Source organism: Streptacidiphilus anmyonensis, from assembly GCF_000787855.1.
GTDB lineage: Bacteria > Actinomycetota > Actinomycetes > Streptomycetales > Streptomycetaceae > Streptacidiphilus > Streptacidiphilus anmyonensis.
In genome coordinates this window covers 9,049-65,418 of the sequence record NZ_BBPQ01000027.1, presented here as the reverse complement: position 1 = coordinate 65,418, position 56,370 = coordinate 9,049, and the positions used below count along the sequence as shown (strand labels likewise).

Annotated in this window: 49 protein-coding genes and 9 pseudogenes (1 of these 58 only partly in view); 27 read left to right on the top strand and 31 right to left on the bottom strand. The window is 68.9% G+C overall.

Features of this window, described 5'->3' with window-relative positions:
* Positions 1-1,042 carry the 5' portion of a carboxylesterase family protein gene (locus tag TR50_RS22755; protein ID WP_052441241.1) on the bottom strand. It extends 2 nt beyond the left edge of the window, so only the first 1,042 of its 1,044 coding nucleotides appear in the window; its start codon is at positions 1,040-1,042; only part of the stop codon is in view: it crosses the left edge, with 1 base visible at position 1.
* Positions 1,043-1,244: 202 nt separating this feature from the next.
* On the opposite strand from TR50_RS22755, the gene TR50_RS46895 reads away from it, so the two are divergent.
* The 3 genes and pseudogenes from TR50_RS46895 (at position 1,245) to TR50_RS42840 (ending at position 2,855) form a co-directional block, all read left to right on the top strand.
* Complete coding sequence (locus TR50_RS46895) at positions 1,245-1,385, top strand: hypothetical protein (protein WP_160311161.1); 141 nt, start codon at positions 1,245-1,247, stop codon at positions 1,383-1,385.
* A 400-nt stretch (positions 1,386-1,785) separates the two neighbouring features.
* Positions 1,786-2,274: pseudogene (locus TR50_RS49040) on the top strand (transposase family protein); the annotation flags it as partial.
* A 305-nt stretch (positions 2,275-2,579) separates the two neighbouring features.
* The gene (locus TR50_RS42840) at positions 2,580-2,855 is read left to right on the top strand and encodes an amidohydrolase family protein (RefSeq protein WP_052441238.1); all 276 of its coding nucleotides are present in this window, start codon (positions 2,580-2,582) and stop codon (positions 2,853-2,855) included.
* Positions 2,856-2,934: 79 nt separating this feature from the next.
* Here the strand turns inward: TR50_RS42840 and TR50_RS44425 are convergent, their stop codons facing one another.
* The 4 genes from TR50_RS44425 to TR50_RS22735 form a co-directional block, all read right to left on the bottom strand.
* Positions 2,935-3,204: a transposase gene (locus tag TR50_RS44425; RefSeq protein ID WP_084700777.1), complete on the bottom strand. Its 270-nt coding sequence runs from the start codon at positions 3,202-3,204 to the stop codon at positions 2,935-2,937.
* Positions 3,201-3,533: a transposase gene (locus TR50_RS49035; RefSeq protein WP_236654537.1), complete on the bottom strand. Its 333-nt coding sequence runs from the start codon at positions 3,531-3,533 to the stop codon at positions 3,201-3,203. Before TR50_RS49035 ends, TR50_RS44425 begins: the two co-directional genes overlap by 4 nt.
* Before the next feature lie 275 nt (positions 3,534-3,808).
* Positions 3,809-4,252, bottom strand: a complete 444-nt coding sequence (locus tag TR50_RS22740) for a VOC family protein (RefSeq protein WP_042424755.1) — start codon at positions 4,250-4,252, stop codon at positions 3,809-3,811.
* Between the two features lie 434 nt (positions 4,253-4,686).
* Positions 4,687-5,157, bottom strand: a complete 471-nt coding sequence (locus tag TR50_RS22735) for a VOC family protein (RefSeq protein WP_042424749.1) — start codon at positions 5,155-5,157, stop codon at positions 4,687-4,689.
* A 649-nt stretch (positions 5,158-5,806) separates the two neighbouring features.
* Here TR50_RS22735 and TR50_RS22730 point away from each other — a divergent pair.
* The 3 genes and pseudogenes from TR50_RS22730 to TR50_RS22720 all read left to right on the top strand — a co-directional run.
* Complete coding sequence (locus TR50_RS22730) at positions 5,807-6,502, top strand: type 1 glutamine amidotransferase domain-containing protein (protein ID WP_042424746.1); 696 nt, start codon at positions 5,807-5,809, stop codon at positions 6,500-6,502.
* 248 nt (positions 6,503-6,750) lie between these two features.
* Positions 6,751-7,482, top strand: coding sequence for an SDR family NAD(P)-dependent oxidoreductase (locus TR50_RS22725; RefSeq protein WP_042424745.1), 732 nt, complete (start codon positions 6,751-6,753; stop codon positions 7,480-7,482).
* Between the two features lie 108 nt (positions 7,483-7,590).
* Positions 7,591-8,226 (top strand): annotated as a pseudogene (locus TR50_RS22720) (IS256 family transposase); the annotation flags it as partial.
* Between the two features lie 208 nt (positions 8,227-8,434).
* Here the strand turns inward: TR50_RS22720 and TR50_RS42835 are convergent.
* Together TR50_RS42835 and TR50_RS44415 are read right to left on the bottom strand one after the other, a co-directional pair.
* Positions 8,435-8,893, bottom strand: a complete 459-nt coding sequence (locus TR50_RS42835; protein WP_052441237.1) for a hypothetical protein — start codon at positions 8,891-8,893, stop codon at positions 8,435-8,437.
* 4 nt (positions 8,894-8,897) lie between these two features.
* Positions 8,898-9,570 (bottom strand): annotated as a pseudogene (locus tag TR50_RS44415) (transposase family protein).
* A 795-nt stretch (positions 9,571-10,365) separates the two neighbouring features.
* Between TR50_RS44415 and TR50_RS46890 the strand changes: the two are divergent.
* The 5 genes from TR50_RS46890 to TR50_RS22695 all read left to right on the top strand — a co-directional run bounded on the left by TR50_RS46890 (position 10,366) and on the right by TR50_RS22695 (position 14,979).
* A complete protein-coding gene (locus tag TR50_RS46890) occupies positions 10,366-10,503 on the top strand; it encodes a hypothetical protein (protein WP_160311160.1) in 138 nt (45 codons plus the stop codon).
* A 109-nt stretch (positions 10,504-10,612) separates the two neighbouring features.
* The gene (locus TR50_RS22710) at positions 10,613-11,923 is read left to right on the top strand and encodes a YcaO-like family protein (RefSeq protein WP_084700775.1); all 1,311 of its coding nucleotides are present in this window, start codon (positions 10,613-10,615) and stop codon (positions 11,921-11,923) included.
* 59 nt (positions 11,924-11,982) lie between these two features.
* Positions 11,983-12,567 carry a TOMM precursor leader peptide-binding protein gene (locus TR50_RS22705; RefSeq protein WP_042424739.1) on the top strand — a complete coding sequence of 195 codons (585 nt, stop codon included), beginning with the start codon at positions 11,983-11,985 and terminating at the stop codon, positions 12,565-12,567.
* 13 nt (positions 12,568-12,580) lie between these two features.
* Positions 12,581-14,308: a hypothetical protein gene (locus TR50_RS22700; RefSeq protein WP_160311159.1), complete on the top strand. Its 1,728-nt coding sequence runs from the start codon at positions 12,581-12,583 to the stop codon at positions 14,306-14,308.
* On the top strand, positions 14,299-14,979 hold the full coding sequence (locus TR50_RS22695; protein WP_042424733.1) for a nitroreductase family protein: 681 nt from the start codon (positions 14,299-14,301) through the stop codon (positions 14,977-14,979). The genes TR50_RS22700 and TR50_RS22695 overlap by 10 nt, the downstream gene beginning before the upstream one ends.
* A 74-nt stretch (positions 14,980-15,053) precedes the next feature.
* Here the strand turns inward: TR50_RS22695 and TR50_RS22690 are convergent, their stop codons facing one another.
* Together TR50_RS22690 and TR50_RS22685 are read right to left on the bottom strand one after the other, a co-directional pair.
* Entirely contained in the window at positions 15,054-17,966 is a 2,913-nt protein-coding gene (locus tag TR50_RS22690) for an AfsR/SARP family transcriptional regulator (protein ID WP_201776855.1), read from the bottom strand.
* Positions 17,967-18,640: 674 nt separating this feature from the next.
* Positions 18,641-18,853 carry a hypothetical protein gene (locus tag TR50_RS22685; RefSeq protein WP_160311158.1) on the bottom strand — a complete coding sequence of 71 codons (213 nt, stop codon included), beginning with the start codon at positions 18,851-18,853 and terminating at the stop codon, positions 18,641-18,643.
* 1,056 nt (positions 18,854-19,909) lie between these two features.
* On the opposite strand from TR50_RS22685, the gene TR50_RS22675 reads away from it, so the two are divergent.
* Positions 19,910-20,716 carry a slipin family protein gene (locus TR50_RS22675; protein WP_042424722.1) on the top strand — a complete coding sequence of 269 codons (807 nt, stop codon included), beginning with the start codon at positions 19,910-19,912 and terminating at the stop codon, positions 20,714-20,716.
* Between the two features lie 248 nt (positions 20,717-20,964).
* Here the strand turns inward: TR50_RS22675 and TR50_RS44410 are convergent.
* Together TR50_RS44410 and TR50_RS22670 are read right to left on the bottom strand one after the other, a co-directional pair.
* Positions 20,965-21,099, bottom strand: a pseudogene (locus tag TR50_RS44410) (sensor histidine kinase KdpD); the annotation flags it as partial.
* A gap of 212 nt (positions 21,100-21,311) precedes the next feature.
* Complete coding sequence (locus TR50_RS22670) at positions 21,312-21,515, bottom strand: cold-shock protein (RefSeq protein WP_042424719.1); 204 nt, start codon at positions 21,513-21,515, stop codon at positions 21,312-21,314.
* Between the two features lie 372 nt (positions 21,516-21,887).
* Here TR50_RS22670 and TR50_RS22665 point away from each other — a divergent pair, with 372 nt between their 5' ends.
* A complete protein-coding gene (locus tag TR50_RS22665; protein WP_052441235.1) occupies positions 21,888-22,823 on the top strand; it encodes a hypothetical protein in 936 nt (311 codons plus the stop codon).
* On the opposite strand, the gene TR50_RS45725 is transcribed toward TR50_RS22665, so the two are convergent.
* The 4 genes from TR50_RS45725 to TR50_RS22645 form a co-directional block, all read right to left on the bottom strand.
* Positions 22,733-23,221, bottom strand: coding sequence for a hypothetical protein (locus TR50_RS45725; RefSeq protein ID WP_042424717.1), 489 nt, complete (start codon positions 23,219-23,221; stop codon positions 22,733-22,735). The two genes, TR50_RS22665 and TR50_RS45725, sit on opposite strands and share 91 nt — an antisense overlap.
* A 127-nt stretch (positions 23,222-23,348) precedes the next feature.
* A complete protein-coding gene (locus TR50_RS22655) occupies positions 23,349-24,455 on the bottom strand; it encodes a nitric oxide synthase oxygenase (RefSeq protein ID WP_052441233.1) in 1,107 nt (368 codons plus the stop codon).
* Between the two features lie 132 nt (positions 24,456-24,587).
* A complete protein-coding gene (locus tag TR50_RS22650) occupies positions 24,588-24,965 on the bottom strand; it encodes a manganese efflux pump (protein WP_160311157.1) in 378 nt (125 codons plus the stop codon).
* A gap of 1,244 nt (positions 24,966-26,209) precedes the next feature.
* Positions 26,210-26,449, bottom strand: coding sequence for a hypothetical protein (locus TR50_RS22645; protein ID WP_042424714.1), 240 nt, complete (start codon positions 26,447-26,449; stop codon positions 26,210-26,212).
* Positions 26,450-26,601: 152 nt separating this feature from the next.
* On the opposite strand from TR50_RS22645, the gene TR50_RS46885 reads away from it, so the two are divergent.
* Positions 26,602-26,775, top strand: coding sequence for a hypothetical protein (locus tag TR50_RS46885; RefSeq protein WP_160311156.1), 174 nt, complete (start codon positions 26,602-26,604; stop codon positions 26,773-26,775).
* Between the two features lie 214 nt (positions 26,776-26,989).
* Here the strand turns inward: TR50_RS46885 and TR50_RS22640 are convergent, their stop codons facing one another.
* The 3 genes from TR50_RS22640 to TR50_RS22630 form a co-directional block, all read right to left on the bottom strand.
* Positions 26,990-27,328 (bottom strand): BP74-related protein, encoded by a 339-nt coding sequence (locus TR50_RS22640; protein ID WP_052441232.1) that lies wholly within the window; start codon positions 27,326-27,328, stop codon positions 26,990-26,992.
* 11 nt (positions 27,329-27,339) lie between these two features.
* A complete protein-coding gene (locus TR50_RS22635; RefSeq protein ID WP_084700769.1) occupies positions 27,340-28,191 on the bottom strand; it encodes an IS5 family transposase in 852 nt (283 codons plus the stop codon).
* Between the two features lie 324 nt (positions 28,192-28,515).
* A complete protein-coding gene (locus TR50_RS22630) occupies positions 28,516-30,858 on the bottom strand; it encodes an ATP-binding protein (protein ID WP_160311155.1) in 2,343 nt (780 codons plus the stop codon).
* A 291-nt stretch (positions 30,859-31,149) separates the two neighbouring features.
* Here TR50_RS22630 and TR50_RS49030 point away from each other — a divergent pair.
* Positions 31,150-31,359, top strand: a pseudogene (locus tag TR50_RS49030) (IS256 family transposase); the annotation flags it as partial.
* A 49-nt stretch (positions 31,360-31,408) separates the two neighbouring features.
* On the top strand, positions 31,409-31,864 hold the full coding sequence (locus TR50_RS45720) for an AAA family ATPase (RefSeq protein WP_152648569.1): 456 nt from the start codon (positions 31,409-31,411) through the stop codon (positions 31,862-31,864).
* Positions 31,865-32,225: 361 nt separating this feature from the next.
* Here the strand turns inward: TR50_RS45720 and TR50_RS22620 are convergent, their stop codons facing one another.
* Entirely contained in the window at positions 32,226-34,070 is a 1,845-nt protein-coding gene (locus TR50_RS22620; protein ID WP_042424710.1) for a trypsin-like serine peptidase, read from the bottom strand.
* A 334-nt stretch (positions 34,071-34,404) separates the two neighbouring features.
* On the opposite strand from TR50_RS22620, the pseudogene TR50_RS22615 reads away from it, so the two are divergent.
* Positions 34,405-34,872, top strand: a pseudogene (locus TR50_RS22615) (nucleotidyltransferase domain-containing protein); the annotation flags it as partial.
* Positions 34,873-35,200: 328 nt separating this feature from the next.
* Positions 35,201-36,073: pseudogene (locus TR50_RS22610) on the top strand (integrase core domain-containing protein).
* Between the two features lie 174 nt (positions 36,074-36,247).
* Here TR50_RS22610 and TR50_RS22605 read toward each other — a convergent pair.
* From TR50_RS22605 to TR50_RS50125, 3 genes are read right to left on the bottom strand one after another with little or no spacing between them, the layout of a single operon-like run.
* Positions 36,248-36,763, bottom strand: a complete 516-nt coding sequence (locus TR50_RS22605; RefSeq protein ID WP_042424707.1) for a hypothetical protein — start codon at positions 36,761-36,763, stop codon at positions 36,248-36,250.
* Between the two features lie 10 nt (positions 36,764-36,773).
* Positions 36,774-40,583, bottom strand: coding sequence for an RHS repeat-associated core domain-containing protein (locus tag TR50_RS22600; protein ID WP_152648568.1), 3,810 nt, complete (start codon positions 40,581-40,583; stop codon positions 36,774-36,776).
* Positions 40,584-40,630: 47 nt separating this feature from the next.
* Positions 40,631-41,134, bottom strand: a complete 504-nt coding sequence (locus TR50_RS50125) for a GNAT family N-acetyltransferase (RefSeq protein ID WP_369405767.1) — start codon at positions 41,132-41,134, stop codon at positions 40,631-40,633.
* 170 nt (positions 41,135-41,304) lie between these two features.
* Between TR50_RS50125 and TR50_RS44400 the strand changes: the two are divergent.
* Positions 41,305-41,478, top strand: a pseudogene (locus TR50_RS44400) (winged helix-turn-helix transcriptional regulator); the annotation flags it as partial.
* An 88-nt stretch (positions 41,479-41,566) separates the two neighbouring features.
* Here the strand turns inward: TR50_RS44400 and TR50_RS42815 are convergent.
* The 3 genes from TR50_RS42815 to TR50_RS45715 form a co-directional block, all read right to left on the bottom strand.
* Complete coding sequence (locus TR50_RS42815) at positions 41,567-42,718, bottom strand: hypothetical protein (RefSeq protein ID WP_052441229.1); 1,152 nt, start codon at positions 42,716-42,718, stop codon at positions 41,567-41,569.
* Positions 42,719-43,191: 473 nt separating this feature from the next.
* On the bottom strand, positions 43,192-43,857 hold the full coding sequence (locus TR50_RS46880) for a hypothetical protein (RefSeq protein ID WP_042424704.1): 666 nt from the start codon (positions 43,855-43,857) through the stop codon (positions 43,192-43,194).
* Between the two features lie 296 nt (positions 43,858-44,153).
* Positions 44,154-45,098, bottom strand: a complete 945-nt coding sequence (locus tag TR50_RS45715; RefSeq protein ID WP_160311154.1) for a helix-turn-helix transcriptional regulator — start codon at positions 45,096-45,098, stop codon at positions 44,154-44,156.
* Positions 45,099-45,138: 40 nt separating this feature from the next.
* On the opposite strand from TR50_RS45715, the gene TR50_RS22580 reads away from it, so the two are divergent.
* Together TR50_RS22580 and TR50_RS22575 are read left to right on the top strand one after the other, a co-directional pair.
* On the top strand, positions 45,139-46,011 hold the full coding sequence (locus tag TR50_RS22580) for a sterol desaturase family protein (protein WP_042424702.1): 873 nt from the start codon (positions 45,139-45,141) through the stop codon (positions 46,009-46,011).
* 343 nt (positions 46,012-46,354) lie between these two features.
* On the top strand, positions 46,355-47,155 hold the full coding sequence (locus TR50_RS22575) for an HAD family acid phosphatase (RefSeq protein ID WP_174514849.1): 801 nt from the start codon (positions 46,355-46,357) through the stop codon (positions 47,153-47,155).
* Between the two features lie 264 nt (positions 47,156-47,419).
* On the opposite strand, the gene TR50_RS22570 is transcribed toward TR50_RS22575, so the two are convergent.
* The 4 genes and pseudogenes from TR50_RS22570 to TR50_RS49020 form a co-directional block, all read right to left on the bottom strand.
* Positions 47,420-47,683, bottom strand: a complete 264-nt coding sequence (locus TR50_RS22570) for a hypothetical protein (RefSeq protein ID WP_042424699.1) — start codon at positions 47,681-47,683, stop codon at positions 47,420-47,422.
* Positions 47,677-48,072: a hypothetical protein gene (locus TR50_RS22565; protein WP_042424697.1), complete on the bottom strand. Its 396-nt coding sequence runs from the start codon at positions 48,070-48,072 to the stop codon at positions 47,677-47,679. The genes TR50_RS22570 and TR50_RS22565 overlap by 7 nt, the downstream gene beginning before the upstream one ends.
* Positions 48,069-48,347: an RNA polymerase sigma factor gene (locus TR50_RS49025; protein WP_236654536.1), complete on the bottom strand. Its 279-nt coding sequence runs from the start codon at positions 48,345-48,347 to the stop codon at positions 48,069-48,071. The genes TR50_RS22565 and TR50_RS49025 overlap by 4 nt, the downstream gene beginning before the upstream one ends.
* A 95-nt stretch (positions 48,348-48,442) precedes the next feature.
* Positions 48,443-48,604 (bottom strand): annotated as a pseudogene (locus TR50_RS49020) (RNA polymerase sigma factor); the annotation flags it as partial.
* 155 nt (positions 48,605-48,759) lie between these two features.
* Here TR50_RS49020 and TR50_RS44375 point away from each other — a divergent pair.
* The 5 genes from TR50_RS44375 (at position 48,760) to TR50_RS22535 (ending at position 53,733) form a co-directional block, all read left to right on the top strand.
* Entirely contained in the window at positions 48,760-49,572 is an 813-nt protein-coding gene (locus tag TR50_RS44375) for a recombinase family protein (protein ID WP_236654535.1), read from the top strand.
* Positions 49,573-50,236: 664 nt separating this feature from the next.
* A complete protein-coding gene (locus tag TR50_RS22550) occupies positions 50,237-50,776 on the top strand; it encodes an Rv1733c family protein (RefSeq protein WP_052441227.1) in 540 nt (179 codons plus the stop codon).
* A 134-nt stretch (positions 50,777-50,910) separates the two neighbouring features.
* Positions 50,911-52,422: an MBL fold metallo-hydrolase RNA specificity domain-containing protein gene (locus tag TR50_RS22545; RefSeq protein WP_236654534.1), complete on the top strand. Its 1,512-nt coding sequence runs from the start codon at positions 50,911-50,913 to the stop codon at positions 52,420-52,422.
* Positions 52,419-53,147 (top strand): CBS domain-containing protein, encoded by a 729-nt coding sequence (locus TR50_RS42800; protein ID WP_052441226.1) that lies wholly within the window; start codon positions 52,419-52,421, stop codon positions 53,145-53,147. The genes TR50_RS22545 and TR50_RS42800 overlap by 4 nt, the downstream gene beginning before the upstream one ends.
* Positions 53,148-53,184: 37 nt before the next feature.
* On the top strand, positions 53,185-53,733 hold the full coding sequence (locus TR50_RS22535; protein WP_042424694.1) for a flavodoxin domain-containing protein: 549 nt from the start codon (positions 53,185-53,187) through the stop codon (positions 53,731-53,733).
* Between the two features lie 13 nt (positions 53,734-53,746).
* Here the strand turns inward: TR50_RS22535 and TR50_RS22530 are convergent, their stop codons facing one another.
* Positions 53,747-54,490 (bottom strand): response regulator, encoded by a 744-nt coding sequence (locus tag TR50_RS22530; protein ID WP_042424691.1) that lies wholly within the window; start codon positions 54,488-54,490, stop codon positions 53,747-53,749.
* Positions 54,491-54,748: 258 nt separating this feature from the next.
* Here TR50_RS22530 and TR50_RS22525 point away from each other — a divergent pair, with 258 nt between their 5' ends.
* Positions 54,749-55,366, top strand: a complete 618-nt coding sequence (locus TR50_RS22525) for a CBS domain-containing protein (protein ID WP_042424688.1) — start codon at positions 54,749-54,751, stop codon at positions 55,364-55,366.
* A 34-nt stretch (positions 55,367-55,400) separates the two neighbouring features.
* On the opposite strand, the gene TR50_RS22520 is transcribed toward TR50_RS22525, so the two are convergent.
* Positions 55,401-56,273 carry a universal stress protein gene (locus TR50_RS22520; RefSeq protein WP_042424685.1) on the bottom strand — a complete coding sequence of 291 codons (873 nt, stop codon included), beginning with the start codon at positions 56,271-56,273 and terminating at the stop codon, positions 55,401-55,403.
* Between the last annotated feature and the right edge of the window lie 97 nt (positions 56,274-56,370).

Below are 56,370 nucleotides of genomic sequence, written 5' to 3'. Positions count from 1 at the left end.
ATTGGCGATTCGTGAACGGGCAGCGGTAGTTGAGCCCGACGTCCAGACGGGACTCTATGCCCGGGTGGGATCGAAGAGCTCGACGTTGGCCCACGGCACGTCGTCGGGGCGAATGGTGCTGGGGGTGTCCAGCCACATCAACTGGCGGTCGGGGCCGTATTCGGGCCAGCCCGGAGCCCCTGTGGTGGCGAAGTCGATCCAGGCCCGGTGAACACGCCAAGCTCTTGTGGCGGGTTCGAGCCCCCTTACGGTCCGGTCCGGTATCGAGGGACAAGGTGTTGAACATGAACGGCAGGATGAGGCCGTGGCAGGCGCCGAGCCTTCCGCCGAGGACGGGCGATCGCCAGCCGAACTCGTAGAAGTGGGTGCGGCCCTGGTGGGCGGCGCCCACGCGCCGTGCGGGCAAGCGGAACGTCAGGTCCGTCTGAGCCTGGGTCAAGGCTTGTCCGGCCGTGGTCCCGGGCTGGTTCACTCCGTAGAGTGCGAGGATCTCGGCTGCGTTCGGGCGGATCGCCGACAAGGTCGCGACGGCCTTGTTGTTGTCGAGGGCGTCGATGGCGTCGTTGGGTACGGTGGTCAGGTTGAACTCTTCCCGGTTGGTGCCCACGATCAGGGCGATCTCGGATCCGGCACCGTTCCTGATCGCGGCAAGGGGATGTTCGGGCAGCACGTCGTCGCCGGTGACCGGTGTGTACGGCAGGATGCCGCCGAACGGCTCGACGCCCTGCTCGTCCCGCAGATCGATTCCGTAGCCGGCGCCTTGAACGGCGATCAGCTCCTCGCTGGTCTTGTCCCGGAAGGCTTCGGCGGTCGCGGGCACGCCCAGCGCTGCGGCCACTCCGTCGGCCAGAGCCTGTGCCTGGGCCGGCGGGCGCACCATCTCGGGGTGGCCGCCGCTGAGGATCGCGCGCTGGAACAGTCCTGCGGCCAGTGGGGATGCCATCAGGCAACCGATGCTCGCGGCTCCGGACGACTCGTCGAACAGCGTGATGTTGTCCGGGGCACCGCCGAATGCCGCGGCGTTCCTTCGCCGCTCCCTCACCCCGGCCGAAGGCTTCGCAGTCAGTCCCGCGCCTTACCGTCGAAGCCGCGCACCCCGCTGGGTAGGGCGGCAAGCTGAGCGCGATAGGCCGGCTGTTCCGAATGTAAGCGGAGCGGTCGGCCTGACTTCATCCCGTTCCGTTTCCCGACCGCGGGGCCGACTGCCACGATGGTGGGACCAGAAGCGATACGGGGGAGAACTCATGCCAGAGGTGACAGGCGGCGGCACGATGAACACCGACAACAACAACCCGGGCCCGGACATCGAGCAGCCCGAGGAGCAGCCGGCTGCCGAGGAGCCAACGCAGGACCGCGGCGTCACGGGCCCGTCGGAGATCAGCTGACCGAGAAGCAGTAGCGCGACAGGCCGGGCCCACCGCGACACACGGCGGAGAGTCCGGCCTGAATCAATCCGCCACAGTCCGCGCCCTGTAAACCGCCTGCGGCTCCTCCACCCGAACCACCGCACCCTCCCCGGCGAGCGCACGCAGACAGCCCGTGCCTGCTTCTCAGCGGCGCGCTGATCCGTGAACTCGTGGCCCGCGTCCCGGAGCGCCGCAACGGCACGCCGGGTATCCCAGACACCGCCGAGAGCGCGGATGCTGCGGGCAAGGTCGTCATGACGGCTCACGCAGGCCATCCTGCCAGTCGGGGTTGGCCTCACGGGCTGGCCCGCGACACACGCCAGCAGATCGTGTGGGGCTCGTAAAGTCATCGGTGCAGGTGGGAGCCTGCGTGCTGGGCTCTCTGATCCTGCGCATGGTGCGCGAGAACCCTTCCTGGGGCTATCGCAGAGTCCAAGGCGAACTGGCCGCCCTCGGCATAAAGGTGGCCACGTCGACCCTTTGGGAGATCCTCAAGGCCGAGGGCATCGACCCCGCACCGGACCGCGGCGCCACCAGCTGGGCCGACTTCCTCCGTACCCAGGCCGACGTGCTGCTCGCCTGCAATCTCATCGAGACCGTCACCTTGACCGGCCAACGCCAGTAAATCTGGCCGTCATTGAGCATGGCACCCGCCGCGTCCGCGTCATTGGGATTACGGGGCACCAACCGCGAACTGGGTCACCCAGGCTGCCCGGAATTTGGTCACGGATCTGGAGGACGCCAGGGCCACCGTCAGATACCTGATCCGGGACCGGGACTCGAAGTTCCCACGCACTTCGACCAGATCCTGGCCGAGGCTGGCATCCAGGTCGTGCTCACCGGCGTTCGGATGCCGCGCATGAACGCCCATCGCCCTCACCAAGCCACACCGCCACACTCCGCACTGAGCACTACGACGGATTCGGCCCCTCGATCAGCTACGCCCTGGGCACAGCCGCCTGAGGCTGGCACGCCGAAACCGGCCTGCACGCCCTGCGGATGATCGCCGCCGGCATCTTCGACCAGCTCGCCGACCTGCACATCATCCCTGGGCAGATGGGCGAGATGATCCCCTTCATGATCGACCGCGCCGACGAATGACTCACCCCGGCCGCAAGGGAGGGGAACGGTCTGCGCCGCTCCGTCGCACAGACCTTCCGCGAACAGTCCTGGGTGACCACCAGCGGCATGTTCTCGACACCCCAGTACCTGCTCCTGCACCAGGTGCTGGGCCCCGACTGGCTGCTGTTCTCCGTCGACTACCCCTTCAGCCCCAACGAACAAGGCCGCACTTTCCTCGACACCCTGGAAATCAACCCCACTGACAAGGAGAACTCGCCCACACCAACGCCGAGCAACTGCTGCAACTGGACATCGGCGGCTGATCACCACAACATCCTCGGCCTCCAAACTGGGACGTACGATCCAGCGAGGCGCTGCCCTCTGTAACCGCGACGCGGCGAGCCCGTGACCCGGGCGCCGTTAGCCGAACGACGAGAACCCGCGCAGCATCGCGGGTCAGGAACCGTCATCCGCTCCGGGCCCCGTGATGCTGCGCGGGCGCAACGCCACCGACCGTGGTCAGAAGCCGTTGTATTTCCGATGGTGACGGGCGCGTTTCCGCTGGCCCGTGCCGTTCGCGCAGTCGTGCCAGCAGCCTCTGGCCGATCTCGCGGTCGGTGGCGGATGTCGCGGTGACGATCGCGACCAGCAGCAGACCGAGGGTGTCCACCACGTTGTGCCTCTTGCGGCCGTTCACTCGCTTCCCGGCATCGAAGCCCCTGCTCGCGGCCTTCACGGATGCGGCCCTCCTTCACGGACTGGGAGTCGATGATCCCGGCGGTCGGCTCCGGATCGCGGCCCGCGCCCCGGCGGACCGGTCGCGAGGCCGGTCGTGGAACTCGGCGACCAGGCCTCTGTCGCGCCAGCTCGGAAGAAGGCGGAGACGCGGTCCCATGCGGGGAAGTCCGCATGCACCGCCCTCCACGCGATACCGCCCGCGACCAGGTAGCGCACGGCGTCGACCATCTGCCGATGGCAGTAGCCCTCCGGCTGCCCGCCCTTTCCTTCCAGCCAGGCGGGGACGGGCATCGCGTCACGCGCGACGGCACGCTCCGTGTCGTTCATGTCGGAGGTATACCTCGGACGCCTGTGCGGCCGACCGGTCTTCGGCGTTCCCGAACCGGTGAGCGAGGCAATCACACGACAGGGCGGCCGAGTTGGACGCCACCGGCGCGGACACGGAAGACTGCAGCACCAGGGGCCTCCTGTTGCTCGGTTGGATTCGACACCCACGAGCTGTGCGGGAGACCCCACTTTCATGCTCAGCCAGCCAGAAGATCACCCAACCGAGTCAGCAGGCTCGAACTCACGATCACCAAGCTCGACAGAGCAACGGCTAGTTAGGCCGGCGAGGGGAAAGCAGGTGCCCAATCCCCCCTCGGGTCGGTGGTCTGCCCCACCTCGATCAGGTGGCCGTCGGGATCGCGGAGGTAGCAGCGGGTCTCGTACGGGTGCTGCTTCGGCGGCGTCAGGAACTGAGCACCACGGGCGCTCCACTCGGCGTATACGGCCTCGATGTCCTTGACCCGGAAATTGAGGAAGCTGTTGACTCGGTCAGGATCGCGCGGCGTCTCCAGGGTGACCGTCGGCTTGTCATCGGTCGGACCGCCACCTGCGTTGATGACAATCCAGGTGTTGGACAGGGCGACGACGGTCGGCACTCCGTCGAAGATCGTGGTACCGCCGAGCACCTCGGTGTAGAAGCGCTGAGAGCGCTCGACATCGTCCGAGACGATGAAGTGTCCCAGCAGAATCCCCTCGAGGGGCGGCGGGAGCTCGACCATCTGACACCTCCGGCTTGTGTGACCCGCTAACGACCGGGATTGAGATGGATATTACCGCCTGCATTCACGCCATCACCGTACGACACCCTGCTCTCTGGGGCTCAAGGTGGAACGGAGATGTGAGGGCGTGGCTGGGTGAGGGCTCGTAAGTCGGATAGATGGAGGTTCTCGTCAGATCGGTTTCTCGCGGGTTTTTCATCACCGTGTCTTGTGCGATGCTGGGAATTCGTGCCTGCAATCACCAGCTATGCTGGCGCTGGCGGTCCACGCGGAGCGCCGTCCTGGTGGGTGAATTGCACTGGCCTCCCTTTTCAGCGCGAGTACGCTAGTTCACGTTCAGGTCACGTCTCGTATATCAGAGGCCCGGATCGGACTTCCATGTCTCGCGCATGCCGGGCAGGTGGACTGCCGAGCGTGGCCGGGACCTCAGTAATTCACTCCGAATCGCCGGCGCGCGTACTTGACGGCCAGTGAGCGGGTGACCAGTCTCCCTCTGGGTCGGTAGTTTGACCTACTTCGATCAGATGGCCGTCAGGGTCGCGGATGTAGCAGCGGATCTCATACTGGTGCTGTTTCGGCGGCGTCAGGAACTGAGCACCACGGGCGCTCCACTCCGCGTACAAGGCGTGGATGTCTTTGACCCGGATATTGAGGAAGCTGTTGATCCGGTCGGGATCGCGCGGCGTCTCCAGGCTGACCGTCGGCTTGTCATCGGTCGGGCCTCCGCCGACATTAATGATGATCCAGCTGTTGGCTAGTGCGACATAGGTCAGCCCTCCGGGGCCAGAGTAGACCACCCGGCCGCCGAGTACTTCGGTGTAGAAGCGTCGAGAGCGCTCGACATCGTCCGAGACGATGAAGTGGGCCAGCACAATTCCTTCTGGCGGTGGTGGGAGCTCGGCCATCTGGTACCTCCACACGTCGGTCGCATCCCCCGTTTACGACGAGGCCTGCAGGCGGCGTTGCCATGATCGGGATGCAGCGTTGGAGTAGCGTGCCCCTCGAAGCAGCCAATAATTCACGGCATCACCCTCCTGGCAGAATCGCGCGCCGCCGCGCAAGTCACCGAACGCCGGCACTGGCCAGGAGTCGCTCGGAGAGGATCGCGTTGTGCGGCGCCTTCAGACGGGCGACGCAGTTCCCCCGAGAAGGCGGGTCACGCCTGGATGACCTCGCCCGCCGTGACAGCCCACAGGCTCCGGCCGCCCTTGCGGGTTGTTGGTGGTGTGGCTCCCCGCCGTCTACAGCCTCGTCTCCGCCGGGAGCGGCGCTTACCCAGCACGGCGCGCGTGGTACTGGCCTGGTTGATCGGTGTGGCGCTCTCCTGGACCGTCCTGTGGGGTGCACTCCTCGGCTACCGCAAGGCTTGGCCGGTCGTACTGGTCTCCGCCCCGATGAGCACCCCTGGTGGGCAGCCGCGGTGGAGAGAGCATCCGGGTGCAGATGGTCGCAGAGGTGCCTAGGGTGGGCCAAAGGGGGACACCCGGCGGCGGCGAATCGGTTTCCTGCGTCATCCCCGCCGACCCCAGGCACGTCCGAGAGGAAATCATTGTCATGGCCAAGGTGCTTTTCATCGTGAGCGGAGCCACATACTGGGTGTTGAAGGACGGCACGAGGTACGCGACGGGCTACTGGGCCGAGGAGTTCGCGAACCCGTACAAGATCTTGACGGACGCCGGCCACGAGGTCGTGGTCGCGACGCCGAACGGCGTGACCCCGAATGTCGACATGATGAGCCTGCGCCCGGAGATGGTCGGCGGAAACGACGCCGCCCTTGAGTTGGAGGCCATCATCCGTTCCGCGGAGGTGATGCGTCGGCCGCTGCAACTGTCGGACGTCCGCCTAGAGGACTATGACGCGGTCTACCTGCCGGGCGGTCACGGTCCGATGTCCGACCTGGCGTGGGACGCCGATGCCGGACGGCTGCTGACGCAGCAGCTGACCTCGGGCAACCCGCTGTTCATTGTCTGCCACGCCCCCGCCGCCATGCTGGCCACCAGGATCCACGGCGAGTCGCCGTTCAAGGGCTTCAACGTCACCTGCTTCACCAACGAGGAGGAGGAGGGCGTCGGACTTGCCTCCAGGGCGCCGTGGCTGCTGGAGACCGATGTCAAGGAGAAGGTCGGGGTCAACTTCAGCCGCGGCCCGATCTGGAAGCCGTACATGGTCGAGGATCGCAACCTCGTCACCGGGCAGAACCCGGCATCGGCTGCGGTCCTGGGCGACCGGATGCTGGAGATCCTCAAATGACACCGTCTCGCAGCGATCCAGCCCAGGCGCCCGCCCGCGCGCGCAGGCCGGGTCCTTGGGCTCGGCGCCCACTTCGAATCGGTTGATCCCGCACCGCCGGGGCCCCAGGTGCAATCCGCCCAGCGGGTGCGGGAGCGGTCTCCTGCTGACCGGGCCATGGCCGTGGCCGCCCGAGTCCGGGCGGGAGTGCCGTGACGGGTCACCCGCCTGAGCCATGCCGATGAGGCGAAGGAAGCGAGGGGGTGAGCATGAACGACGCCACGGGTGCGGGCATTGACCAGAAGGTCGCGCTCATCACCGGTGCCAATGGAGGCATCGGTTCTGCCATCGTCACCGCCTACCGCAGCCTTGGGTACGCGGTCGTGGCCACCAGCCGTTCGATGCCCGAATCCGGGGACCCGCAGGTGTTCGCATTCAGCGGCGATCTGCTTGAGTCCGGCGCGGGCGAGCGGATCGTAGGGGCGGCGATGGATCGGTTCGGTCGGATCGATACCGTGGTCAACAGCGCTGGCGTCTACATCGGCAAGCCGTTCACCGACTACACGGACAAGGACTTCGACCTTATGGTCGGCGTGAACCTGCGCGGATTCTTCAACGTCTCGCGCAGCGCCATCGGTGCGATGCTCTCCCGCGGTGAAGGCGGCGGTCACCTGGTGAACATCTCCACATCCCTGGTCGACCAGCCGGATTCACAGGTCCCCTGCGCGCTCGCGTCGCTGACCAAGGGCGGACTGAACGCTGTCACCAAGGAGTTGGCGATCGAATTCGCGGGGCATGGCATCCGCGTGAACGCCGTCTCGCTCGGCGTCGTCCGTACCCCGATGAACCCGGAGACGACGCCCGAGCTCGCGGCTCGACATCCACTCGGGCGGATGGAAGAGGTCGACGACGTCGTCCAGGCCATCGTGTACCTCGAGCAGGCGTCCTTCGTCACCGGCGAGATCCTGCACGTGGACGGCGGCCAGAGCGCCGGCCACTGAAAGGATCGAGATGAATGACACCGCAGACACCGAGTCCGTTCTGCGCGACGGGCTGAACAGGTGGAAAGCTGCCGTGGACGCGCATCAGCCGCACATGTGTGAACCTGCACCGACCAGGTCATGGAGGGGATGGCTGAATGGCAGTCACGTCCCCTCGACCCGGTCTATCCGGTCGTGTTCGTGGACGCGATCAACGTGAAGGTCCGCGGGGACCAGGTCGCCTACCGGCCGATCTACCTGGCTTTGGCGGTCACGGTCGAGGGCACCCGCGACATCCTCGGCATCTGGGCCGGCGACGGCGGTGAAGGGGCCAAGCACTGGCTGCAGGTCTTCACCGAGCTGAAGAACCACAGGGTGAACGACGTCCTCATGCTGGTCTGCGACGGCTTGAAGGGGCTGCCGGACGCGGTGGCTGTCTGGCCTCGAACAATCGTTCAGACCTGCGTCGTTCATCTGCTTCGGAACAGCTTCCGCTACGCATCGCAGGTGGACCGGGACAAGATGGCCTGCGCGCTCAAGCCCGTCTACACCGCCCCCAACGAGGCCGCCGCGACCGAGCGGTTCCTGGAGTTCTCCGAGGCCGGGGGCAAGAAGTATCAGGCCGTGATCAAGCTGTGGTCCGACGCCTGGTCCGAGTTCACGCCCTTTCTCCACTTCGACGTGGAGATCCGCAAGGTGATCTGCTCGACGAACGCGATCGAGAGCGTGAACGCGCGGATCCGCAAGGCGGTCCGGGCCCGAGGACCAGGCCAAGCGGCTTCAGGGACTCCCGCGCTGCTGAAGTGATGATCCGTGTGACCAGACTGCGATCTGCCATGCCCGGCATTGTCGGCCGTCCCACCGACACCAGAGCCAGAGTCTGGTCAATGGCTATGCACGACGGCCGTGAACAACAGAGAGTCACCGCTCCACACGAAGTGGACCAGAGCCCACAACCAGTGACACAGCCAGCTCAGCGATGCAGGGCACTCAGGATGTGGCTCACGGCTGCTGCCTTCTCGGCGGAGGTCAGGGCGTCCCACTGCTTATGGGTGGCCGGGCTGATATCGCCCGGCCAGCGCGTCTCTGTGGCGCGGAGGAGTGCGATCTCACTCGATGTGCACCGGGGACATGGAGGAGTCCCGGCGAAGGTGAACGGCGAGCGGTTGCTGTCTGGGTCGAAAACGCTCCCGGCCACGGTGCGGGCGAGTTGGCCTGTAGCCACTGCCGTCAGGCCGGTGGTTCGCTCGTCTTCGCTGACCAAGGCCTGGATCTCCGCGTATGCCGGGTCAGCGAAGGCATCGAGAAGGACCGCCTCCGGGGTCGAGGAGACGCCGAGGAAGGCGCCGTAGCTGAATGACAGGTCGGCCCCTGGCAGGGTGAACCGATGATCGCAGGAGCGGCAGACGTAGTGCCATTCGGTGCAGTGCATGGCCTCATGATGCCGGTGCGAGGTGCAGGACGAGGACTGCCTTGACGGTGCTGGTGATGCGGCTCGGGCTGCAGCGGAGCTTGCGCAGGAGTCGCCAGCCCTTGAGGGTGGCCATGGCCTGTTCTCCGACGGCGCGGATCTTCGCGTGGGAGAGGTTCACGGCCTTCTGGCCGGCGGATAGGTTGGTCCAGCGGCCGCGGTAGTCGGCGCGGACCGGCCCAGCAGCGGATGCCGGCCGTGGTCAGGGCGTCGATGATCCCGTGAGTGCGGGCGGCCTTGATGTCGTGGACCGCGCCGGGCAGGGCCGGCGATGCCCACAGCAGACGCCCGAATGGATCGGTGATGACCTGCACGTTCACGCCGTGCCTCTTGTGCTTGCCCGAGTAGTAGGGGCGGTCGGCGGCGACGCGGTCGATGGGCAGCAGGGTGCCGTCCAGGATGACGAACGCCTTCGTCGCGGCGACCTGCACGACCTGGTCCAGGGTCGGGGCCAAGGCGGCGAGCACCTCGATGGCCTCACGGACGTACCGATACGCGGTGGCAACACCGATGTCGAAGGCCGCGGCCAAGCGCTGGTAGGTCTCGCCGCAGCGCAGATGAGTGAGAGCGAGCAGGGCCTGCTGCCCCGTGGACAGCCGACGCCAGCGCGTCCTCAGCCGGTTCCGGCGCTCGGCCAGGTGGTGTCAGAGCAGGCGCCGGGCTGAACCGGATACGTCTATCGCGGACGGGTAGACAAGCACGACGAAGCTCCTGGTAAACAGCGGGTGATCTTAGTCGTGAACCCGTCTACCAGGAGCTTCACTGCTTGCACAGCCAAGCACGTCCAACCCGCGCAGCTCATGGGCAGGTTGGAAAAGGCTCATGGTGTCACCGTGGTCGCCGGCTTTGACAGCACGGACGACAAAGCGTCGCCGTCGAAGATCCGCGCACCGGTCATGGAGTTGCCGCTTTCAGTGCGAAGAACGGCTTGGTGGCGGGCAGTCGCCGCGCACCCGCAGCCCGGACTCCCCGCCTTGCTGGAGCATCGCGGACGCCGACGGCAGGAGTTCCTCGATGTGCTACTCGGCAGTGGGGAGGCGCCGGCGCCAGTCAGCCCTACCAGCGGCACCAGCACGAGCGCGCCCTCGGGGGCCTTGTCTTCGAGGCCGCCGAGGTGGGTTAGGACGCGTCAGCTGTGATCGCAAACCAGTGCTCTCCGGCAGGCCATCCCGCCCAGCTCCTCCAGTACGGACGGTCCCGGTGAGCTGGCCAACTCCTGCCCAAGGGCGTCGGACCGATGCCTTCCCTGCCCAGTCCGCGCGAACTCGGTCGTCGCGGGGCGGTCGCACGGGGCTGTTTCGGAGACGAGAAGGACATGGATAGGGCCTGGGTAGCGGCGGCTGGAAATATTCAAGCGTGCCCGCACCTGAGGGCGCCGGATCGGCCCGAAATGCTTTGGCCGACCGTTCGGAGATATGAGGAGAAGAACAATCATGAATGAGTTCGAGCCGCTGGATCTGATCGCCGACTCCATCGAGGACAAGGCGATCGTCGCGGGCCTGAACGAGAACGACTGCAGCGCCTGCGGCCCCGCCGGGTGCCTGGCATGCGTGGTCATCTCCTGCTTCTGATGTTCCGTTAGCAGGTGTGGTGGCCACCGGATCTTGTCGTGGTCGGTGGCCACCGCCCCTACGCGTCAATGATGTGTGCGGCCGGTCGCACGATGAGGATGAGGAAAAGATGAGTCATTCGACTGCGGCACCGGTCACCGACTCGCTCGACGCACTGGTGTCCCCTTACGGTGTCGTCTCCGGAACCTGGACCGGGTCCGGCGGGCCCGGTGCCCGGTATCCGTTTGTGTCCGGAACCGCGTCGATCGGCAGCGGCCGACCCGGGGTCGGCAGCCGACAGGTGGCCGACCAGGTCTGCTCCGGCGGCCGCTCCTGGGACTCGCCGGAGACAGCGCGGTTCATCTCCATCGCGGAGGGCGCCGAACGCTACGCCGGGATGGACAATCTCGGTGAGGAGCGGATCGTGGCCTCGGCTCGGGATCTCGCCGGCGAGTGCCTGGAGCCCGACCGCTACCCCCGCTGTTCCGAGGCCGAGTACTCCCGACCCGGTTGTCCGGTCAGGCCGTTCTCCATGACAGCACCGATCCGATGGACCCGCGGCCTCGACCTCGCCACAGGCGAGCCGACCTGGGTCCCCGCGATCATGGCCTGCTATGGGTTGCGCGGCCAGGATCCGCAGGACGAGTTCTGCATGCCTATCTCGACCGGCTATGCCGTTCATACCGATCCGGTTCGGGCAGTCCTGGGTGGGATCTGCGAGGTCATCGAACGCGACGCCTTGTCCGTGACCTGGTTGCAGCAACTGTCCCTGCCGCTCGTCGATCCTGCTGTGTGCTCGGAACGGACAGCAGAACTCGTCGAGTGGAACCGTCGCTGTTTCATTCGCAGTTTCGTTTTCGATGCAACCCTTGACCTCGGCGTTCCGACCGCCTACGTCGTGCTTGCGGCCGACCATGACCGCCGTGCCTCACGACTGGTCGCTGCTGCGACCGGGCGGACCCTTGAGCAGGCGGCGGAAAGTGCACTGGCCGACGCGATGCGCCTCCGCGGTCTGTTCCACGACGAACACATCGTGATCCCCGATGCGCTGGAGAAGATCAACGCCCTGGAGGACGGTGCGCGCTATATGGGCTGCGCCGAACGGTCCGCCGCGTTCGACTTCCTGATCGAGGGAGCACAGTCGAGGAACTCGAGGACGCCGGTGCCTCTGCCGGAGGACCCAGTGCAAGCGCTGGACCAGCTTACCCAACGGCTGGACGGTGCCGGCATGCGTGTGGTGGTCGTCGACCGGACCACACGCGAGCTTGCGTCCGTGGGCCTGACAGCGGTCTGCGTCGTGATCCCCGACCTTCAGCCCTTCAGCCCTCATCCGCTTGCGCAGTTCACTGCGCACCCCCGCTTGTACAACGTCCCGGAACGGATGGGCTACCCCGTTCGCGGAGAAAAGGAGCTCAATCCATGGCCGCAACCGTTCGCCTAACGACCGGGAGCCCCAGGCCGAATCCGGTGCTCGTCGGCACAGGTCCATTCGGAGAACACGTGGCAGCCCTGCTGACCACGCGCTATCCAGCCGCCCGAACCCTCCCCCTCGACGAACTGGATCGCACCGCCGATGGTCCCGCCGACGTCCTGGTCGTGGCCATGTGGCGTCCGTCGCCCGGCCTCTGCGAGCGGGCGGACGCCTTCGCCCACGCACATGGCCTGCCGTGGCTGCCGATGGTGATGGAACGCCAGGCGATCAGCGTGGGGCCATGGGTGACACCCGGGTCGAGCCCGTGCCATCGCTGCTACCGACGGCGCTTGGTGCAGCACGACAGCCAATGGCAGATATCCGGCGCCGTGCTCAACGCCTACACAGACGACCCCAAGGTCGGCCCGGCCGGATTCCTGCCGGGCCACGCCAGGACGGCCGCTGCCGTGGCGGGCGCCCTCATCGACCATGGGCAACGGTCGGCGGGTGGACCAGGAGGGAGGGTGGTGACGATCTCCCTTCGGGGAAACACAGTCAGCAGCGATCAGGTGGTGGGCTGTCATGGGTGCGACCGCTGCGACCCGGCCCTGCCGTTCGCTGACCTGCGCTCGCGACTCGGGCTCAGCGAGGCGGTGTCCGTCGGTGCCCGCTGACCGCAGTACGGCAATGCCCACGACCGAGGAAAAGGTGCGGCTCTGCAGGGGTCTCGCGGTTGTTCCCTTCGAGGAGGGACTGATCGTCGAGGGGGCCGCGCACCGCCATGTCTTCCGCGGCAGAGCCGCCTCCCAGGTGCTCCCCCGTCTGTTCGCGCTGCTGGACGGCAGCCGGGAAGCCTCCACGCTCTGCGCGGAGACGGGACTGACCAGAGGTCAGCTCGACCAGGCCCTCGACCTGCTCGACGGCCGGGGGCTGCTGGAGACGGCCGAGCCTCGCAGCACCCATGCAGCACCGTCGGAACAGACGGTCTTGTACCTCTCCCGCACCCTGGGCGCGTCCGGGGGCTACCGAAGCACGGCTGAACTGCTGGACACCCTCGCCGACGGCGCTGTCGTCGTTCTTGGCCCGCAGGCGATCGCCGAGGCGCTCGTAGTAGACCTCGTGGATTCCGGTGTCGGCAGCGTGCTGACCGCGCTGCCCACGCTCGCCGGCCCGTCGGCTGGCTCGCCGACGCGCTCGGTCGCTCGTACCGTAGTGGTCGTCGTGGAATCGACGGACGAACCGGACTTCGCTCGGTCGGAGACGGCGCTCGACGACGCGATCGCCTGGTCCGCACTGAGCGGGGCGCCCGTGCTTCGGGTCGCAGCCTCCCCGCAGCACGTGGAGATCGGACCCACCTTCTTCGCCGGCATGACCGCCTGCCCCGCTTGTCTGCGTCGCAGCCGAACGGAAGCCGGATGGGAACAGACCGGACCGGGTAGCGGTGAACCGCCAACGATGCTGGCGGCCGGGCTGGCCGCCCATCAGGTCGTATCGATCGTCGGACGGCTTCCCACCATGTCCGACAGCCGAGTCGTCAGCCGGTTCGCCATCGACTCCATGACCACCCAACGGTATTGGGTCGCCCCCTACGACGACTGCCCTGCTTGCGGGGTCTCCCTCCAACCCGCTGACGAGACCGCCCAGGCTGCGCGACCTCGTTCGGGCGACTTCTTCGAGTCGACCGTCGCCTCCCTGCCCGCCACGCTTGCGCCCAGGCTCGACGTCCCGCGTGCGGAGAACGAGAAGCTGGGGCGGCTGATGACACAGCGCCCGGACTTCCCCACCCATCCGCGCCGTCCCCTGTCCCCGTCACTGCGGGTGCCCCGGGGGCTGTTCGGGGAGGCACCGGTAGCTGACCCGACCGCTCCCAGTGGCTGCCTCGATGAGGAACTGCTCGGGGAGGTGATGCGGAGAGTAGCCGGTCTACGGTCCGAACCGGCCTCCGGCAATCTCCAGCGCTGGGTCCCCAGCGGCGGCTCGCTGGCCTCGGTCGAGCTCTATCTGATCGTGGAGACCGGGCTGCTCGGCCTCCCCGGCACGATCTTCCGGTACAGCGACCTGACTCATGAGGCGATCGCCGTCCGTCCCGAGGCGATTCCGCTGTCCCACGTCCTGGCCGGGACCGGGCTGGAGGACGAATCCTTCACTGCGGCGCTGGTGATGGTCGCCGCGGACACGCGGCTCGCCTCGAAGTACGCCGAATTCTCCTACCGCCTGGCCCACTTGGACGCCGGCTGCGCCAGCACCCAGCTTGCTGCGGTCGCAGGCGGCTACGGGTTGGACCTGGCCTTCGCGGCACGCTGGGACGAACGCCTCGCGGACACCCTGGGCCTGGCCAGGGAGGAACAGTACGTCACCGCCGTTGCCGGTCTTCGCAGCGCACCACGGTCCGAAGGAGACATGCCATGCCGTTGATCGCCTGGGAGGAGCCTCGCGACACGATCGGTTTCGCTGTACGCCGCCGTACCCAGCCGCCTCCACCCAGCCGTGCGCGGATGCGCCCGCCCAGTGTCACCCCGCCGGCCGGTGAGGGCTTCCGGGTCGGTGACCGGGCCACACTGGAGGAAGTGCTCACCGGTCGCCGCTCCGTCCGGGACTTCGACGAACGCACGCCCACGGCGTCCCTGCTGCTGGATGTGCTGGCATCGGCCCGCAGGTCCCAGCAACAGCAATGGCCCGTGACTCCACACGGCGACCCGGAGCTGGGCATCCTGGTCGCCAGCTGCCGGGTCGCCGGGCTGGATCAGGGCCTGCACGAGCCGGAGTTGGAATCGGGGACCTGGCGGCGGCACGGTGGCCCGCTCCACCTCCCGACCCTGCACAACGCCTACACCGCCGCTCCCGCACTGGTACTGATCTTCGGATCGGTGTCCGACACCGACGATTCCGCCTACGGCGGGCTGCTGGTCCGAGTCGGCTCCCTCGGTTATGCCGTGTGGCTTGCGGCCCGGACGCACGGCCTGGAGGCCAGTGTGTTCGGGCGCTCCTCCTCCGAAGTCACCCGCGCCGCCCGTCAGGACGCCCCCGGCACCCGTCACCTCTTCACCATCGCGCTGGGCTACGCGAACCAGCTCAGCCCGGCATGAGTGCCCTGCGGGGACTGGGTCAGCACCCGGCCCCCGCAGGGCACTCGTCCGTCTACGGCGGTGTCCGGGCCGTTCTACCGCGCGCGGAGATCCGCGATCGTGGGGTTTCCCTCCGCGTCGAGACCGGGAAGTGCGTCCCGGTCTCCGCGCAGTCGGGCGGAGACCGCGTCCGCCTCGGGGCAGTCGATCTCGGAGAAGGTCCGCAGCGCCTCACCCCAGGACCGGCGCGCCTCGGTCCAGTTGCCGAGCGCCGCAAGTGCGAGACCGACCTGGTCCAGCATCCGGCCCGCGACCAGGGAGTTTCCGGTGCGCAGAGCCTCGTCCAAGGTCAACCTGCTCAGTGTCAGCCCCTGGTCGAAGTCGCCGAGCCGCATCAGCACCCAGGCCAGCATTCCGCGGGTGGTAGTGGCCTGGGCATGCCAGCCGCAGTCCTCGGCGGCCGCCTGTGCTTCGACGAACAGTTCCCGAGCGCTCTGGTGGTCGCCCAGATCGCTCCGGGTGAGGCCCAGGTTCCCGAGCGCGACCGCCAGAACCTGGCTCATGCCCAGTTCGCGGGCGGCGTCCACGGCCGCGGACTGGAACACTGCCGCGTCGTCGAGCAGTCCGAGTTCGTAGTGCAGGCTGCCGAGATTGAGCCGGGTGACGGCGGTCCGACGCAGGTCACCGTGTCGCAGAAAGATCGAGACGGCTCGCTCGAACGGACCCCTCGCCTGTGGATCACGCCGCATCGAATAGGCGATACCCAGATTGGCGGCGAGGTCCGCAGCCGCCAGCTCGTTCTTCTGCTGCTTCGCCGCGTACTCGCCCAGCTTCTGGGTTTCGATCAGGGCGTCCAGCCGATGGCAGCGCAGCAGATAGCCGGAGACGGCGGACGACAACTGCCACACCACCCGGTGGTTCGCCCTCACAGCGGCCAACTGGATCAGCGAGGTCAGGTTGTCGATCTCCTGGTCGAACCACTGGACGGCCTGCTCCTCGTCCTCGACCGGAGCGTTGCCGGACAGACGATGGATCAGATCTGACGGAAGATGCAGGCCGGAAGGCTTGAGCAGCCGCTGCCCCGCGGAGGCGACATGGATATACCAGTCGAACATGCGATCGAGTGCGGAGTCCTGTTCGGCAGGAGGCACTGGAGACGTCTGCCTGCCGTAGAGCCGGACCAGATCGTGCATCGCGTACCGGTCCGTGCCGGTCCGGTCCACGAGGTGCACCGCCTCCAGCGCCCGCAGCGACTGTCGTACCGGGAGCGAGGCGGAATCCCGCAGCAACCCGCCACTCCCGGCGACCGCCTCGACGGCCGCAGAACCGATGTCCGCGCCGGGGTGCAGGCTGATCAGGTGGAAGACCCGGGACTGATCGACTGTCAGCCGCTGTCGGGTGTGGTCCAGCGCCCGGGACACGGTGTGGTCGTCGGCCGCCAGGCCGAGCCCGGCCAACCGGTCCTCCTCCGGCGTCAGCTCCGCAGCCAATCCGGCCAGCGGGGTGGCCGGTTCCTCCAGCAGCCGGACTGCCGAAATCCGCAGCGCCAGTGGCAGTCCACCGCAGAGCCGGGCCAGTTCACGGGCCGAGTCGGGTGCGGCCTCGACCCTGTCGGCTCCGGCGATCCGACTCAGCACCTCGACCGAGTCCTCCAGGGGGAGCATCCCGAGTGGCAGGCACGACGCACCGGTCTCAGCCACGAGTCCGCTCATCCTGCCCCGGCTCGTCACCAGGGTGAGGCAGTGTCCCGTGCCGGGCAGCAGCGGTCGGACCTGCTGGTAGTCGTGCGCGTTGTCGAGCACCACCAACATGCTGCGGTCAGCCATCCGCGAGCGGTACAGATCCTCGCGCTGCGCCAGGTCCGCGGGAATCCGGTGGCCGGGGACCCCCAGCGCCAGGAGGAATCGTTCCAGCACCCGCCCGGGGGCCTCGAAGTCCGCCGTGTCGTAGCCGTGCAGATCGGCGAACAACTGGCCATCGGGGAAAGCGTCGACCGCGCTATGGGCCCACCGCAGCGCGAGTGAGGTCTTGCCCACGCCCGCCGGACCGCTCACCACGGCGATCCGGGCCGCGTCGACGCCGGAGTCCAGCAGAGTGGCCAGCTCCGCCAGTTCATCCCGCCGACCCACGAACCCCGCCGGCATCCGAGGAAGCTGGGCAGGCCCGAGCCCCGCGCCCGTCGTCACAGCAGCCGACGCCGGGGCAGTAGGTTTCGAGGCGCCGGGCACGGTGGGTACGGAGGATGTCGCGGTGGACTGTTTGACTGCACTCGGCTGCTTCGTGTCGTAGCTGAGACACGGGTCCCCACGCAGCATGGCCGCCTCCAGCTCGGTCACTCCGGGTCCCGGGTCGAGCCCGTACTCGTCGGCCAGCAGCCCGCGCAAACTACGCACCACCGCCAGCGCATCGGCCTGTCGGCCACAGCGGTACAGGGCCAACGTCAGCCGTTCCGCGATCGACTCACGCGCCGGGTGCTCGTTCAGCAGATCGGTCAGCACTGGCACCAGCTCGACGTGCCTCCCTGCCGTCATCTCAAGGTCCGCCAGAAGCTCATGGGCGACGAAGCGTTCCTCCTCCAGCCGGGCTCGGGCCGACTCCGCGAACGGGGCGTCCACCCCGGCGAGGGCCTTCCCGCGCCACAGGCCCAGGCCCGACCGCAACAGGCGTGCAGCATCGTCCGGCGCGCCACGGCCCACACAATGTCGGGCGGCCGCGATCCGGCGACCGAACTCCGTCGTGTCCAACTCCCCTTCGGCCACCGTCAGCCGGTACCCGGTGCCCTCGGAGGACAACTGCCCACCGAGGGCTGCCGGCAGCGCACCCCGCAACGTGGAGACCGCTGTGTGGACCTGCGCCCGAGCGGTACGGGGCGGGGCCTCACCCCAGAGCGCGTCGACCAGGAGCTCGGTGCTCACGCTGCGGTTGGCGTGCAGGAGCAGAAACACCAGCACCGCGCGTCGGCGCGGGCGAACCACATCCACCACCATGCCGTCAGAACGAACCTCCAACGGACCGAGAATCGCAAACTTCAAGTCAACTCACATTCCGTGCACATGAACCGGACCGCCCCATGATCTCGCTCGTCGTGGATCGGGCAGGGCGAAGAAGTGTTGGCCGCATGCCAGATCACTGCTATACGGGGGTCTTGACCTGTGAAGATGCACGCTCTGGCCGCCTATGCCCACCGTGGGGAACGGCGCCGCCCTGGAGAGTCCTTCACCGCGATGGTTCAGGCTGGGCCGCGTCGGCCGTGGTTCCGTTGGACCGTAACCCGCCGACCGGCGGCGCCCCCTGAAGCACCCCCGTGATCTTGGACACTCGTTGCTCGCGCGGCGAGGGTGTGCAGGAAGGGGATGCGGTCCGGCCGGGCCGCATCCAGGTCATCGGAGAGCGTGGCTTCGCGCTCCAGCGGCCGAGGTGGCCCGTCGCTCGGTACACCAGGCCAGCCGCCACCTGACGCACCATCGCGGCGCACGGGTGCGGACCCTGTGCCGGGCTCGGCGAGGGCGTCGGCCCAGCGCGTCCAGCAGCGCCCCCACCTCGTCGAGCGGCAACCGGCCCCGCGGGATTCTGTCGCCCGATTCACCGAGGGCTCGTAGTGGGCGTCGTGAGGGCAGCAGGTACAGCGCGACGGGCCGGGTGCGCCCACGGCGGGGCAGCCCGGCCCGACTCATCTGCGCGTCTACTCTCCGGCTGGTCTGACGTCGGGCGCGGGCTGGTGGGCCTGCGCCAGGGCGTTGGCTACGTTGAGCTCGGTGTCGGTGCTCATCGTCGCGCCTGACCGTGTGATGTGCTCAAGGGCGGCGCGGGGCGTCCCGGTGAGCCGCTCCAGACCGTCAAACGCCTCGTCGAGCGTCGCAGTCGGGAAGGTACGGGCGAACTCGAGCTCATCCATCCTCGTCATGCGCCAGCCTCTTACCTTGGGATCGTGCTGGCGCTGGCCAAGTGCGGACCGTAGGGCACGGCGGCCGCCTCCGGCTGGACGTCGGCCAGGCCCGGGGGCGGAAAGCCGGTCACAGCCCGTCAGGCACCGGTGCGGGTTGCTGGAATCGGTGCTTTTGGATCTTTGGCAGTCGGCACCCACCCGTGGAAAATCAAACATGCGAGCGACTATGGAGTGTGAAACCGGCGGGCTGGCCCCAGCCGGTCGACGCACCCGGTGTGTACGACGGCCTCTGCGAGAAGTCCGCCCAGAGGTGGGTCTTCGAGGCCGCACCCGGGGAGTGGAGCACTGTCGGCATCCTCCGCCGCCACCCGCGCTGTTCCGTCCTTGCTGTGCACCCGAACATCAAGCTCTCCCTGTGCAGAGTCGGGTGAGGGATGGGGTGGGGACCGGGCCGCGACTGGGGCGGCCCCGGCAGGTCGCGCGGCGCAGGCGAGGTACCGGGGGAGGAAGTGGCGGGCACGGGACTTGAGGGACCGCACCGCGCCGATCTGGCAGTCGAACCGGGCGGCGATCCGCTCGTCCACCAGCCTTGTCAGTACTGGAGGAACAGAGCCTCGGCCTGGCGCGACATCAGTGCGCGCATCGCCTCAGCGATGTCGGGCAGGTCGGTGTCCTCGGCGGATTCCTGCGCGCGGTCGGCGTCGAGGGCGTTTCTCGGTCGGGACCTCGCAACGCACCCGCGCCAGCATGAAGTGGTGGGTGCACAGGTTCCGGGCGGGCCGCGTCGTACTCACCCTTCACCGCAGCGAGGATGGTCTTCAGGACGGCTTCGCGGCTGGCCGCTTCGCGCAAGGTGGTCATGCGGCACCTCGGGTCAAGGTCGCGGTCTCCAGAGGCGCCTGGTGACGAGCTCGCCACAGTGCGGCGAGAATTGACGATCTCCGTACGCGGCCCTGACGCGCACTGGCCCCACGTTCCCGTCCTGAGGAGTAGGTTCTGCGATCGGTCCCGCGCCCGGTGCGCGGCGGCAGCCGACCGGCTGCGGAACGAAGGAGAGACAAGTCGATGATCGCAGTACTTGCGGTGCCGCTCGTGCTGGCACTGATCGTGCTGGCCAAGAGTGTGCGTGTGGTCCAGCAGTACGAGCGCGGAGTGGTGTTCCGCCTTGGGCGGGTGCGGGAGGCGGCGCGTCAGCCGGGCCTGACCCTGCTCGTCCCGGTGGTTGAGCGGATGCGCAAGGTCAACGTGCAGACCATCACCATGCCCGTTCCCTCGCAGGAGGGCATCACTCGCGACAACGTCTCCGTGAGGGTGGACGCGGTGCTGTACTTCAGGGTCGTTGATCCGATCACGGCCGCGGTCAAGGTCCAGGACTACACCTTCGCGATGTCCCAGGTCGCCCAGACCTCGCTGCGCTCGGTGATCGGCAAGAGCGAGCTCGACGAGCTGTTGTCCGGTCGGGAGGCACTCCACCAGGGCCTTGAGCTGATGCTCGAGAGTCCGGCGAGTGAATGGGGCATCCACATCGACCGCGTGGAAATCAAGGACGTCGCGCTTCCCGAGTCGATGAAGCGCTCGATGGCGCGCCAGGCGGAGGCGGACCGTGAGCGACGCGCCCGCGTCATCACCGCCGAGGGCGAACTGGAGGCGTCGCAGAAACTCGCCCAGGCCGCGGCTGAGATGGCGGACACCCCTGCGGCCATGCAACTGCGGCTGCTTCAGACCGTCGTGGAGGTCGCGGCGGAGAAGAACTCCACCTTGGTCATGCCCTTCCCGGTGGAGTTGCTCCGCTTCTTCGATGCCGCAACCCCAAGCGCCGACCGGGCTGCCGAGGTTCCCACGCCCCGCAGCGGCGACTCCGCAATCGTCTGACCACGCTGAACCGTCGCGCGATCCTCATTCGGTGGGCCGGCCCGGGCTTGGCGCGGGCCTGCAGCTCGAGGGCTCGACGCTCTCGGCGATCCCCGACCTACGGACGCGCTACGCAACCGGTGGTTCGCCGAACCGGCCCCGCCAGGCAGCTTGAGGTGCGTCGGCCCTGCCACACTCCAATGCCGCGCGGCCCACACCCGAAGGTAGACGGAAACTGATGGATCCTTTGCTGGCCAGAGCTCAGGGCTGCGTCGGCGTAGGCCATCGGGGGGCATGTCGACCACTTCGATCTGGTCGGCGCGGCGGACGATCTCGGCGGGCACGGTCGCGCGCTGCGGTACGCCGGTGATCTTCATGACGACGTCGTTGAGGGATTCCAGGCGCTCCAAGCCGGGAATCACCGCCAGGTCGTCGCCCGGCCGGAGGGATCAGTCCTGGCCGCGCGTGCCCCGGCGCGGTCCTGCGACCATGTGAAGCACGAACGTGAGCCCGCACTGCGTCAACGCCACGGGGCCCGCCCCTGCCGGGACCACCTCGATCCAGTTCATGCCACCAAGCCCGCCGCGGTGACCGCGGCGGGCTTTCGCTGCGTGCCTCAGATGGTCCGGACGTTGCCTGCCTGCGGCCCCTTCGGGCCCTGCTCGACGTCGAACTCGACCTGCGCGCCCTCGTCCAGCGACCGGAAGCCGTCGGAGTTGATCGCGCTGTAGTGGACGAACACGTCTGGGCCGCCGCTGTCCTGGGCGATGAAGCCAAAGCCCTTCTCGGCGTTGAACCACTTCACGATTCCGGTGGCCATGCCTGTTCCCCTGTCCTGGATAGCAGAGTCCTCGCTGGTGAGGACCCCTGGGTCTGATCGCCCTGGTGTCCTCGGATCTGCCGGGTGAAGCGACTTCGGAACCGCGCGTTCGAGCAGCACGCTACGACGAAGTCGGGGCCCCTGGCCAGAGGGCTTAACGCCGTGGCAACGGCGCCGTCGTGGTTTCGCCGCGCTCCGTCCGGCACTCAGGATCAGCCCGTTGGCGCTTGTGTGCTGCCGCAGGCGGGGGTCGGTGTGCGCCCGATCGCCGGCCGTGGGCAGTCGGTGTGGTCGTCGCGCGGCAGGATAGTCGGGCGAGGTTGCCCGGTGCGGACGGGTTCGGATCGGCCTTGCGTCGGATGAGGAGGACAGATGGTCGGGGTCGATGTCGCGCTCGCTGATCTGGGCGGCGTCTGGCGGCGCACGCTCGTGCCCGAAGCCGATGGCTCGACAGACCGCACCAGCAGCGTCACCTGGGTCCAGGGCCCCACGCTCTTCGGCGATCTGCGCCAGCCCGCCGGGCTCGACGCGGCCGTCGGAGCGTCGCCGTTGCGGGACCTGGACCACCATCAGTTGCTCGCGCTGTGCGGCCAGAGGGCCTTCGCCGGCACGTTGCAACAGGACGGCGAGGCGTTCAGTTGGGTGCGCCGGATCGACCTCCACCCGACGGCGCCACTTCCCGACACCGGCACCCTGCGCTGGGAGGAAGGCGTTCTGGTGGAGGAGGGACTGCACGAGGCCTACCTGGAGCACTGGGAACGCATCGGAGGTCCACCCGCCGCCCCGGCGGCAGCGCTGCTGGAGGATCCGCAGGACGGTTGCACAGGGCTGCTTGTCCGTGCCGGCTCCTGGTTCTGCTACGCCAGGGACCGGTACGCGCCGCTCCCGATGCCGCTGGTCTCCCTCGTCGAGCAGGTGGGCGGCTGCGATCGCCGCGCGCAGGGCGCGGCGCTTCTGGACTGCGAGGTCTCCGTGGGACGGGTGCGCGCGGGCCGGTGGGAGATCGTCCGCTCCACCTTGCCGCACCGCGTCGGGACCGACCTGGCCCCCGAGTGGAACCGCACCGGCGACAAGCTCCGGATCCGCGACGCGGACCGCGATGGGCGGCCACATCCACGCGACTGGCAACCGGTCCAAGCCGAGGGCCCGGTTCGGGCACTGACCGCCGGCGACGCGCGCGCGCGAAACCGGACGCCTGGCGCCGTGGTGACTGACAGTCAGGGTGGCAGCGCTGCCTCGCGGCCCGGTACGCGCCGGTCCTGGTGGCTAAGCAGGACCAGAAGAACGGCGCAGAGTGCCAGGAGATAGCAGGAGAAGCCCGCGGCGGGGAACGTCCAGGCGGGCAGCGTGGCCAGGGTGAGCACGGCACTGAGTCCCATGAGTGCGTAGACGGTCCGGTCCTCGCTGCCCGGTTGCCGGTGGCACTTCACGACCGTGGGGACGGCCGCGCAGCCGTCGGCCAGGATGCTCAGCGCGAGCGCGATCGTCGGGTCCGCGCTGATCCCCCAGCCGACCAGCGCGGCCAGGGATAGGGCGGCGCAGCACAGTTCAGCGCGTCTGGGGCGTGCGGCGCGGAAGCCCGGACGGCTGAGCGCGCACAGGAAGACGATCAACGGGCCGAGCCCAACGCTGAGTGTGGTGACGGCGGTGAGGCCGGCGTGACGGGCGATCTGGGCCGCGAACGCCACGCCCGTGCCACGGCCCACAGCAGCCAGGTCACGGCGTTGGGCTGGACCGATCCGCGGAGCGTCCGCAGCGCGTAGACGCCGGTCCCGCCGAGGTTGAGCGCAGCTCCCAGTGGCACCGCGAACCAGCAGAGCGGCATCAGCGCGCTCAGCTCCCGGCGCCACCGTCGGGCCAGGGAGTCGGGTGAGGCGAGAAGTTGGGGCGGACGCGGGTCGGTTCGTAGCGGCGCTGCCACACCGGCGTGGTCGAGCCGCTGGTGGTCGGCACGATCGCGGACCAGTCGGCGGGGCACGTGCGGCCGCTCTTGTGCTCGCGTTCCTCGTGCCGGACGAACTGCTTGGTGGCGAAGTGGTGGTCGATGATCGACACCCCGGCCCGGTCGTAGGAGTGCAGCACGGCTGCGGTCAGTTCCAGCAGTGCTCGGTCGCGCCACAGGGTGCGGTCGCGGCCGGTGTCCAGGCCCATCCCCTGGGCGACCACGGGCAGTTTGTCGTAGCGGTTGGTGTCGGACAGGTTCCGGGCGCCGATCTCGGTGCAGGTGTACCAGGCGCTGAACGGCGCGAGCGTGTAGTGCAGGCCCCCGAGTTCCAGGATCTGGTTGGAGATCGTCGGGAAGGCGTGCCAGCGCAGGCCCAGCCTTTCGAACCAGGGGTAGTCGGGGTGCGTGATGCGTACCTCGGGGACCGCGCTCGCGGGCAGGTCGAACCACCGCGGCTCGCGACCTGGCCTCTGGATGACCAGCGGCAGCGCGTCGTACTCGGTGCCCTTCCCGCGCCACCCCAGCCGCTGGACCGCCTCGGTGAGGTCGGCCGTCTCGGGGTCTCCCACCACCGTGCCGTCGTGCTGCCGGTAGCCGGCGTAGCGGATGAGCTGTCCGTTCCACACACGGGGCCCAGGTCGATCGGGGCCGCTGGGGGCGAAGACGCTCAGCAGCAGCCGGACCTTGCCACCGTTCCAGGCCAGACGCAGATGCTCCACGAGAGCCTCGAACAACGCGGCTTCGTCCGCACTACCGGCGCCGACATCTCGGCAGTCCCTGGTCTCCAGAGCCTTCCAGTAGAACTTGCCGACGCACTGCGGATTGTTCCGCCACGCGATCCGCGCGCCCGCCAGTAACTCTTCCGTGCTCTGCCGGTAGGTACCCATGGACTCCAACGCGTCCCTGATCTCCTGGAGGCGCTGCTCCACGGCACCGGGCGGCAGATGGCCCTCGGACGCGAGCTGCCGGACCAGTTCCTCGGCCTCGGCGGCCATCGGTTCGTTCGGCGGACCGGCAAGCGCGGACGGTGATGTGCACAGAGATGCGGGCATCATGATGAACCCCCAGGTCAACGCCCCACAGCGGACAAGCAGTTAACTTGCCCGAAACATGCCAACAGTCGGACGCTACGCCGTGGGAGTCATGTCGTGCACGCAGAAACCGTGCATTTGACGCAACCCATGCGCGCCCTTGTCGCCTCCCCTACGGACGCGCAGGGGAGCCGCGCGCGTGAGATTGCGTCCGACCGCAGCAAGCAGCTCGGTACCCTCGCGCAGCCCTTCGCTCATCCGGGCACCCAGAAGCAGGCCGAGCTGAGCCACGAGGAACGCCTGCGCGGCGATTGCGACGGCCCACCCGAAGGTGGGCAGCCCGGTCAGGCCCAGGCTGAATCCGATCCCGAATATGTCCAGACTGACGCCCAGGCCGGCCCCGAGCGCCGTCCAACCCCTCAGGGACACCAGGCGTCCGGCGGCCTCGCCTTCCTTGTCCTGGCCGGAGAACAACAGGCGAATGCCCCAGGCCGACCGTGGCCGCGGCAGCCAGGTAGCCCGCCTTCCCGCCGATCACGCGGGCCAGCGGATAGCCGAGGCTCAGGCCTGCCGGCGGCAAACCACCCTCGAACACGGTGAACAGCGCCGCGATCCGCCAGCGCCGCCCCGCCGGAACCCCGACCGCCCCGAACACTCCGGCGACTCCTTCTCGTGATTACCGATAGTGATCAAGGCTGGGCAGAAAGGGAGGCGCTCCCATTCGGGGACGTGCGTCCCAGGGCTGGTGCGCGGCCTGCGTATTGGGGCATGCGCCCGAACCGGGACATGGTCTACCTGGAGAACTGCGGCACCGCGAATTACTGGGAGCGGTGGCAGTGGGGTCGGCAACGGCTTCAACCTGGTGAACCGCCAGGCCGGCGAGTGCTTGGACAGCAACGCGAATGGGCAGGTCTACACGCTGCCTTGCAACGGCGGCCAGTGCCTGGTCTGGTACTGATCATTCGGTGACGAAGAGGCCCCCGACGCTCGGCGAAGTGTCGGGGGCGTTCCTTTGCCCGTGGGGTTACCAGTAGAACGTACGTACGCTGTAGACGAGAGGGGTCCTGGGCGACGAGCGGGGGCCCCTCTTCGTGCAGTTTGGGCGGGAGCCCCGGTCGAGGTACCAAGGCTCCCGCTGCCGGGCGGTTGTGCGAAAGCCGCACGGCAGGGCGCGATTGACGGGCGGGAGGCTCGAACCTGCGCCGTACCCATCAAGCCCAGCACGCGATGGCGGGAGCAAACGCGGTGGACTGTCGGAGTGACCGGCGGCTGGCCAGTAGCATCCGCGAGGTACGTTCGGCGCTGGCGTGATCGGCCGCAAGGGCTAGGCGGTGAATGGGGCCCTCGGAAGGCGGCACAAGTAAGTCTTGACCGATGCCCGGCACTCCGCCAAGATCATCGCCCGGTGGCTCTGCCGCATCCCCCGTCGGCAGGGCCACCACCTTCTAAGCTGCCTGCTGTCGCGGAAACCGACACCTGCGACGTCGACGCCCTGATCCTCCGGCGACCAGTCGGTCCCACTCCGGATCCGGGCGCCCCGGCACCGTCCGGCCGGACGCCGCCCACGCCGCGGCAAGGTCACTGAACAGCGGCGTGCCGTCTGGGCAGTCGGTGCCGGGTGACGAGTGTGGCGCCGGATCCGAAGTGGTCACGCCTGGGAAACGATGCAGCACAGTCCGAGTGACTCAGGATCAACCGGACGGGCGAGCGCGCGGAAGCTACTCCCACACCTGCGGGCCGCCGCCTTGCCAGTCGACCACAGGCTCGGCGTCGAGGTTGAGCTCGTCCAGGCCGGCGCGGCGGCAGAACTCGGACACGTCCGCGAGCTCGTAGGCCTTGCCGACGTACTTGCCGAGGATGTCCACGCGCCGGTACGGGCCCGTCACGGCGTCGGTCTGTACCGCGTGGACGACGACGTGCGCGTGATGCTGCTCAGCTTGGGACGGCTCATCGCTCATCCCTCCAAGCTGCCCCACCCCGATACGACTGGCATCCGGGATGAGCCCGGCGACGGTGGGTGACCCACTCGATTGGACGCGACGAAGCGCGGTCGCCTTCCGTCGCTGCTGTGCTGGGCGCGCCCCCGATTCCCGAGGCAAGGAAGTGCGCCATGCCGAACAACGGCACCACCGGTAAGACCCGCGACATCGAGGACGAACTCGATGTCGTGGACGACGAGCCCACAGAGGAACTCGAAGCGGTGGCGGATCCCGACCTGGAGGAACCGTCACATGAGGACTTCCTCGACGACCTGCACGACGTGCTGACCGACGAATGGCCGTAGACCCGCGCGGATAGGCCAGGCCCCCGACGCTTGAGTCCGAAGCGTTGGGGGCCTTCTGCTGTCCACGCTCTCCAGGTTGATGGAAAGCAGGCCCGCCCGGGGCGTGCAGCGGCACGAAAGCCCGCCGGGCAGGCAGAGCCCCCTACGTAGGACGCCTCCGCCCGGCGGACGTACGCGGGGAGCGGGGGGTGGCAAACGGGCGGCGGTCGGTCGACTACGGCGCAGGGATTTCGCGGACCAGGCGGGAGGACCAGTCGCACCAGATGAGGCCAGGCAGGAAGGCGCTGCCGACCTCGTCGAGGTGCTCTTCGACGTACGGGACGGTCGCGTCACAGACTTCGGTGGCCTGGTCGAAGAAGTGCGTGCTGTCGGGGCTGGTGTGGTAGCTCCAGCGCGGGTTGTAGAGGGCTGTCCGCTTGAGGATCCGCGCGATCAGGTGGGGGTGGACGGTGGTCTCCCCGCCGACGAGTTCCAGGGCGTTGTGGGGCGCAGCGTTGCCTGTTGATTGTCGGGGGCGGAGAATGAGGGACCAAAAGTGTGCCTTAGAGGGCATCTGATGACCTTTTAGGTCAATCTGCCCGATTCTGCTGGCGGCGTGCGCCAGGACTGGGTGGATTCTCCGGTGAGCGCTCGGCTCATTTTGTTAGTCATGGCCCAGAGGATCATGGTCCTCGAGCGCTGGGGCAGGGCTTCGTAGTCGCGTGCCAGCCGGCGGTGCTGCATCAGCCAGCCGAAGGTTCTCTCGATCACCCAGCGCTTCGGCAGCGGCTGGAACCCCGACGGGGCGGTGCGCTTGGTCACCTCGACATCGATGCCGAGGCGGGCGCCGTGGTTGATCGTCGTGGCGTTGTAGCCGCCGTCCACCCAGACCTTGACCACGCCTGGGTGCTGAGCGGCGACCTGGTCGAGGGCCTGCCGTCCGCCCTCTGAGTCCTGGATGGAGGCGGCGCTCACGATGACCGCGAGCAGGAGACCCAGGGTGTCGGTCACCAGGTGGCGCTTGCGGCCCTTGATCTTCTTGGCCGCGTCGATGCCCTGGTCGGCTTCGGCGACGTTGCTGGAGGTCTTGACGCTCTGGGCGTCGAGGACCGCGGCTGATGGGTCGGGCCGGCGTCCCTGGGATCGACGGGTTCGCTCGCGTAAGAGGTCGTGGACCTGCTGGGTGGTGCCGTCGGCGTCCCACTTCGCGTAGTAGTCGTAGACGGTCTTGTAGGGCGGTAAGTCGTGCGGCAGGTACTCCCACGGGATGCCGGTGCGGTTGACATAGAGAATCGCGTTCACGATCTCCCGCAGGTCGTGAACGCGGGCACCCACACCGGGACCCGTGCGGGCCGCCCGCCATGCCGTGAAGACCGGCTCCATCAAGGCCCAGCGGGCGTCGGACACATCGCTGCGGTACGGGCGTCGAGAACTCACGAGACGAGCAACGAGCCATCCTCGCTGCAGTTACCCAAACCGCCCAATACGTAGATCAGTTGCCCTCTAAGCCGCACCCGCAGAGCTCGGTCAGCCGCGGAAGGTCACGCGGCTCGAAGCTGCGAATGATCACGGAATGCGCCTCTCGCTGAGGAGTCGACAACCGGAAAAACAGGCATCGACGGGCTCGCTCGCGGCGACGGAGGGCGGCGAGTGAGCCCTCAGCGGCGGTTCCGCCAACCCGGCACCGTGCCTCCCTGCGACGCGCGGCGAGGCCTGTTTCTCCGCGCTCCGAGCCGCGGCGGCGTCGAGTAGGAGGGCCCGTCATGTGCCGGTCGACTTGGTGTGGGCGTCGTTGCTGAGGCGCTGTCTGGCTTCGGTGGCCCGGGGGTCGCCGAGTCGCTCGTAGAGGGTGGCTGACTCAGCCCACGCTGTACCGGCCTGGTCGGTGTGGCCGAGGGCGGCGTGGCTGTCGCCGAGTGCGAGCAGGGTGTCGGCTTCGTGCAGGTGATGTCCGTACTCACGCGTGAGCGCGAGGCAACGGGTCTGCCAGTTGAGAGCCTTGCCGTACTCGCCAGTTAGGAAGTGGACCTCGGCGATGTTCCCGAGTAGCACGGACTGGGTGAAGCTGTCGCTCTCGAGGGAGTCGAGGATTTCCAGGGCGTGGAGGTAACTGGTCAGCGCCAGGTCGTAGCGCTTCATCTCGAAGTAGACGACGCCGATGTTGGAGTGCACGTAGCCCACGTGGCGGCGGCTGCCCCGCTGCGTGTAAATCGCCAACGACGCCTGGTAGAAGTCGAGCGCCTCGGCGAACCGGCGCCGGTCACTGCTCACCTTGCCGAGGCCGTTCAGGGCCAGGGCCTTACCGTGCAGGTCGTCAGCTGCCCCGCACAGCTCCAGCGCCTTGCTCAGGCAGGACTCGGCCTCGGGAAGTGACCCCAGTTCCATGTGGTCCCAGCCTGCCGCGCGCAGGGACCTTCCCTCCCCGGAACGGTTGCCGGCCTTACGGGCGCATTCGGCGCCCAGCAGGCTTACCCGGAGGGAGTCGGTGATTCTGCCGCTCTCGAAGTAGCAGTAGTCGAGGGAGCGGCTCAAATGCCAGGCGGTCTCGTGCAGTCCGGATGCGGCGGCGGTACGCAGGGCGTGTTCCAGGTTCGTGTCCTCGGCGGCAACCCATGCCAGGGCCGCCTCGTCGGAGCCGAACCGTGCCGGGACCACCTCGCACGGAACCGTGGGCGTGTCTACGGTCTTCCGTAGTCGCGTTAACGCGTTGTAGACGCTGTGCGCGTACCAGGACGTGACCCGCCCGAGGGCGGCCGCGACGGCCGCGTCGTCCTCCGAGGCGAGTTCGATGGCGTGGGCGCGGAGCAGGTCGTGGAGTTCGTAGCGCCCTGGTTGCCGCTGTTGCAGCATGTTCTCGTCCAGGAGCAGTTCCAGAGTCTGCGTCGCTCCGGCGCGCGTGCGGCCGGTGAGCGCGGCGGCTGCGTCAGTGCTCAGATCAGGGCCAGGGTGTAGCCCAAGAAGCCGGAACATCTGCTGCGCCGAGGCCGGGAGCGCTTGGTAGGAGAGGTCGAGGACGGGGCGGATCGCGCGTCCGCCCGCGCGGATCGCGTCCAGCCTGCCTTCCTCTAGTTGGTCGGCCAGCGCGGCGAGAGACCAGGTGGGGCGGGAGCGCAGCCGCGCAGCCGTCAGTGCCACCGCGAGTGGCAAACGATCGCAGAGGTCAACAAGCCGGGCGGCCGCTTCGGGTTCTGCGGTAACGCGCTCGTGGCCGGCGATCCTGTCGAGTAGGTCCAGCGACTCGGTTTCCGAGAACGCTGCGATCAGGTGCGGGGTGGTGCCGTCAAGGCCGGCCAGGCTGCGGCGGCTGGTGATCAGCACGAGGCAGTTGGGTCCGGCGGGGATGAGGTCGCGGACCTGCTCCTCGTCGGCGGCGTTGTCGAGCAGGACCAGCCCACCGCGTTCGCGTAGCCGGTCGCGGTACATCGCCGCCCGCTCATCTCGGCTGGCGGGGATCTGCTGCGCGGCCACGCCCAACTGCCGCAGGAAGGCTTCCAGGACCGCGGACGGGTCCGCGGGCGGGTGTTCGGGGTCGAAGCCGCGCAGGTTCACATGCAGCTGGGTTTCGGTGAAGTGTCCGTCGCGGACGAGCTGGTGGGCGGCGTGGATCGCGAGCTGGGTCTTGCCGACCCCGGCCATGCCTTCGATCGAGGAGATCACAACAGCGTTCGAGGTGGCGCTGTCGCCGTCGCGCGCGTTCGTCGCGGCGGCAACCAAGCGGGCCAGTTCCTCACGGCGGCCCGTGAAGGTGGCGAGATCCGTGGGCAACTGACCGAACACGCCGACTGGACCGCCGGCCTTGGCTCGTGCATGGGCTTTGATGCAGGCCTGGCGCCAGCGGTCGACCGCTGGCTCGTCCGCGCCGAGCGCGCGGACGATCGCGACCACGAGGTCTAGGTCCAGGCGGCGCCGTCCCGTCTTGAACGCATCAGCAACGGTCATGGTCGACAAGGAGCGCGGCGGCCGCATGAGCGCCCCGGCACGCTTCGCCAACACCCGGTACGAGGGCATCCCTGCCCACGCACGTAGTTCTCCCAGCAGACCGATGAACTCGGGCAGGCCAACCGCCTGGCCGGGATCTGGCAGTGCGCCCGGCTGTTCAGCCACGATGCCCCCCGCGTCGTGTGTCCCTGACAGGCCCATCCTATGGGTGGGGTGCACGGGAAGGGCAGGAGACAGGACTACGAGCTGACGCTCCAGCTGGCCGTGGAGCGCCTCGACTAAGCCAGACCATGACCTGCTGGCAGTCATCCATGGGGGCAGGCCGCAGAGCACTGGTATCTCGCCAGCGAGTTGGGATCATCAGCAGGGCACGCGGAGGGCGTACCTTCCAATGATCCCGTAATGGTCTCCGAGTAGGCCCGCGTTCACAGCGCGGGTCGGGAAGGCACGCCCGCGCTGAGCGTAGTGAACGCCGACGGCGGTATCGAGTCCGGCTCTCTGATCGACAAGATCGTCCGTGGGGGCGCCCGCCGGATGCTGGCCGCCGCTTTGGAGGCGGACGTCAGCCAGTACATAGCCGAGTTGACGGGCGAGACCGACGAGTACGGGCGGCGCCAAGTGGTCCGCAACGGCCACGACTGGCCCCGGATCGTGGCCACTGCGGCGGCCTGGTCGAGCGAGGCGAGGGGGTGGCAGCGTGACCTAGTCTCCCGCCGTGTTGGTCAACGGATTGTCCGGCTCGGGCAAGACGACCTTGGCCAGGGCTCTGGCCCGCCACTTGAAGCTGCCGTTGCTCAGCAAGAACGTGATCAATGAGGCCCGCGCCGACGTGTTGGGCACCGCCCCGGCCGGGTGGGTGCGGAGGCGCTGGAACGCGGCCATCGGCGCCGCCGCCAGCGAGACGATGTGTGCTCTGCTGGCATATGCCCCCGGTGGTGCCGTCCTGGAGTCATGCTGGCCGGCCGATTTCCGTGACTTCGTCCCGAAAGGCCTGAACCGCCCAAACGATCCCGCGACGGGGAGATCTGGTGCGACGTCCCGTTGGAGACCGCCCGACAGCGGTGTACGGCCCGGCACCCCCGCCATCTCGATCCACGCCGGCCTGCCCACGGATGACGAATGGGACCGCTGTCGCCCGGCCATAGAGATCACGACACCATCGGCCGCCTGAAGCCACGGAAGCGCCGCCAGTCCTGCCCGACGAGGCACCATGCAGGCTTCTGCGCACACGCATCCCTGGCAGAGTCGTCAACCAGTACCAGTAAGCTTGAGCCGCGGTGATGACATTTCGAGCCCCACACTCTTGCCGCCCCGGACGAGGCGGCAGGAACCGACCTGCTGGAGCACACTGTCGGTCCTCGGCGACGACTGCTGATCCGATCCTGGACCGTTCTGATTGGCCTGGTGCCGCGATCGGGCGCCAGGGGCGATGCCGCCCAGGAAGTTCGGGCAGCGCTGAGGCCCCGGCAGGTAGCTGGGGCCTCAGTACTGCTCAGATCACTCGCTGCGAGTCCGTGTCGGCGTCGCCCAGCTCAGTGCGCGGAGGTGCCGGCTACCCGCATGGAGGTGCCGTGGCTGCCGGATACGACGGTTCCGCCCCCCTGCTCCGCAGTGAGGACCATGATCAGGAACTCGCGGTTCCACACAACCCCGTAGGACGGGAAGGAGTTGACGCCCCCCTGCTGGAAGCCGCCGATGTTGGCGTAGGCGAAGCCGGCCCTGTCGCTGAGCGGGCCGCCGGACGCTCCGTCAGCGAAGGTGCAGCTGAGTTCCAGCTGGCTGTTGTCACCGTTGAACCGGATCGCCGGCGCGTTGCACGCCTGCGGATCCTTGAAGTCGTGCGGGTAGCCGATGGTGTACGTGGGTGTCGAGCCGGCGCTCACGCCCTTCGAGACCCTCCACGGGTGGATCCCGACCACGTCCCCGATGTGGGCGCCGTCGGAGCGCGGCGCGATCGTGTAGACCCCGAAGTCGGCATCAGGCGCGTGCTGGCGGGCCCAGTGCAAAGGGATGACTGGCTGCCCGGTCACGTGCCAGGCGGCGTGGGGGCCGGCGGAGTTGTCGTTCGGCACGAACTGGTACGGGGGCGGGGCTTCGACCCAGAGCCCGGGCGGTGCCCAGCTGAACCCGGAGGCGTCCCTGAAGTCGTTGTAGATGCAGTGGCCGGCGGTTGCGACGATGTCTCGCCCGATCACCGTGCCGGTGCAGTTCCACTTGTAGCCCAGGACGTCGTAGTAGAGCTTGCCGACGGTCGGCTCACCGGAGGTGGTGAAGGTCGACCCGCCGTCGGACGGAGTGAAACCCAACGCCATGATGCTGGGGCTGGTACCAGGAGCCATGCTGAGGCCCGTGGAAACGCCGCCGCCCCGCTTGTCCGGCGTGACCCACAGGCGGCCCGTGTTGGCCTGGAACGCGATCTCGGGGACGAGCCCCAGGTTCTTGACGGTGTAGCTCGGGCTGGTGCCGCGCATCATGCCCAGGCCCAGGTTGGTACCGGCGCCCCGAGCAGCCGGGGTGATCCACAGGTTCCCGGTGTTGGCCTGGAACGCGATCCCGAAGTGGCTGCTGTTGTTGAAGTTCCTGGTGATGCTGGGGCTGGTGCCGCGCATCATGCCCAGGCCCAGGTCCGTGCCCGCCGTGGTGCCAGGCGTGATCCACAGGTCGCCGGTGTTGGCCTGGAACGCGATCTCGACGTCGGACCCGCCGGCCGAGGCGATGCTGGGGCTGGTGCCGGCCAACATGCCCAGGTGCAGGTCAGCGGCCTGCCCGGTCTCCGAGTTGTAGCGCCACAGGTCGCCGTTGTTGGCCTGGAAGGCGACGTCGTACTCGACTTGGTTGAAGGCGTCGAGGTGAGCGACGATGCTGGGGCTGGTTCCGCGCATCATGCCCAGATGTGTGTCGGTGCTGTGCCCGTTGCCGGTGATCCACAAGTTGGTGGTGTTGGCCTGGAACGCGGTCCAGTAGGCGTTCGTGCCGCGCCCCTCGCAGACGCTGCTGATGCTGGGGCTGGTTCCGCGCATCATGCCCAGATGTGTGTCGGTGCTGTGCCCGTTGCCGGTGATCCACAAGTTGGTGGTGTTGGCCTGGAACGCGGTCTCTCCGGCGCCGTTGTCGCACCCTCCGAGCGCGGTGCTGGGGCTGGTGCCGGGCGCCATGCCCAGGCCCGTGTCGAAGGAGCCGGGCGCAGTTCCACCCGAGTCCCACAGGTCAGCGGTGTTGCCCTGGAACGCGATGCTGAATGTGTTGGTCGGATCTGCTGCGACAGCGCCGTGAGCGGACGCCGACGCCCTGCCGGTGCTGGTGGCGATCCCGACGGCCGCCAGGACGGCAGCGGCAGCCATGGCGACTGCACGCCGGGTGTTGCCGGGTTTGCGCATGGTTGTGCTCCCCCTGAATCTGGATGGCGGTCGACATCGGCCGCCTGGACGTCCCCGTGGTAGGTCCAGGCAGCAGTCCTCCTGTGCAAGGCCAGGCGCGGAACGAGGTTGGGCAGACGTTCCCCTGACGCTTCGCTGCTCGGGACCGCCGTGTGCGAAGCAGCACGACCAGGCTGCCCGCGGCAGCCGAGGCAAGGCACGTTTTCCGTACAAGTCCGTACACCTGGGCGGCGCGGTTCGCCATCTTCGAACGTGCTGGGCGGGTTGAAGTGGCGTTGTCACGGGAGTAAATCCGCTCGCCCACCCGCGTGATCAGCGTAAGCGTCCGCGAGTGATGACTGCAGACGACGTACTGGCCATCCTCGCCGTGCTGCGGCGGGCGGAAGTGGACATCTGGATCGGTGGTGGCTGGGGCATCGACGCCCTCGTCTGTGAGCAGACCCGTCAGCGCCGGGACCTGGACCTGGTGCACCCGAGCGACCAGGAACTGGAGGTGGTCGCGACCCTCTCGCGGGCTGGCTTCGCCGAGACCCTGGATTGGCGACCGGTGCGGTTCGTGGTCACCGATCCAGGTGGTCGAGAGATCGATCTGCACCCGCTGGTCTTCGCTGCTTCGGACGGGTCCGCAGTTCAGGCGTCGACCGACGCCGAGCACCCGTTTACCTATCCCGCCTCGTGCTTTGTCATGGGAAAGATCCAGGGGACTGCCGGCCCCTGCCTGTCGGCCGATCAGCAGGTCTACTTCCACCAAGGTTACGAACCGGCCGATCGCGACCCTCACGACATGGCGCAGCTGCGACAGTGCGGGTGCCGAGAAATCATCCGGCCAGGTCAAGGCCGTGATCGCTGGGCTCCGGTCGTTTCCTGGTTGGCTGTCCCGGCGGCGGGGGAGGGCGGCAGGATGGTCTCTTGTGCTACTGCGCCTGACCTACCTTGCTGCCACGAACGCCCTTGCTGTGCTGCGGTTGCTGTCGGCCAGTGAGCGGGAGCAGGAGGTGGAGATACTGGTCCTGCGGCATGAGTTGCTGGTACTTCAGCGTCAGGTCGGTCTACCCGTGTTCACCGATGTCGACCGTGCGGTTCTGGCCGGGCTGCTCCAGCACCTGCCGGGGGAGAGGCTCCGCCGACTCCTGCTGCTGGTCCGCCTGGACACGATCCTGCGCTGGCATCGAGATCTCCTTCGACGCCGTCACGCGGCGACGTGTGTGCCGAAGCGGCGCGGGCGACCATCGACCTTCCGCTCGATCCGGGCTCTTGTCCTGCGCCTGGCCCAGGAGAATCCGTCGTGGGGCTACCCGGCAGATCCACGGGGAACTCGCGGCACTGGGGATCAAGGTTGCAGCGTCCACGGTATGGGAGTTCCCCAAGGAGCACGGCATCCCGCCCGCCCAGGAACGCAACCGCACCGCCTGGGCCGATTTCCTGCGAAGCCAGGCCGAGGCGCTGCTCGCCTGCGACCTCTTCGAGGTCCGCACCCTGACTGGGGCGCGCCTGTACGTCTTTGCGGTCATCGAGCACGCGAGCCGGCGCGTCCGGGTCATGGGCGCGACCGCGCATCCGACCGCGGACTGGATCGTGCAGCTCGGACGCAACCTCGTCATGGACCGTGAGGACGCGGGCAGCAAAGCGCGGTTCCTGATCCGCGATCGCGACTCGAAGTTCACCGCGGCGTTCGACGCACTGCTGGCGGATGCCGGGCTGCAAGTCGTGATCACGGGCATTCGAGTGCCCCGCATGAACTCGATCATGGCGCGCTGGATCCAGACTTGCCGACGCGAACTGCTGGACCGCACGCTGATCTGGAACCAGTGCCACCTCCGGCACGTGCTCCGGGAGTCGAGACGTTCTACAACCAGCACCGGCCGCACCGGAGCCAGGGCCAAGCCGCTCCGCTGCGACCGCTTCCCGGGCCGGTCATCGTGCCGGCCCGAATCCGACGTCTGCCGGTTCGCCGACGAGACCGACTCGGGGGGACACTGCGCGAGTACCATCGTGCCAGCTGACCAGGCCGGATGAACGATCGGCACCCGCACCGTTGGCGGCTCCTGCGCTGACGGGCTGCCCAGATCACGGTGGGAGGGACCGAGTTGACACCTCCCCACTTCCCGATCCGACCGAGTTTCGTCTTCACATGTTGGGAGGGCGACGGGATTCGAACGTGCGACCCCTTGACCCAGTTACGGGGCCCAAGCGAAAACCTGGATGCCGAGCGAACTCTCCCGCATCTCGCCAAGACACCGATCGAATGCGCCGACTCCCTGCAATCTGATCCCGAACTGCCATGCCGGATCGACACACAGGGGCCAGTTCTTCTCGAACTCGAACTCTGCGCAGCGCACGACACCCGCGGAGGGATCGGAGTCGGCATCGACCGCCCACCGGATGCGAGTGATCCGGAACGAGTCGTATGCGTCGGCGAGGAAGGGCTCACTGAACGAGCCGACCGAGAATTCCTCGTCTTCACCCTCCAGGGCTTCAGGCACCTCCACGTCCGACACCAATCGCATGGCCAACTGACTGTAGTTGGCCACCGAGTCGAGCCGCAGGTAGCCGTCTTCGAGGGCGAGGTAGACCGATTCGGACAGGGGCGTGAATCGCGGATGCGGGCGGTCGCGGTCGATGAAACCAGGGACCTGGACATCCCAGACTCGGACGGACGACAGGGCCGCGAACAGTTGATCCAGCGAAGTCATCGGGTTCTCCTCACAGCATCTGGATTCCTGTGTCCATGCCTGCCCCGGACTCCAGGAGTGTCCAGAACTCGCCATCCTGCCTGAGCAACAGCGTCAACCCCTCACCGCGGAACACCTGTGCGGCCGGATGCCCTACCTTGAAGGTGCCCAGGCCCTCGGAGTTGAGCCTACCGGAACTGATCATGTCCTCCAGGTCCTTCCTGAAGGTCGCTCCTTCGTCCTCCTTCCACTTCGGGTAATTCTTGCCGAGCACCTTCTCCAGCAGGCTCCGGTGTTTCAGGTAGTGCGCCTTGAAGTTGTTGCCGGCGGTGATGTTCGGGTGGGGAGAGAGCCCGTAGGGGTCGGACCACGTGTGTGGGTTCGTGACGTAGGCGTCGGGGTTGGGACCGGGAAGAAGACCGAGAGGGTCAGGGGTCGCGTAGCGGGCGGTCTCGGGGTCGTAGTAGCGGTGGAGGTTGTAGTGAAGCCGGGTCTCCGGATCGAAGTACTGGCCTGGGAAACGCAGTGGGGTGTAAGTCGTGCAGTCGGCGGTCCAGGTCGTGGAGCCCCACAGAGTGCTGGCGGCGCGCCAGGCGATGGTGGAGGTCTGCGGATCGATCAGTTCTGTCGGGGTGCCGACGAGGTCGGTGACGATGGCGAAGAAACGGCGGTCGATCTGGTCCTGAGCGGTGATGGTCTCGGTCTGGGCGAGCGGATGCAGTCCCTGGTGGTCCCAGCTCAGCGTGTGCGGGCCGGGGAGGTGGGGCGATGTGGCCGTCTGCTCGGCAAGCAGCGGACCATCCCAAGTGAAGTCCGTGCGCTCGAGGACGGACTGGTTGTCCTCCGCCAGCCGGGACTTCGAAATGCGGCGCCCCAGCGGGTCGTAGGCGTAGCGCCAGCGGGCACCGTCCGGGGTGGTGATATGGGTGAGTCGGTCCTCGGCATCCCAGGCGAACCGCCAAGTGTCCGGTTTGCGCGAGAGTCGGGTGACCTGACGCAGAGTCATTCGACCTGCGGCGTCGTACTCGTACCGTGCCTTCCCCGCTGTCACCAGTTCGGTGCCGCTGTAGCCGCGTGCACCTTGGGCCGGCTGCGAGGCGCCGGTGAGCGCGGGCCAGTGTGCATCCGTCAGGTTGCCGGCCGGGTCGTAGGTGTAGGTCTCGGTCCAGTCGACGGCGCTCACGGCAGTGACCCGACCGGCGGGGTCGAGATCGAAGCTGCGTGCGCCGCTGAGCAGGTCGTCCAGGCCGGCCAGGTTGCCGTCCGGTTGGTAGCGGTAGGCGCGGCGCTGCAGGACGGACTCGCCGGCGTGGACGGTCTCCCCGGTCAGACGGTGCAGTGAGTCCCAGTCGCGGGTTATGGCCAGCGGCTGGTGCGGCAGCGACTGGGACGTGGCCGACGCCGCCGAAGCGGCTGGCGTAGCCGGCGACGCTGACGGTGTTCGAGCGGTGACGGTGCGGCTGCGTTCGCGCCCAGCCGCATCATGGACGAACTCGAGGGTGCCCCCGGTGGTGGCCATGGTGACTGCGCGACCGGAAGGGTCGTAGCCCCAGGTGGTGACGTGTCCAGCCGGAGTGGTGCGCCGGGTGCGGCGGCCGAGCGCGTCGCGTGTGTGTGTGAGCGTGCGGCCGTTGACTGTCTCGGCGAGCAGGTGGCCCAAAGGATCGTAGGTGCGCATCAGTTCGGCGTCAGGATTGGCTGCCCGCACGAGGTGGCCGGCCGCGTCGTAGGCGTAGGTGGTCCGACGTCCGTCAGCATCCTTGGAGACCATGCGGCCGAGGGCATCGTAAGCGAAGGTGGTGCGGATGCCGAGCGAGTCGGTCAGAGCGGTCATCTGCCCGGCGGCGTCCAACTCGTAGCTTCGGGCGCGCCCGTGGAAGTCGCGTTCGCCGACGACTCGTCCCGCCGGGTCGTAGTCGTAGCCCCAGGTGCGCCCCAGGGGGTCGGTGACAGCGGTCAGTTGCATGTGCGCGTCGTGCCTGAATGTGAGACTCGCGCCGTCCGGGGTGGTCCGGGAGGCCAGGGTTTCGAAGTGGGTGTACTCGAACGTGGTGGTCTGCCCCGACTTGTCGGTATGGGAGAGCAGATTGCCTTCGCCGTCCCATTTCCAGAAGTCGCAGGATCCGTCCGGGGAGGTGCGGACGGCCGGGAGGCCCTCCGCTGTCCAGGACATGCGCGTGATTGCGCCGAGCTGGTCGGTGACCGCGACCGGGCGTCCGAACGCGTCGCGTTCGACGCCGACGGTTGCACCGTTCGGGTCGGTGGTGCGGATCGGGAGTCCAGCGGCGTCGCACTCGACCCGCAGGGTCGTGCCCAGCACGTCCGTGACCGAGGCCAGGTGACCGCGCTCGTCGTAGTGGAAGCGGGTGATCGCGCCCATCGGGTCGGTCAGCGAGATGCGCCGACCGGCCGCGTCGTAGCTCTGGTGCCACACGGTGCCGTCAGGCTCGCCGACGACCAGCGGCAGGCTCAGCGCGTCGTCGTACGCGGCGGTGGCCTGGGCACCGTCCGGACGGGTCACCGTGATCAGGTCGCCGGACTCGTCGTACGCAAAGCGGGTGGTCCGGCCCAGAGGGTCGGTGACGGTCAGTAGCCGGTGGAACTCGTCGCGTTCGTAGTGGGTGGTGTTTCCCAGCGGATCTACCTCGGCCACGATCTGCGAGCGGGCGTTGACGTGGTACTGCGTGGTGTGACCGAGGGCGTTGGTCTCGGTGTTCACCCGCAGGCCGGTCTCGGGGTCGGGCTCGCCGTAGCGGAACTGGAAGCGCAGGCTGCCGTCCGCGCCGCCCTCGTCCACGACGCGGCCGCGCTCGTCGTAGAGGTAGCGGTAGTGGCTGCCGTTGCGGTCCGTCCAGGAGGTGATCCGGCCCGCGGCGTCGTTGGCGAACACCATCGGGAGCCCCGACGAGTTCCACACCTGCGTCAGATGGCCGCCGGTGTAGCCGTACCGCAGCAGCAACTGGTCTCCGCCGTCCGGCGCACCACCTGCCAGCCACAATTCGGTGATCCGCCCGTCGGCGACCGCCACCCGCAGGCTGTACCCGCCGCTGTGGTCGATGCCGAGTGGGGTGCCGTCGCGGTCGTACTCCAGCGCGTACGAGCGGCCGGAGCGGTCGGACACACGCGTCAGCAGGGCGATGCGCCCGTCCGGCTGGACAGTGAACTCGCGAATCAGGCCCTGCTGTCGGTCGGTCAGGGTGTAGACGCGGCCCCGGGAGTCGGTCCCCAGATCGAGCCTGCGTCCGGCGCTCGCCTGCACCACGGTGCCCGGCTCAGGGTGCGGATAGGCCTGGCTCACTCGGTCCGCACCGAGATGCACCACGCCCAGGCCGTCGATCTCCAGGCGCTCGTCGAACGTGCACACCCAGCGCCGGCCCATCCACCGACCCGCACCATAGCCCGACTCGAAGCAGCGGGTGAACCTCAGCGGCAGCGAACCCGGCAGCAGCACGTCGGTCTGGTCGATGAACATCCGCCCCGTGGCCATGTCCACCGGCTCACCACCGCCACAGACCGCATCATCCCCACGCCCCGCCTCGTGCGGATCGGCCACCTGCTCGCGTCCTGAGCCTCCGCCCTCCCCGCCCTCGCCGGGGTGGCCGAGCCCGCCACCCCCACCGGCATGCGGATCCTCGACGTGAGGCGCATGCGCGTCGTGCTCCGCGGACTTCGCCAGGCCCTCGACTGTCTTTGCTTCGTTCTCGGCGGCGTTCTCCGCTACCTTCGTCGCACCCTTTTCGGTGTCCTTCAGGATCCCGTGGTAGGCATCGGCGAAGTCCTTCGCCAGGCCCTTCCCGGCCTTCTCCGCCGCATCCTTGACTGCCCTGGCTATCTGACCCACGCCGGCCCCCGTACCGCCGATCCCCAGTGATCTTCAGGAACACGCTATCAACGCGACCACCGATGCGGGCTACGACGTGAACACCGACGCGTCCTACGACATTCAGGAACTCCTGGACCGAACTCTGACCTGGAACGAAAGCCACCTGCGCCGCGCACCACGCGACTTCGAGCAGCATCACCATGCTCGCCGGACCCACCAAGCCATGAACCAAGGGGCACCGCTACGCGCGGTGCCCCACTGCTCGATCCTGGGCAGATCACCCAACTGGACATACGCCGTGGCGACCTGTGGGTGCCGAATGCCCGCATGTGGCTGAACGCGTGCTCGCCCAGCTCGGCGCCCAGGTGGTCGCGACGGTGGTGTGCGTCGACGGCGAGAATGCTGCCAGTCGCCTTTTCGCGGGCAGGGTCGATCTCCCAGCCCGTGTAGCCCGCGATCACTTCGTCGAGGTCCGCGACGGCGACGTGCTTGTTGCGCTCCGGGGCGTGCAGCGTGGCGAGGAGGTTGCGGTAGTGCTCACGCCACTGGCCGTGCTGCCGGGTGAAGATGACCTCTCCGACCGGGGAGCGGAAGGAGCTCTCGTGGAACGGCCCGAAGGTCTCGATGGTGAGCTCGGTCAGCCGCGCGGTGGGGGAGGCGGCGAGGCTGGGGACGATCTGCGTCGCGGCCTCGGTGAGAGGGACGACGACGGTCTGCTCGTGCCCGGGCCGGGCTCGTCGACCGCAATGTCGGGCCGACCAACCCGCCCCAGGTCGCCTACAGCCTGGCGGAACTCGGTGTCAGCCTGGCCGGGCCGCTGACCGAGCTCATCCGGTGGTTCGGCCGGTACGGAGACGAGCTCCTCGCCGCCCAGGAGCGCCACGACAGCCAGCAGGCGTCACCGCACGCGTAACGAGCTGCCCCCCTGCGTCGGGGGGCGTCGCGCTGTTGGCTGTGTCCGGTCGCGCAGGGGTGGAGTCGCCGGAGTCGGGCGACACCCGTCAGGAGGATGCGTGAGGCTTGCCAGGTCGGGGCTTCTCGTGCCTCCCCTTCTTGGGCGTGTGCTTGCCGCCGTTGCTGTTCCGGTTGCTGTTGATGTTCGTGTTGATGTTGGTGACGGCGATCGAGGGGGGCTTCGGCTCGCCGGCGGGGGGCGCCGGGACCTCTAGGACGTACGAGACGGTGACCTGCCCGTTGTTGTTCGGGGTGCCGACCGCCGAGCTGGCGAACGTCGCCCGGGTGGCCGCCAGGGTGGCGAAGCTCGCACCGCCGCCACCACCGCCACCGGCGGCGATGACCGGCGCGACGGACGTGGTGGCACCGGCTCCGCCGCCCCCACCGCCGGTGAAACCGCCACCGCCGCCACCGCCGCCGCCTGCCGTCCCGCACCCCGTCGTGGCCGCTCCTCCGGCGCCGCCGACGCCCACCGCCGGGCCCGCGTGGGTCGCGCCGTTGAGCCCGTTGCTGGTGGTGCAGCCCGCCACGGCCCCTGAGGTTCCGCCGGCCCCGCCGACCGTGCTGGTGCCCCCACCGCCGCCCTGGCCGGGCACGGCATTCGCACCCGCCGATTTTCCGTCAGTGCCGTTGGACGCGTTCACCGCGCCGCCGTTCCCGCCGTTCCCGCCGGGGACGAGGCGGCTCCCGCTGCCCCCCGCGCCGCCGCCACCGCCGGCCACGACGAGGAGCCGGCTCGGGGTGGCGACGCTGGAGCCTCCGCCTCCGCCGGACCCGTTGAAGAACGTTTGGGCCGCAGCCCCGCCTGTCCCGCCTCCGTTGAAGCCCCCGCCGCCGGAGCTGCTGCAGGCCTTGCCGCCAGTGCCGCCGACGTCGACGGTGAGCGTCGTGTCGCTCCCCATCGGCGGCAGCGTGGCGACCACCTGGGCCCCGGTGCCGGCCGTGCCGATGAGCCCGCCCTGGCACGCGGTCCCGGTGTTGTCGGCGCCGCCTGCGCCATCGGCGGTGATGGTCACCACGGCTCCGCGCGGGACGTCGAGGGAGGCCGGTTGCCCCGTGTAGCTGAACGTCTGGCTGATCCTGACCACGGAGGGCAGGCGGACCGCGTCGACGGAGCGGGCGTGCGCGACAGCCGGGGCGACCGCGACGACCGTCACGGCACAGAGCGAGGCGGCCCGGAGGGTGGTTCTGCTGGGCATTCCTGAGGACTCCTTCAGATTCGGGCAGCGAGTGGCGCCGTGTACGCGTTGGAACCTGCGAGGGTGCGCACACCTGGGAAGGCACACATTCGGGCCATTCACGGCTTGAGAACGGCGAGAGCCGATAAGGCGTCAGCTGCTGTGCCGACGTGGTGGATCCCTTCCCAGGCCCAATGCCCGGCCTGCCCTGATCCGGCCCATCCCCACCCCTAGGTGCGACCGCCGAATGGCCACAGGCCTCGCCCGCGGACCTGTCCTGACCGGGCCGACGGACACGGGAGCGCCGCACCGCGCGCATCGAATCCAGGGCCGTTCGGAGCATCAGCCCCGCGTGGCCCCGCACGGCCCGTCAGAGGCCCGCGAACTGTTCACGGGTGAGGCCATCCTCTCGGGGCAGCAGGGGCCCCGTCCGCTCCCACGCCGCGCCCGGCAGCTCACCTCGACCCACCGCAAGATCAATGATTGGGCTGACCTCAGTACTCGAACTCGATCCCGTAGTACGCATCACCATGGCCGAACAGCGGATCTACCTGCGCCAGTCCCAGATGCCGCCGGACAAGCGGGTCCCAGTCACGCTCGTGGAGCCACTCCACTGTGCGTCGGTAGCGCTCCGAGGCGATCGGTGGCCCCGTCGCCACCGCCGTTCGGGCGCTACCGGTGAGCCTTAGAAGGCCCGCGTGCTCCAGGACGGTGACCAGGACGAACGCCGCCGCGCGCACCCTTGGATCGTGCGCCTGCAGTTGCGTGTAGTACGTGGGCATGCCTGCCTGGACTGCGGCTGAGACACGCTGTTCGAGGTCCTCGCTCGCCGGGCAGCCGTCCGCCCACGACGTCTCGCCGGTGCCCAGGTACACCAGGAGCCCCAGAGCCACCGCCTGCACCCCGGCCCGTTCCGAGGAGCTGAGCCGCACCAGGATCGGCACGACCGGCGCGGCCGGGAGCAGGTAGCTGCCTGAGTGGCCGTGGAAGACCAGGTCGAACAGGCGGTCGCCCCACTGGCGGGCCTCCGGGTACTCCTCCGCGGCGGCCAGCCCCCGCAGCACGTCCGGTATGTCGACCCCGCCGCCGGGGCAGTGGTCGGGACCGCAGCAGAGCTGCGCCCAACGGACAGGGTCGAGATCGTCCCCGAGCAGTTCCATCGGGCCAGGCTACGGGGCTGCACCGATCAGATCGGGCGGGTCCTTGCTTCACCAGACCTGTGGCCAGCGAACCAGCCAGGTGATCATTTGTCAGACAGGTCCCAGGAGGGGAGCGGGAGAGGTGTCACGATACGTCGGAGGGATCGCCTCGGTGGAGTCGTCCACGAAGGCACCGACATGCCGCCTGAACCGCATGGATGAGGTATCGGCAGGCGCAGAGTGCGCGGCCCGACCGGGGAGCGAGGGGCATGGTGATCAAGCGTCGTCACGGCCACCGCACACCGCAAGGACCGGCGTCAGCCTCGGGGATCGACGACCCCTGCCTCGCGCCGATAGTCCGATGGCGCCATGCCCGTCCACCGCCGGAACGCCCGGGTGAGCGCTGAGGGCGTCGAGAAGCCGAGCCGAGCCGCGATCGCGGTGACCGCCAGGTCTGGCTGGGACAGAAGCGTCACTGCGCGCTCCCGCCGGAGGCCGTCGGCCAGGGCGGCGAACGATGTGCCTTCCTGCGTGAGCCTGGCCTGGAGGGTGCGGGGGCTGACAGCCAGGGCGCGGGCAACCTTCCCGAGGCTGGGCTGCGGTGCATCTCGGAGCAGATCGGCGACGGCCGTCGCCCAAGGCACCTGCTGGTGGGCGATGCGGCGTTCGGCGTAGGGGCGAAGCATGGAGCGCACAACGGCGTCGGCGTCCGGGAGGGGGGTGCGCAACGACTCGGTCGGGAAGACGCAAACATCGGCGGGCTGGCCGAACGCGATCTGTCGGCCGAAGGCCCTCTCGTAGTCGCTGATGTCGCCCGGCCGGGCTCGGCGCAGCGCCACGCGGGACGGCCCGGCCTCATCGCCGGCGATGGAGCGGACGATCCGGCACAACAGCGCGAAGCACGCCTCGACCGTGTCGGGGTCCGCAGGAAGGCCATTGGGCGCGCGCAAGGAGAGTGACACTGCGTGTGGCCGCCGCGCCAGGAGGATCTGTTCCCGGCCGAACATCGGATGGAAGCGTTCGAGGTCGTCGAGCAACGAGCCGATGTCGGGGCTGTTGATGGCGATCGGACCGACCAGGCCGCCGAGAACGGTGATCTCGGCCCACGCCGCGAACGCCAGACCGGGCCGATCCAGACCGGCGGCGCGAAGCGCCTCCCACGTCGCCTCCGGGGGCGACACCGGCGCGCCGTGGGTCGCGGCGAACCGGGCGAGGTGGCCGGCGACGGGATCTGCGGGTGCAGACAAGTGGGTTGCGTCCACGGAGCGGTGTCCCTCCTCCTCCGGAATCGAGGATTGCGGCATGGAACTCGACAGGCCGGCAAGGCCGCTGCTCACCTACGGTACCTATCCCGCGCTCGCGTTCGTCACGGCCGCCGCCCTGTGGTCCGCCGTGCGATGGAATCTGGACCGCAACGCCGTCATCGGCGTGCTGACCGCGGTGACCATCGTCACCGTGTTCACCGTCGAGCGCGTCAACCCCCTTCACGACCGCTGGTCCATGACCCGGGCCAGCTTCCTCGGCCGCGACCTGCCGTTCATCGGACTGGCCGTCGTCGTCGAGCAGTTGGCCACTGCCGGTGTGTCCTTGGTCGCGGCGTCGACGATGCCCCAGAACGGCTTCGGCCCCCTCGCCCGGACGCCCCTGCCCGCCCAGGCGGTGTTCGCTCTGGTCGCCCTGGACCTGCTCTGGTACGGCTACCATCGCGCCGCCCACACGATCTCCCGGCTCTGGCGTGTCCACGGCCTGCACCACGCGCCGTCCCAGCTCTACGTCATGATGCACCAGGTGTTCCACCCGTTCGATCTGCTGGTGTCCCGTTTCGTGATCTCGCTGATCGTCTTCAAATCCAGCGGGATCTCGCCTGATGCGGCCTTCATCGCGATCTCGGTTCTCGGCCTGCAGCAGACGGTCAGCCACGTGAACAGCGACCTGCGCGTCGGCAAGCTCAACTACGTGCTCATCGGCACCGAGACTCACCGCTATCACCACGCGGCGCACGAGCGGGGCAACTACGGCTCGGTGGTCGCGATCTGGGACATCATGTTCGGCACCTTCGTCTACGAGCCGCGCCGCATTCCGGGCGCATTCGGCTTGGAGAACCCTGACTCCTTCCCGGATCCGCGCCGCTTCCATGCCGCGTTGGCCTGGCCCTTCCGGCGTGCCACCGCCTGAGCGATCGCTGCAAAGCCGTGTCCCGTGCTCGGCTGGAGCGCGATTCATGGCTCGACGAACCGGTGCCTCCACCAGGCGCGAGCCATGAACTCGCCGGGTTTCGAGGTGCTGTGCGTGGTGGTCCGTCCGCGGGCGCCACGCACAGCGTCGGACGCTACCCCGGGCCACCGACACCGCCGGCAGCGGACCTTCGGTGCGGGTCGGTGCGCTGCCCGTGGTGTGACCTCTGCAGTGGGACCGCCGGCCCGGCACGAATCAACGCGCATAGACACCGGCGGTGTGCGGACGGTAAGAACTACCCGGGCATCCGCCATCACCGACGTCTGCGGCAAAGGAGCCGACCTTGGCACGCGCACGAACCCTGAAGACCCACTCCCGCACCCTCGCTACCCTCGCGGTCGGCGTGGCAGCCGGAGCCCTGGTCGGAGGCGGAAGCCTCGCCCTCGCCAGCAGCAAGGTCCCCACCAGCGACAAGCAGATCACCAACATGACCGACGAGGTCAGCGAGATCAAGGCGTACTACGGCGACACCGTGGACGCCAACGGTGAGCACTGGGCCTCGCCGAGCAGCAACTACGCCATCCAGGTGCAGGGCATCGAGGCCAAGGCGGAGAAGTACCTGGCGCAGAAGATACAACGAGACCGCAGCGGCAAGCGGGCCATCGTCCTCGACATCGACGACACGGCCCTGTCCACGTACAACTACGAGCTCGAGACCACGTTTGTCTACAGCCCGGCGAGCAACGCCCAGTACATCGCGACCAAGAACTTCCCGGCCGTCTTCGGAATGAACAACCTCGCCAACTGGGCCCAGGCCAAGGGCTACACCGTCTTCTACATCACCGGTCGCCCCGAGTCGCAGCGCGCCGACACCATCCGCCAGCTCGCATCCCAAGGCTTCCCCGACGCGGACGACAGCCACCTCTTCCTCAAGGACACCGCCAACCCGCCGTCCTACCTGGGCACCTGCGCCGCCCCGGCCTGGACTTGCACCACGACCCAGTACAAGTCCGGCACTCGCGCCCACCTCGAATCCCAGGGCTGGGTCATCACCGCCAACTTCGGCGACCAGTACAGCGACCTGAACGGCGGTTACTCCGAGCAGACGTACAAGCTCCCCAACCCCATGTACTACCTGCCCTGAGACACGCCACCGGCGGAGGCCGCGGCGGGGCTGCGGCGCTGGCACCCGTTCAGGCCCTCGCGCCCCGCACCGGGCGCCCACCGCGACAGGGCGCTGGCGGCGTCGCGCAACGAACCCAGCCGCGAGGCCGGGGTGGGCGTCCCGCACGAGCCCCCCGAGCGCATCACGCGAGTGCGGAACCGGCGAGCGTCGGCCCAGAGCCGGGCGGAGGCGCGGAGGTGCGGCGTCCGGCGGGTGGTGGGCGCCGCCCGCCGGACCGTGGGGTCAGCCTTCGCCGATGTCGACCTGTGAGGTGGGGAAGCAGTTCGGGGTGTGCTTGGTGAGCATGACGGCCAGGCTGCCGACGGACTTGTGGCGCGCGCCCGGTGGGGCCTCGTCGACGACGAGGAGGATGTCGCAGTGCGGGATCGCTGCGGGGTCGAGCAGCGCGACGCGGCCGTCCTTGGGGTCCAGGGACATCACGGCGCCGAGGTGGCTGCCGTCGACCGGGGTGACCTTGGTGGGGCAGGTGGCCGCGGGGGTCAGCACGAGGGCGGGCAGGCCCGCTCGCCGCAGGGCGCTCGCCGCAGGGCCGCCTGCAGGCCGGTCAGCCTCGTGCCGATGATCCTGAGGGTGACGACGTGGTCGGGGCGGACCGTCACCGCGTAGCCGGCGTCGCCGAAGGCGGGCGCGGGGCTGCCCGCGGTCGGGGATGTGGCCGGCAGCGCCTGGGGTGCGGTCGGCCGGCTGTCGGCGTGCGTGCCCAGGACGACGGCGGTGACGGCGGCGGCCAGCCCGAGCGAGGTGGCCGCGATGCGGCGGGTGTAACGCGGCCGGGCCGGGGCCGGGGTGAGGCTGGGCAGGGTGGCGGCGCGGGCGGCGAGTTCGTCGCCGAGCCGCTGCCGGAAGTTCACGGGGGTGTCCGTCGGGGTGTTCACGAGGCGGCCTCCAGGACGGCGTTGCGGGTCGGGTCGGCGGGCGGGGTGGCGCTCTTGAGGGCCTTGCGGGCCCGGTGCAGGCGCATTCGGGCGGTGGCGGTGCTGATACCGAGGGCGCGGGCTGCCTCTCGGGTGGTCAGTCCGTCGACGGCCACCAGGTCAAGGACGGCGCGCAGCGGCTCGGACAGGGCGGCGTGGTGCCCGGCCAACTGCCGGGCGGCGCGGTCCGCGTCGATGCGTGCCTCGATCGCGGCGACGTCCTGGCCGTCGAGCATGCGGTGGCCGGCGATCCGGGAGACGCTTGCCGTTCCCGGGCGCTGCCGCGGAAGTGCGAGGCCAGGGTGTTGCGGGCGATGCCGTACAGCCAGGCGGCGGGCGCGCCGCGCCGCGGGTCGTAGTTGTCGGCCTGTTCCAGCGCGGTCAGGAAGATGTCCGCGGTCAGGTGGACGCTGTCTGTGCGGCGGGTGATGAAGCCGAGGACCGCGTCGAAGTTCTGCCGGTAGAACTCGGCGAACCCGGACGGGTCTCGCACGGGTGGGGCTGGCGGGTGCTCCGTGGGCACGGACGCTCCTTGCGACGAACGAGTGACTGCTTACATCTCTACTTGGCTCCGACACCGAGGAGCTTCCCTTATACGCACACGTGTGCGGGGAGGCGTGGACGGCTTTGAAGGACACAATGACGCCGGTGATCACCACGGAGTATGACGGATGCGGGAAGTGCCTGGTGGGCGTGCGGCGGCTGTCCCGCAAGACGGACGCCACCTCGTCGCCCGAGCGGCAGCTCGATCAGGTCGTCGCCGCGGTGGCGGCGATCGGCGGGCACATCATCGCGTGGGCGGACGACTGGGAGGTATCCGGGGCGACCGACCCGCTGACCCGCCCGGCGCTGGGGCCGTGGCTGCGCGGCGAGCTCGGGCCGTACGCGGGGATCGCGGGGGCTGCCGTAGACCGGATCGGCCGGAACCAGCGTGACGTCCTGAACACCGGGTACATGATCAAGGACAGCGGCCGGCTGATGGTCAGCCACGGTCATGACGGTCCGTGGGATCTGGACGACCCGACCGACGAGATGCGCTTCTCGATGGAGGCGTTCGGCGCCCAGATGGAGCTGCGCGCCATCCAGAAGCGCAACCGGGACGCTGCGCTGAAGTCCCGCGCCGATGGTCGCCCGCGGGGCAAGACGTCCTACGGCTACCGCTACGTGCGGCTCTACACGGGCGGGAAGGTGGACCGCGTCGAGATCGACCCCGTGGCCGCCGAGATCATCCGGGATGCTCGTCGCCGTGCTGATCAGCGACTCGCGAGGCTGGCGTATTTGCGTGTGGAGTGGTGGCAGGCTCGGTGCCGAGCCCCGCTCCGTCATCCTGGTTTCACGGCGGCAGCGGTCGGGATGTCGCCTGGCCCAGCTTGTGGCCAGGCGACATCCCGACCAACACCTCTCGGGATGTCCGCAGCATCAGCGGCTGACCCTCGCGGCGGCACGGCACCTCCCACGTGATGGGAATCCGCGCAGCTGCGCTCTGGCGTAGATGGTCATGAACGCGCCATTCGTGCCATCGGTGAGGGCCTCCCACGGGGCACCCCGGACCGGTGCCTTCAGCCTCGTGCCGTCGCTGAGCCCGTGGTACTTCCCCTAGATGCGGCGGGCAGTCGCTCGCCTTCCATTGCCGAGGATTTTGGGCTGGAGTTCCCCTCTCTTCGATGCGGTCGAACCTCCAGACCAGGAGGGCGGTGATCCAGGTGGCGATGACGAAGCCGAGTATGTCGATGCTCTGGACCCAGTCCCAGTAGGGCCCTGCCAGTCGAGTTGCTGGGCGAGCAGACCGAGGAGTTCGACGGTGCCGATGATGAGCGCGAGGGCGGATCGGCAGGCACAGGCTCGAGCGTATGGCCCTGAAGACCTCCATGCGCCGATCGGGATCACGATGTTGAAGGTGGCGATGGTGTTGAAGCAGGCCCTGAGCGTGTGATGGGGCCGTTCGGCCGACCCGGAGGGGACGGCTGGTCCTGCCCGGGTCGGGCCCGAGCAGTGAGCCTTGGTGATAGCGGTGAAATCAGCCGCGCGTAGGACATCGCATGCACCGAAGGAGGGCAGCCCGATGGCCTCGCCTGCAGCCGATCCTCGTTCCTCCGCCGGAGCCCCGAGACGTTCCCGTCTGGCCATGGCACGTGCCCGCCACCACAGCGTGCTGCGGCGGCCCAGCGACCGGTGGCGCTCCGCGCTGCTCGAGATCCAGGTCCTTGCTCTGGTCACGGCCACAGTCCTGTGCGCACTGCTGGGAGTGTCGCTCTACCAGCAGGGACGCACGCACGCCCAGCAGGTGGCGCGAGGTCTGCGCCCCGTGCAGGCCCGCGTCATCGGCCAGCCGTACCCGGCCGGTGTGGGCGCTGATATGGCTCCCGTGAGTTGGACTGCCGCGAACGGTTCGACGCACCAGGACAGCGTCGAAGTGCCGCCCGCCGAGCGAGTCGGGGACCGGGTGCGGATCTGGCTCGACCCGACGGGCAACGTGTCCACCGGGCCCGCCACGACGGCGAACCTCGTCGGAACCGCCGTCCTCTCGGCTCTGCTCGTGATGGTCGGGGTGGAGGCGGTGCTGCTGGTTACCGGAGCGGTCGCGCGCTCGCGACTGAACCGCCGCGATCAGGAGGTATGGGCGAAGGAGTGGCTGGAGTACGAGCCCCGCTGGTCCCGCGGCTGAGCGACGCCCTGACCGAGGGCCGGTCAGCCCCGGGGGAGGGGCCGGCCCGGTCCACGCCGGCCGGGCGAGCAGCGGAGCAGGGCAGGGACGAGTTCTTGACGTGGCCCGCAAGGCCCGGGAAGCAGGTGGTCTCCTTGAGCAGTGACCTTTCCCCGAATTCCACCGCGTCCATCGGCGACGTGCAGCGGTCACCGAACCCCCGACCCGGTCTGCTGACTTTCCTCGGCGGGGTCGGGACCGTCACCGGCAGCAAGTTCATGGTCGAGACCGACCACGTCAGGGTTCTCGTCGACTGCGGTCTCTTCCAGGGCCAGAAGGAGCTGCGGCGTCGCAACTGGCGACCGTTGCCGCTCGATCCGCACCACGTCCAGGCCGTAGTGATCACACACGCCCACCTGGACCACACCGGCTACCTGCCGCGCCTGCTGCGAGAGGGGTTCTCGGGACCGGTGTTCTGCACTCCCGACACCGCACGCCTCACCGAGCTGATCCTGCGCGACAGCGCCCATCTGATGGAGGAGGAGGCGCTCCACGCCAACCGCGGGGGCTGGTCCAAGCACCACCCCGCCCAGCCCCTCTACACGGAGAAGGACGCCGAGGAGGTGCTCACCCGCCTGCGCCCGGTGGAGATCGGAGCGGACACCGAGGTCACGACCGGCACTGTCCTGCGTCTGCACCACGCAGGACACATCCTAGGCTCCAGTTGGGCACATCTGACCCTGGAGGACGGCGGCACCGTCGCCTTCAGTGGCGACCTCGGCCGCCCGGTCCACCCATTGCTGCTACCTCCGGAGCCGTTCTCCGGCGCCGACGCCCTGCTGGTGGAGTCGACCTACGGCAACCGGCAGCACGAGGACGCCCGGTCGCGTGAGATCTTCGCCGGAGCCGTCACCCGGACCCTCGCACGCGGCGGCAACGTGCTGATCCCCTCCTTCGCGGTCGACCGCACCGAGGTCGTTCTGTACGAGCTGGCGCGGCTGCGCCGCAGTGGTGTGCTGACCAGTGGCGTACCGGTTTTCGTGGACAGCCCCATGGCCCTGCGCGGACTGCGGATCTACCAGGACGCCTTCGACCGGCACTCGCCACAGCTGCGGCCCGAACTCACCGCCGACGGCGAGGCCGCTCTCGACGCCGAGCCGTTCACCGCCGCGCGCAGCCCCGAGGAGTCCGCCGCCATCCAGCACAGCCGGGTCCCCTGCGTCATCGTCTCCGCGTCCGGCATGGCCACGGGCGGACGCGTCGTGCACCACCTGCGTCGGCTGCTTCCGGACCCGCGCAACACCGTGCTGATCGTCGGCTTCGCCGCGCAGGGCACCCGTGCCCGCGAACTGATCGGGGGCACCCAGTCGCTGAAGATGTTCGGCACCTACGTCCCGGTCCGCAGTGAGGTGGTCAACGTCCCCGGATTCTCCGCCCACGCGGACACCGACGAGATCCTGGCCTGGTTGCGGGGCGCCCCGGAACCCCCCGACACGGTGTACCTCGTCCATGGCGAGCCCGAGGGATCCGCGCGGCTGCGGGACCGGATCGACCACGAACTCGGATGGAACGCCGTCGTGCCGCGCTCCGGCGAGCGGGTTCTGGTGCGCAGGGCCTGCCGCCGCACCGTGAGTCGACAGAATATGGAAGGAGCGCAGCGGAGATGACCGACACCGTGCGTCGGGGTGCGGATGATCAGGCCCGGCCGAGCCACCCCTGCTCGCTGCCGCGACACCGCCTCGTCCAGGACGTGATGACCAGCCAGGTGATCGCGGTCGAGCCGGATGCCGACTTCGCGGCGGCGCTCGCCGCTCTCCGCGAGACCGGCCACGACGACCTGCCGGTGGTCGACCGCCAGGGCAGGCCCATGGTCATGGTCTGCGCCCCGGACCTTCTCGCCAAGCTCGCCGCCACGGTGCTGCCCGAAGCCTCGATCTTCGATACCCATCTCACCCGTGACATCCGCCGCCGGGCGGCGGCCGTCACCGTGGCTGAGCTCATGACCAATCCGGTCTGCACCGTGCGACCCTGCGACACGGCCGCCCAGGCGGCGCTGCTCGCGCTGCGCCACCGCATCCACCAGCTGCCGGTCGTGGACGAGCAGCACCGCATCGTCGGCCTGGTGACGCTGAGCAACCTGCTGGAGGCCCTGCACCGCCCCGACGCCGAGATCGCTGACGAAGTCCGCACGGTGGCGCTGCGTCCCCAGTGCGGTGTCAGGGCAGCGACCCTCCATGTCGCCTGCGAGCGGGGACGCGTCCAACTCGACGCCCGGACGTCTTTGCGCAGCCAGGCCGAGCGCCTGCTTGCGGACGTCCGCGCCGTCGAGGGTCTCGTCGACCTGGCAGAGACCGTGCGCTGGGAGATCGACGACTCGCCGCGCCCCTGCTGAAGCTCGAACACCCAAGCCTGGAAGGGAGAACCCGCACATGAGCGCCCCCGACATCCCGCACCCCGAACGGCGCATCCTCGTCGGCTACGCGAGTCGCGGCGGCGCGACCGCGGAGATCGCCGAGTGGCTTGCCGAGCGGTTGCGCCACCAGCCCGAGCCCTTCGAGGTCAGTGTCGCCGAGGTGTCCGACGACCTCGACCCGACCGGCTACGACGCCGTCGTCGTCGGCTCCGCGCTCTACGAGGGCCGCTGGCTCCGCTCCGCCTCGCGCTTCGCCCGCCGACACCGCCACGACCTCGCCGACCGTCCGGTCTGGACGTTCAGCAGCGGCCCGCTGGACGACTCGGCGAGCACGGAGGAGATTCTGATCACCCACAGCGCCGACCGTGCCTCGCGCCGGCTTCTTGCCCGGGATCACGTGACCTTCGGCGGGCGGCTGGCACCGGACTCACGCGGATGGCTCGCCCACGCCATGGTCGAGGGCGGCCACGGCGGCGACTTCCGCGATCGCGCGCGGATCGACGCCTACGCCGACCAGATAGCCGGAGAGCTGTCCATGCTCCCGAGACGCCACCCGGCTGCGTGAAGCGCCCCCGCGTTCAGGGCCTGCCGAACCGTCCGGAGCCGCCTTCGCCGTTCCTGGAGTGTTGTGTCGCGTGCGTGTGCTCGGCGGCTTGCGATGCGATGACGGCAGCCTGGACACGGCGCTCGACGCCGAGCTTGGCGAGCATGCGGGAGATGTGGTTCTTGACCGTCTTCTCGGCGAGGTAGAGGCGTTGGCCGATCTCCCGGTTGGTCAGTCCCTCGCCGATGAGGGCGAGGATGTCGCGTTCCCGGTCCGTCAGCTCGGCCAACGCGTCCGGCTGCTGTGACGTCTGCGACGTCGAGTGGCCGCGAAGGCGGGCCATGAGCCGGGTCGTCGCGCCGGGGTCGAGCATGGACTGGCCGCGCCCGACGGTGCGGACGGCGGAGATGAGGTCGGTGCCGCTGATCTGCTTGAGGACGTAGCCGGAGGCCCCGGCCATGATGGCGTCGAGCAGGGCGTCCTCGTCGTCGAAGGAGGTCAGCATCAGGCAGGCGAGTTCGGGCAGTTGGGAGCGCAGTTCGCGGCAGACGGTGATGCCGTCGCCGTCGGGCAGGCGCACGTCGAGCACCGCGACGTCGGGGCGCAGCGCCGGGATCCGGGCCAGGGCCTGCGCGCAGGTCGCGGCCTCTCCGACGACCTCCAGACCCGGCTCGGCATCGAGCAGGTCCTGCACCCCCCGGCGGACCATCTCGTGGTCGTCCAGCAGGAAGATCCGCATCGTCCGAGCTGCCGGCTCGCCGGACATCTCGCCAGTCATCCCGCTTCCCCTGTTCCTGAGGCAGTGCGCGGCCGCGCACGCAGATCGACAGGCTTGTCCCGCGGCGCCGGGACTGCCGATAGGGCCGAACGGTCCCACGCTCGCGTGATCTGCGCAGCCAGGCAGGGCCGACCGGCCGGTGACCCTGCCCCGCCTGGCTCACGCCCGCAGGTGTATCGAGGGTGACAGTGGTGCCGTGCGGTCCAGGAAGCTGGCAGCGGGAACGAACCTTGGCGCAAGAGGCCGGAGGTAGTCGTCATGGCCGGGCAGACCCCCTGGAGCGGCGACACTGTCGCCGACGTGATGACCCACGCGGTCGCGGCCGTGGGCCGCGACGCCTCGGTCGACGAGGTCGTGGAGACCCTGCACGCCCGGCGCGTCAGCGCCCTGCCGGTTCTGGCGGGTGACGGCCGGGTGATCGGTGTGGTGTCGGAGGCGGACGTGCTCGCCGCCGAACTGCCGGACGGCCCCGGAGACACCACGGCCCTGACAGCGGGCCGGTTGATGAGCAGTCCGGCGGTGACCGTCCACCCCGAGGCGGCCCTCGCCGGCGCGGCGAGGGCGATGCTGCTGCGCGAGGTCAAGCGCCTACCCGTGGTCGACGCCGACGGGCACCTGCGCGGGATCGTCAGTCGCGCCGACGTGCTGAAGATCTTCCTGCGCGGCGACGACGACGTGGCCCGGCACGTCCGCTTCGAGCTGCTCGCCGCACTCGACCCGCAGACCGCGGCCGGAATCGACGTCGCCGTGGCCGAGGGGCGGGTCCACCTCTCCGGCCGTATTCCCGAGGTGCCGGGTACCTCCGTGCTGACCCGCCTGGTGCAGGGCGTCCCGGGCGTCGTCGACGTGGCGGTGGACCCGGTGCCTTTGGCCTGAGGCTGACCCGAATCTGAAGGCCATCCGTGTCCCGTCAGTGGGGGACCACGACGACGGGTGCATGGGCGAGGTGCAGGACGCGGTGCGGCACCCGGCCGATCGGAAGGCTGAAGTGCTGGGTGTGCCTTCGGTGCGCGCCGACGACCACGAGACAGGCGTCCGCAGACGCCTTGACGATGGCCTCCTCGGCCAGTCCCGCGCCTACCTGGAGGGTCACCTGGACGCCCGGGTGCGCGGTCCGTGCAGCGAGCAGCAACTTCTCCAGTTCGGCGGTCTCCTGGGCGTCCCGCCCGGCCTCCTCTTTCGGCGGTACCGCCAGGTGCCCGGGGAAGGCCTGCGGATACATCCACGAGCGGACCACCCGCAGCGGGACGCCGCGCCGCTCGGCCTCCGCGAAGGCGAACTCGACGGGCTCAGGCTCGCCCGGGGCGACACCGACGACGACGGGACCTCGTTCGTCGGGAGCGCCTTCGATCGGGACCAGAACGGCCGGCACGGGCGTGTGCGCGGCGACGCCCGAACTGATCGATCCGAGCAGGAAGGTCAGGAAGGGGTTCAGTCCGCGGCGGCCCGTGACCAGGAGACTCGCGTCCGCCGACGCCATCCGCAGCAGGCCCTCAACCGCCGCCTCGTCGATCAGTTCGAGCTCCACCCGCAGGCCGGGGTGGCGCTTGCGCATGTCATCGGCGGCGCTCTCGAGGAAGGCCCAGGCAGCCTTGCGGGCGTCCTCGGCCATGTCGTGCTTGTAGGCCTCCGGCAGACGGTAGGCCTGCATGCTCCAGGCATGGCCGATCCGCAGCACCGCGCCGCGCAGCCGGGCCTCGTCGGCCGCCCACTCCAGGGCGACACGGGAGTTCTCGGAGGTGTCGAGGCCCACCACGACGGCCTCGGTCGGCGAACTGTTCATCAGTGCCTCCTGCTCGGATGTCGGCGGGGCTGCCAGGCCTCGCGGACTCTGACGCTTCCAGGCTGTCATCGCTCGGGCCGCGTTCGAAGGGCTGACC

What these genes read in the sequence shown, in the direction of transcription:
- TR50_RS46880 (WP_042424704.1), bottom strand. Translation starts at nt 43,857, where the DNA reads ATGGAACTGCTCGGGGACGATCTCGACCCTGTCCGTTGGGCGCAGCTC.
- TR50_RS22620 (WP_042424710.1), bottom strand. Translation starts at nt 34,070, where the DNA reads ATGCGCAAACCCGGCAACACCCGGCGTGCAGTCGCCATGGCTGCCGCT.
- TR50_RS42815 (WP_052441229.1), bottom strand. Translation starts at nt 42,718, where the DNA reads ATGCCCAGCAGAACCACCCTCCGGGCCGCCTCGCTCTGTGCCGTGACG.
- TR50_RS22645 (WP_042424714.1), bottom strand. Translation starts at nt 26,449, where the DNA reads ATGAGCGATGAGCCGTCCCAAGCTGAGCAGCATCACGCGCACGTCGTC.
- TR50_RS49025 (WP_236654536.1), bottom strand. Translation starts at nt 48,347, where the DNA reads ATGCTCGACGGCCAGGACGTCGCCGCGATCGAGGCACGCATCGACGCG.
- TR50_RS49035 (WP_236654537.1), bottom strand. Translation starts at nt 3,533, where the DNA reads ATGAACGACACGGAGCGTGCCGTCGCGCGTGACGCGATGCCCGTCCCC.
- TR50_RS22665 (WP_052441235.1), top strand. Translation starts at nt 21,888, where the DNA reads ATGGTCGGGGTCGATGTCGCGCTCGCTGATCTGGGCGGCGTCTGGCGG.
- TR50_RS22735 (WP_042424749.1), bottom strand. Translation starts at nt 5,157, where the DNA reads ATGGCCGAGCTCCCACCACCGCCAGAAGGAATTGTGCTGGCCCACTTC.
- TR50_RS22550 (WP_052441227.1), top strand. Translation starts at nt 50,237, where the DNA reads ATGGCACGTGCCCGCCACCACAGCGTGCTGCGGCGGCCCAGCGACCGG.
- TR50_RS22640 (WP_052441232.1), bottom strand. Translation starts at nt 27,328, where the DNA reads ATGCCCTCTAAGGCACACTTTTGGTCCCTCATTCTCCGCCCCCGACAA.
- TR50_RS42800 (WP_052441226.1), top strand. Translation starts at nt 52,419, where the DNA reads ATGACCGACACCGTGCGTCGGGGTGCGGATGATCAGGCCCGGCCGAGC.
- TR50_RS22685 (WP_160311158.1), bottom strand. Translation starts at nt 18,853, where the DNA reads ATGGATGAGCTCGAGTTCGCCCGTACCTTCCCGACTGCGACGCTCGAC.
- TR50_RS22710 (WP_084700775.1), top strand. Translation starts at nt 10,613, where the DNA reads ATGAGTCATTCGACTGCGGCACCGGTCACCGACTCGCTCGACGCACTG.
- TR50_RS22740 (WP_042424755.1), bottom strand. Translation starts at nt 4,252, where the DNA reads ATGGTCGAGCTCCCGCCGCCCCTCGAGGGGATTCTGCTGGGACACTTC.
- TR50_RS22725 (WP_042424745.1), top strand. Translation starts at nt 6,751, where the DNA reads ATGAACGACGCCACGGGTGCGGGCATTGACCAGAAGGTCGCGCTCATC.
- TR50_RS22700 (WP_160311159.1), top strand. Translation starts at nt 12,581, where the DNA reads ATGCCCACGACCGAGGAAAAGGTGCGGCTCTGCAGGGGTCTCGCGGTT.
- TR50_RS46885 (WP_160311156.1), top strand. Translation starts at nt 26,602, where the DNA reads ATGCCGAACAACGGCACCACCGGTAAGACCCGCGACATCGAGGACGAA.
- TR50_RS22580 (WP_042424702.1), top strand. Translation starts at nt 45,139, where the DNA reads ATGGAACTCGACAGGCCGGCAAGGCCGCTGCTCACCTACGGTACCTAT.
- TR50_RS46895 (WP_160311161.1), top strand. Translation starts at nt 1,245, where the DNA reads ATGCCAGAGGTGACAGGCGGCGGCACGATGAACACCGACAACAACAAC.
- TR50_RS22670 (WP_042424719.1), bottom strand. Translation starts at nt 21,515, where the DNA reads ATGGCCACCGGAATCGTGAAGTGGTTCAACGCCGAGAAGGGCTTTGGC.
- TR50_RS22520 (WP_042424685.1), bottom strand. Translation starts at nt 56,273, where the DNA reads ATGAACAGTTCGCCGACCGAGGCCGTCGTGGTGGGCCTCGACACCTCC.
- TR50_RS22535 (WP_042424694.1), top strand. Translation starts at nt 53,185, where the DNA reads ATGAGCGCCCCCGACATCCCGCACCCCGAACGGCGCATCCTCGTCGGC.
- TR50_RS22530 (WP_042424691.1), bottom strand. Translation starts at nt 54,490, where the DNA reads ATGACTGGCGAGATGTCCGGCGAGCCGGCAGCTCGGACGATGCGGATC.
- TR50_RS42835 (WP_052441237.1), bottom strand. Translation starts at nt 8,893, where the DNA reads ATGCACTGCACCGAATGGCACTACGTCTGCCGCTCCTGCGATCATCGG.
- TR50_RS22695 (WP_042424733.1), top strand. Translation starts at nt 14,299, where the DNA reads ATGCCGTTGATCGCCTGGGAGGAGCCTCGCGACACGATCGGTTTCGCT.
- TR50_RS22605 (WP_042424707.1), bottom strand. Translation starts at nt 36,763, where the DNA reads ATGACTTCGCTGGATCAACTGTTCGCGGCCCTGTCGTCCGTCCGAGTC.
- TR50_RS46890 (WP_160311160.1), top strand. Translation starts at nt 10,366, where the DNA reads ATGAATGAGTTCGAGCCGCTGGATCTGATCGCCGACTCCATCGAGGAC.
- TR50_RS22675 (WP_042424722.1), top strand. Translation starts at nt 19,910, where the DNA reads ATGATCGCAGTACTTGCGGTGCCGCTCGTGCTGGCACTGATCGTGCTG.
- TR50_RS22525 (WP_042424688.1), top strand. Translation starts at nt 54,749, where the DNA reads ATGGCCGGGCAGACCCCCTGGAGCGGCGACACTGTCGCCGACGTGATG.
- TR50_RS22655 (WP_052441233.1), bottom strand. Translation starts at nt 24,455, where the DNA reads ATGGCCGCCGAGGCCGAGGAACTGGTCCGGCAGCTCGCGTCCGAGGGC.
- TR50_RS22730 (WP_042424746.1), top strand. Translation starts at nt 5,807, where the DNA reads ATGGCCAAGGTGCTTTTCATCGTGAGCGGAGCCACATACTGGGTGTTG.